The sequence below is a fragment of the Solitalea longa genome, assembly GCF_002920915.1.
GTDB lineage: Bacteria > Bacteroidota > Bacteroidia > Sphingobacteriales > Sphingobacteriaceae > Solitalea > Solitalea longa.
Window position 1 is genome coordinate 1 of record NZ_PQVF01000020.1, and the last position, 57,671, is coordinate 57,671.

Annotated in this window: 39 protein-coding genes and 1 tRNA gene (1 of these 40 running past the window's edge); 31 read left to right on the top strand and 9 right to left on the bottom strand. The window is 37.4% G+C overall.

Features of this window, described 5'->3' with window-relative positions; genetic code table 11:
- The first annotated feature begins 391 nt into the window (after window positions 1–391).
- From C3K47_RS18790 to C3K47_RS18800, 3 genes are all read left to right on the top strand, one after another.
- Window positions 392–4,129, top strand: a complete 3,738-nt coding sequence (locus tag C3K47_RS18790; RefSeq protein ID WP_449441368.1) for a PKD domain-containing protein — start codon at window positions 392–394, stop codon at window positions 4,127–4,129.
- 150 nt (window positions 4,130–4,279) lie between these two features.
- Window positions 4,280–8,419: a T9SS type B sorting domain-containing protein gene (locus tag C3K47_RS18795; RefSeq protein WP_103790711.1), complete on the top strand. Its 4,140-nt coding sequence runs from the start codon at window positions 4,280–4,282 to the stop codon at window positions 8,417–8,419.
- Window positions 8,420–9,016: 597 nt separating this feature from the next.
- The gene (locus tag C3K47_RS18800) at window positions 9,017–13,150 is read left to right on the top strand and encodes a T9SS type B sorting domain-containing protein (protein ID WP_103790712.1); all 4,134 of its coding nucleotides are present in this window, start codon (window positions 9,017–9,019) and stop codon (window positions 13,148–13,150) included.
- Window positions 13,151–13,367: 217 nt separating this feature from the next.
- Here C3K47_RS18800 and C3K47_RS18810 read toward each other — a convergent pair whose 3' ends face one another.
- Window positions 13,368–13,988 (bottom strand): HAD family hydrolase, encoded by a 621-nt coding sequence (locus C3K47_RS18810; RefSeq protein ID WP_103790714.1) that lies wholly within the window; start codon window positions 13,986–13,988, stop codon window positions 13,368–13,370.
- 73 nt (window positions 13,989–14,061) lie between these two features.
- Here C3K47_RS18810 and C3K47_RS18815 point away from each other — a divergent pair.
- Together C3K47_RS18815 and C3K47_RS18820 are read left to right on the top strand one after the other, a co-directional pair.
- Window positions 14,062–14,135: transfer RNA gene (locus C3K47_RS18815), tRNA-Ile, on the top strand.
- A gap of 177 nt (window positions 14,136–14,312) precedes the next feature.
- Window positions 14,313–15,521: a site-specific integrase gene (locus C3K47_RS18820; RefSeq protein ID WP_103790715.1), complete on the top strand. Its 1,209-nt coding sequence runs from the start codon at window positions 14,313–14,315 to the stop codon at window positions 15,519–15,521.
- Window positions 15,522–15,619: 98 nt separating this feature from the next.
- Here the strand turns inward: C3K47_RS18820 and C3K47_RS18825 are convergent, their stop codons facing one another.
- Both C3K47_RS18825 and C3K47_RS18830 read right to left on the bottom strand, forming a co-directional pair.
- Window positions 15,620–16,444 (bottom strand): hypothetical protein, encoded by an 825-nt coding sequence (locus tag C3K47_RS18825; RefSeq protein ID WP_103790716.1) that lies wholly within the window; start codon window positions 16,442–16,444, stop codon window positions 15,620–15,622.
- 101 nt (window positions 16,445–16,545) lie between these two features.
- On the bottom strand, window positions 16,546–16,992 hold the full coding sequence (locus C3K47_RS18830; RefSeq protein WP_103790747.1) for an Hsp20/alpha crystallin family protein: 447 nt from the start codon (window positions 16,990–16,992) through the stop codon (window positions 16,546–16,548).
- Window positions 16,993–17,331: 339 nt separating this feature from the next.
- Here C3K47_RS18830 and C3K47_RS18840 point away from each other — a divergent pair, with 339 nt between their 5' ends.
- The 15 genes from C3K47_RS18840 to C3K47_RS18915 all read left to right on the top strand — a co-directional run bounded on the left by C3K47_RS18840 (window position 17,332) and on the right by C3K47_RS18915 (window position 38,472).
- The gene (locus C3K47_RS18840) at window positions 17,332–18,183 is read left to right on the top strand and encodes a hypothetical protein (protein ID WP_103790718.1); all 852 of its coding nucleotides are present in this window, start codon (window positions 17,332–17,334) and stop codon (window positions 18,181–18,183) included.
- A 162-nt stretch (window positions 18,184–18,345) separates the two neighbouring features.
- Window positions 18,346–18,624 carry a helix-turn-helix domain-containing protein gene (locus tag C3K47_RS18845; protein ID WP_103790719.1) on the top strand — a complete coding sequence of 93 codons (279 nt, stop codon included), beginning with the start codon at window positions 18,346–18,348 and terminating at the stop codon, window positions 18,622–18,624.
- A gap of 2 nt (window positions 18,625–18,626) precedes the next feature.
- A complete protein-coding gene (locus C3K47_RS18850; RefSeq protein WP_103790720.1) occupies window positions 18,627–18,989 on the top strand; it encodes a hypothetical protein in 363 nt (120 codons plus the stop codon).
- A 248-nt stretch (window positions 18,990–19,237) separates the two neighbouring features.
- Window positions 19,238–20,383 (top strand): hypothetical protein, encoded by a 1,146-nt coding sequence (locus tag C3K47_RS18855; RefSeq protein WP_103790721.1) that lies wholly within the window; start codon window positions 19,238–19,240, stop codon window positions 20,381–20,383.
- A 281-nt stretch (window positions 20,384–20,664) separates the two neighbouring features.
- Window positions 20,665–21,237 carry an RNA polymerase sigma factor gene (locus C3K47_RS18860; protein ID WP_103790722.1) on the top strand — a complete coding sequence of 191 codons (573 nt, stop codon included), beginning with the start codon at window positions 20,665–20,667 and terminating at the stop codon, window positions 21,235–21,237.
- Between the two features lie 87 nt (window positions 21,238–21,324).
- Entirely contained in the window at window positions 21,325–22,458 is a 1,134-nt protein-coding gene (locus C3K47_RS18865; RefSeq protein WP_103790723.1) for a FecR family protein, read from the top strand.
- A 307-nt stretch (window positions 22,459–22,765) separates the two neighbouring features.
- Window positions 22,766–25,999 (top strand): SusC/RagA family TonB-linked outer membrane protein, encoded by a 3,234-nt coding sequence (locus C3K47_RS18870; protein WP_207765329.1) that lies wholly within the window; start codon window positions 22,766–22,768, stop codon window positions 25,997–25,999.
- A gap of 17 nt (window positions 26,000–26,016) precedes the next feature.
- Window positions 26,017–27,432, top strand: coding sequence for a RagB/SusD family nutrient uptake outer membrane protein (locus C3K47_RS18875; RefSeq protein WP_207765330.1), 1,416 nt, complete (start codon window positions 26,017–26,019; stop codon window positions 27,430–27,432).
- Window positions 27,433–27,440: 8 nt separating this feature from the next.
- A complete protein-coding gene (locus C3K47_RS18880; protein ID WP_103790724.1) occupies window positions 27,441–30,083 on the top strand; it encodes an alpha/beta hydrolase family protein in 2,643 nt (880 codons plus the stop codon).
- A gap of 455 nt (window positions 30,084–30,538) precedes the next feature.
- Window positions 30,539–30,829 (top strand): hypothetical protein, encoded by a 291-nt coding sequence (locus C3K47_RS18890; RefSeq protein ID WP_103790726.1) that lies wholly within the window; start codon window positions 30,539–30,541, stop codon window positions 30,827–30,829.
- A 200-nt stretch (window positions 30,830–31,029) separates the two neighbouring features.
- Window positions 31,030–34,701: a DUF7149 domain-containing protein gene (locus tag C3K47_RS18895; protein WP_103790727.1), complete on the top strand. Its 3,672-nt coding sequence runs from the start codon at window positions 31,030–31,032 to the stop codon at window positions 34,699–34,701.
- Window positions 34,701–35,219, top strand: a complete 519-nt coding sequence (locus C3K47_RS18900; RefSeq protein WP_103790728.1) for a hypothetical protein — start codon at window positions 34,701–34,703, stop codon at window positions 35,217–35,219. Before C3K47_RS18895 ends, C3K47_RS18900 begins: the two co-directional genes overlap by 1 nt.
- Window positions 35,220–35,335: 116 nt before the next feature.
- The gene (locus C3K47_RS18905; protein WP_103790729.1) at window positions 35,336–36,319 is read left to right on the top strand and encodes a phospholipase D family protein; all 984 of its coding nucleotides are present in this window, start codon (window positions 35,336–35,338) and stop codon (window positions 36,317–36,319) included.
- Between the two features lie 74 nt (window positions 36,320–36,393).
- Window positions 36,394–37,140 (top strand): hypothetical protein, encoded by a 747-nt coding sequence (locus tag C3K47_RS18910; protein ID WP_103790730.1) that lies wholly within the window; start codon window positions 36,394–36,396, stop codon window positions 37,138–37,140.
- Window positions 37,141–37,387: 247 nt separating this feature from the next.
- Window positions 37,388–38,472, top strand: a protein-coding gene (locus C3K47_RS18915) for an IS3 family transposase (protein ID WP_243392582.1) whose coding sequence is annotated in 2 segments (ribosomal slippage) — window positions 37,388–37,640 and window positions 37,640–38,472 — 1,086 coding nt in all. Because the reading frame shifts where the segments join, the coding sequence is not laid out codon by codon here.
- Here C3K47_RS18915 and C3K47_RS18920 read toward each other — a convergent pair.
- Window positions 38,418–38,951 carry a thermonuclease family protein gene (locus C3K47_RS18920; RefSeq protein WP_103790731.1) on the bottom strand — a complete coding sequence of 178 codons (534 nt, stop codon included), beginning with the start codon at window positions 38,949–38,951 and terminating at the stop codon, window positions 38,418–38,420. The two genes, C3K47_RS18915 and C3K47_RS18920, sit on opposite strands and share 55 nt — an antisense overlap.
- A gap of 141 nt (window positions 38,952–39,092) precedes the next feature.
- Here C3K47_RS18920 and C3K47_RS18925 point away from each other — a divergent pair, with 141 nt between their 5' ends.
- The 5 genes from C3K47_RS18925 (at window position 39,093) to C3K47_RS18945 (ending at window position 47,310) form a co-directional block, all read left to right on the top strand.
- On the top strand, window positions 39,093–39,923 hold the full coding sequence (locus C3K47_RS18925; RefSeq protein WP_133159420.1) for a hypothetical protein: 831 nt from the start codon (window positions 39,093–39,095) through the stop codon (window positions 39,921–39,923).
- A gap of 277 nt (window positions 39,924–40,200) precedes the next feature.
- On the top strand, window positions 40,201–42,939 hold the full coding sequence (locus C3K47_RS18930) for a tetratricopeptide repeat protein (protein WP_103790733.1): 2,739 nt from the start codon (window positions 40,201–40,203) through the stop codon (window positions 42,937–42,939).
- Between the two features lie 297 nt (window positions 42,940–43,236).
- Window positions 43,237–44,403, top strand: a complete 1,167-nt coding sequence (locus C3K47_RS18935) for a ComEC/Rec2 family competence protein (protein WP_103790734.1) — start codon at window positions 43,237–43,239, stop codon at window positions 44,401–44,403.
- A complete protein-coding gene (locus tag C3K47_RS18940) occupies window positions 44,390–46,669 on the top strand; it encodes a ThiF family adenylyltransferase (RefSeq protein WP_165784741.1) in 2,280 nt (759 codons plus the stop codon). Before C3K47_RS18935 ends, C3K47_RS18940 begins: the two co-directional genes overlap by 14 nt.
- Window positions 46,670–46,683: 14 nt before the next feature.
- Window positions 46,684–47,310, top strand: coding sequence for a hypothetical protein (locus C3K47_RS18945; RefSeq protein WP_103790736.1), 627 nt, complete (start codon window positions 46,684–46,686; stop codon window positions 47,308–47,310).
- Between the two features lie 129 nt (window positions 47,311–47,439).
- On the opposite strand, the gene C3K47_RS19630 is transcribed toward C3K47_RS18945, so the two are convergent.
- Window positions 47,440–47,595 carry a hypothetical protein gene (locus C3K47_RS19630; protein ID WP_165784742.1) on the bottom strand — a complete coding sequence of 52 codons (156 nt, stop codon included), beginning with the start codon at window positions 47,593–47,595 and terminating at the stop codon, window positions 47,440–47,442.
- Between the two features lie 400 nt (window positions 47,596–47,995).
- Between C3K47_RS19630 and C3K47_RS18950 the strand changes: the two genes are divergently transcribed.
- Both C3K47_RS18950 and C3K47_RS18955 read left to right on the top strand, forming a co-directional pair.
- A complete protein-coding gene (locus C3K47_RS18950; RefSeq protein ID WP_103790737.1) occupies window positions 47,996–48,811 on the top strand; it encodes a hypothetical protein in 816 nt (271 codons plus the stop codon).
- A 421-nt stretch (window positions 48,812–49,232) separates the two neighbouring features.
- Window positions 49,233–49,643, top strand: a complete 411-nt coding sequence (locus tag C3K47_RS18955; protein WP_103790738.1) for a DUF6943 family protein — start codon at window positions 49,233–49,235, stop codon at window positions 49,641–49,643.
- A 130-nt stretch (window positions 49,644–49,773) separates the two neighbouring features.
- Here the strand turns inward: C3K47_RS18955 and C3K47_RS18960 are convergent, their stop codons facing one another.
- Genes C3K47_RS18960 through C3K47_RS18975 form a run of 4 tightly spaced genes read right to left on the bottom strand, consistent with a single transcriptional unit; the run spans window position 49,774 to window position 51,493 of the window.
- Window positions 49,774–49,968, bottom strand: a complete 195-nt coding sequence (locus C3K47_RS18960; RefSeq protein WP_243392583.1) for a hypothetical protein — start codon at window positions 49,966–49,968, stop codon at window positions 49,774–49,776.
- 16 nt (window positions 49,969–49,984) lie between these two features.
- The gene (locus tag C3K47_RS18965; protein WP_103790071.1) at window positions 49,985–50,233 is read right to left on the bottom strand and encodes a hypothetical protein; all 249 of its coding nucleotides are present in this window, start codon (window positions 50,231–50,233) and stop codon (window positions 49,985–49,987) included.
- Between the two features lie 2 nt (window positions 50,234–50,235).
- Complete coding sequence (locus tag C3K47_RS18970; RefSeq protein ID WP_103790740.1) at window positions 50,236–50,688, bottom strand: DUF5675 family protein; 453 nt, start codon at window positions 50,686–50,688, stop codon at window positions 50,236–50,238.
- Between the two features lies 1 nt (window position 50,689).
- The gene (locus C3K47_RS18975; protein ID WP_103790741.1) at window positions 50,690–51,493 is read right to left on the bottom strand and encodes a hypothetical protein; all 804 of its coding nucleotides are present in this window, start codon (window positions 51,491–51,493) and stop codon (window positions 50,690–50,692) included.
- Window positions 51,494–52,080: 587 nt separating this feature from the next.
- On the opposite strand from C3K47_RS18975, the gene C3K47_RS18980 reads away from it, so the two are divergent.
- From C3K47_RS18980 to C3K47_RS18995, 4 genes are all read left to right on the top strand, one after another.
- Window positions 52,081–53,367, top strand: coding sequence for a PDDEXK family nuclease (locus C3K47_RS18980; RefSeq protein WP_103790742.1), 1,287 nt, complete (start codon window positions 52,081–52,083; stop codon window positions 53,365–53,367).
- Between the two features lie 337 nt (window positions 53,368–53,704).
- A complete protein-coding gene (locus C3K47_RS18985; RefSeq protein WP_103790743.1) occupies window positions 53,705–54,094 on the top strand; it encodes a (deoxy)nucleoside triphosphate pyrophosphohydrolase in 390 nt (129 codons plus the stop codon).
- The gene (locus tag C3K47_RS18990) at window positions 54,087–57,230 is read left to right on the top strand and encodes a DUF3427 domain-containing protein (RefSeq protein WP_103790744.1); all 3,144 of its coding nucleotides are present in this window, start codon (window positions 54,087–54,089) and stop codon (window positions 57,228–57,230) included. Before C3K47_RS18985 ends, C3K47_RS18990 begins: the two co-directional genes overlap by 8 nt.
- A gap of 148 nt (window positions 57,231–57,378) precedes the next feature.
- A protein-coding gene (locus C3K47_RS18995; protein ID WP_103790745.1) for an HNH endonuclease domain-containing protein crosses the window boundary here: on the top strand, window positions 57,379–57,671 show its start. 763 nt of this gene lie beyond the right edge of the window; only the first 293 of its 1,056 coding nucleotides appear in the window; it begins with the start codon at window positions 57,379–57,381; the stop codon falls past the right edge of the window.

The following is a 57,671-nucleotide window of genomic DNA, read 5'->3' on the forward strand; positions in this document are numbered from 1 at the left end:
AGCGGTACCAGCGTACACTACAGCCGGACCGAAAACGATCACCTTAACAGTAACATCATCAGGTAACGGATGTAAAGACACCTATACCGATGTATATCAATACAATGGCGCAACGCCAGTGGCCGGCTTTACGGTATCGTCCACAACGGTTTGTCAGGATGGAACAGTGACCTTAGATGCCACAGGCTCAAGCACCGGAGTAAGCCCGATCACCGACTACATCTGGGAATTCAGTGAAGGCGGCAGTGTGATCAACACGATCTCAGNAGTTCATCCGGTAGCAGTAGCCACTCTAATTGCGTCCGCGCCTGAAGTATGTGTGGATGGAGGATTAATAACCCTTTCTCCTGCAGTAACGAACGGTGTGGCTGTAGGTGCTCCAACTTATTCAGTGAGTCCTGCGGTTCCAGCTGGTACGATAGTAGGAAACACATTTAATCCATTAATTGCAGGTCCTGGTACGTATACTATTACCTATACAGCTGCAGCAGTTGATGGAGGTTGTGCAGGATCTTCAACACCAGTTATACTAATTGTAAATCCTTTACCTACACCAGTAGTAACCCCTGCAGGTCCGGCAGTAATTTGTCCGAAGGAAACGCTTACCCTAAGTGCAACAGGTGCAGCTAACTATGAATGGTATGAAGCTTCAGCTCCTACAACCATTATCGCATCGGGTGCAACATTAAATGTGACTCAGCCAGGTAACTATTATGCAGTGGGTATCAACGGCTTTGGATGTGATGACGTATCAAATACAGTAGCTGTAACAGAATATCCTGCGGTGGTAGCTTCATTTGGAGCAAACTCAGATTGTGTGAGTGCAAGCGGTGTTGAATTTGACGCTTCAACTTCAACCGGAACCATTACCAATTACGATTGGACGTTTGGCGATGGAACAGCCGGTACAGGAGTAAACGCTACTCACCAATACACTGCGGTGGGCTCTTATTGGGTAACCTTAAAAGTTACCAGTGCAGATGGTTGTACCGATACAACTGGTCACTCAATTACCTTCAATGGTAATAAACCGGTAGCAAGCTTTACGCTGGCTCCATTGGGTAGCTCTTGTTACGATGTTGATTACACCTTAACAAGCACTTCTACAATGGCTGGTGGATTAGGAAGTATTTCTAAAATTGAATGGATCATCAACGACGAATTGGGTAACCGTGTGTTCCCTGTAGGACTGGATGCTAATTCAACGGCAACCTTCCGTTTCGATCCATCGAATATTGATAAAACATACACCATTACATTGGGTGTAACAGCAGCAAACAATTGTTACAGTGAGGCAACAGCTCAAACGGTAACCATCAAAGCTCGTCCTGATGTAACCCTGGTAATTCCTGATTCGGTAGTTTGTATGGATAAACCAGCATTTGCTTTATCCGGCGGATCTCCAGCAGGAGGAACCTATACAGGAACCGGTGTATCGGCAGGTTCGTTTAACCCGGCTGTAGCTGGTGTTGGTATGCATCTGATTACCTACACCTATGCCGCGCCTAACGGATGTACTGCATCTGCCGTGTTTAATGTTTCGGTGCAGGCATTACCAAATCCGGTGATTACCGTAACAGGAGACAGCCCTGCTTGTGAAGGAGCCGACATTACGTTGACATCTTCTACTGCAGACAGCTATCAGTGGTTAATTAATGGTGCTGTAATTCCAGGTGAAAACAACCAGGTATTTAAACCTACTCAAGTTGGTTCTAATACCTACTCAGTAATGGTAACTAATGAGTATACCTGTGCTGGTACGGCTTCAAGCCCGGTAAATGTGGTAATCTATTCTAAACCAAAACTTGATTTTGATTTACCGGCAGAATGTTTAGTTGATACAACAGTGTTTGTTAATAAAACACCGCCGAATGCAGATGGAAGTCCGGTAACCTACTTCTGGAAATTTGAAGATGATCCGGATAAAACTTCTGACTTATTCTGGTTCAGTACTCCTACTGATCCTAATGGTAAACACTTCTACATGTCTACCGGACCTAAGAAAGTTACCTTGTATGCAACTACTGATAACGGTTGTGTAGATAGCTTAACGAAAGTGTTTAATGTAAGAGGAGACGTTCCTAAAGTTGATTTCTATCTGAAAGGACGTGCTTCGGTATGTGCCGGTGATAGCATCACATTAAGAGATACCTCTATCATGCGCTTAGGAGTAAGTTATGATTACAAATGGAGATTCTTTGACGGACCAACTGAGATCAACCTTAATCAGGAAGCCAGAAATGAGATCCGAGTATTTGTTCCACAGATCTATGCTGGAAAAACACTTACGGCAGAGTTGACAGTGACACCAACGTTTGGTTGTCCTGCATCGCATACCAGTTCGTTTGTGATCTATCAAAAACCAACGGTGAACTTTAAACTTCCGGTTGATACCATGTGTACGAAGGAGGCGCCGCTTACATTGAATACAGGAACTCCTGCAGGCGGTATTTATACAATAGCAGGCGGTATAGGTATCTATAACAATAGATTCTATCCAGATTCAGCAGGCGCCGGTAATCATGTGATCACGTACACGTACACTGATCCGGTAACTCAGTGTTTCACCGCTATCAACGATACGATCAGCGTGTTTGCTAATCCTGCAGCAGTAGTGAAGATGACCACTCCTGATAATATTTGTGAGGGTACTAAAGTGAAATTGGTAGCCGAAGGAATTGGTACTTCTTACGAATGGTTGAAAGACAATGTGGTTATCCCTGGAGCTACGGCTTCAACATACGATGCTGACTTAGGCGGATATTACCAGGTTAGAATTACCAATGCAGCAGGTTGTGATGATACCTCTGACTCAGTGAAGATCACCATCTGGCCTCGTCCGGTAGCAAGATTTGATGCGCCTTCAAGCTGTATGACGGATGCTATTCAGTTTAATAACACCAGTTATATTACTGATGGTACTAACCTTGCTTACTTGTGGAACTTTGGAGATGGTGTGGGTTCAGTTTCAACCCAAATGAATCCTAGCTATTCATTCAAAACTCCGGGTATGAAGCACATCACCTTAACGGTCTTCTCAGATCATTGTGATTCAACATTCGTGATGGATGTGATGATCAACGGAGAGCCTAAGGCCGACTTTAGAATCATTTCGCCTCAGCCTTATTGTTCGAAAGATGCATTGATCTTTGAAGATAAGTCGACAGTGAAAATTGGTAAAGTACAAAGCTGGACCTGGAAGATCTTTGATGATGCAACAGGTAACTTGGTTGCTAACAATAATCCAATGAACGGTCCGGTAATGGTGTTTAACCCACCGGCTTCAACTGTGGATGCAACTTACAGTGTACGATTAATTGTAAGCACAGGTAGTACTTGTGTGGATTCAGTTACATACGACTTCACTGTTAAACCTAGCCCGGATGCAGCATTGGCTCCATTGCCAGATGTATGTATGGATGCTCCATCAGTGAAATTAACAGGTGGAACGCCGGTAGACGGAGTTGGTGGTGCAGGTTCATTCAGCGGTATAGGAGTGAAAAACGGTAACTTCTATCCACAGAAAGCAGGACCTGGTTCACATACGGTTACGTATACCTTCCAGGCAGCTAACTTCTGTACGGATACAGCACAACGTCAGATCAATGTAAATCAGTCGCCAGTGATTGATTGTATGGACTTCGATGTGTTTATTGGTAAGAGCGTGAAATTAGACATGAAGTTATTGTCGAAAGAAAGTGCTAACTACACTTACAAATGGTTGCCGGCTGCAGGATTGGATGATCCAACCAGCTTAACACCAACAGTGCTTTCGGCTACGGCAGATATGACTTACACGCTTTATGTAACCAATGCCGAAGGTTGTGTAAGCACATGTAACGTTCACGTAAATGTGTTGCCTGACCTGAAAATTCCGGATGTGATCACACCTAACGGTGACAACGTAAACGATAAATGGGAGATCCCTGGAATTGAGAAGTATCCTGATGTAGAGGTTTACGTTTATAACCGCTACGGAGATAAGATCTACTACTCGAGAGGATATGCCGATCAGTGGGATGGTTCGAGAGATGGAAGACCTGTTCCGGCAGCAACTTACTACTACGTAATTAAGCCGAACAAAGATCAGCTTAAACCACGTGCGGGAGCGATCACCATCATTTACTAGATCGATTTAAAAACAATAAATACAAGGAAGGGCGACTGAATAGGTCGCCCTTTCGTTTTTTAAGGCAAAAACTTAACAGGCGAAAGTAAAGTGTGCTATTTACACTATTGAAATTTTAATTACAGTACTATTTGTTTTAACTTGCTAGCTATGAATTATCTTTTCAGGCAAGTAGCTTTCTTTGTGCTTTTTTTAATAAGCTTTCAGTTAAAGGCTCAACAACCAAATTTACAGTGGGGTATGGGAATTAGCGGGAATTTATATGAAAATGGGCATAATGTTGTAGTTGATAAGCTTGGCAATAGCTATATCAGTGGTACATTTAATGATGTGGTGAGCTTCGGAACAAGCCCAAGTATAACTTCTATTACAGCCAAAGGAGATAAAGATATTTTTGTTGCCAAGTATGATCCGAATGGAAATTTCATATGGGTGAAGAGCTTTGGGTCAGTAAATGCGGATGAACCACGGTCAATGGCTATAGATAGTAATGACAATATTTTTATTGCCGGGAAAATTGGCGGCGATGTGAATTTTGATCCGAGCGGCAATGCCGTATTTACTTCAAAAGGTTCAACTGATCTGTTTTTAGCCTCTTATGATTCGGATGGAAATTACCGCTGGGCCTATGCTACAGGTAATGGGAGTGAAGACGCGGCAAACTCAATCGCTATTGATAAAAACAATGATGTTTATTTAACCGGAACATTTTTTTATCAGGTGGCTTTCGATCCGCATGATCCAACTGCTTTAACAGGAATTCCCAGTTCTTTAGATTTTTTTATTGGCAAGTATACAAATGATGGGAACTTGTATTGGGTGAAGAATATAGGTGAGAATAATATATCTCATGAGAGTTACTGGATAGCTGTTGATGATCAATCAAATGTTTATGTAACCGGGCTTTTCCATCTGACTGTTGATTTTGATCCTTCTGCATCAAATGCAGCCTTTTTAACATCTAAAGGAAATGATGCATTTGTTGCTAAATATGACAAAGACGGAAATTATCAATGGGCCTTTAATTTAAATAACAGTAACATAGATGACATAGTGAGGCCATTTTGTGTTCTTGCCAATACGGATGGAACTATTTATTTGACGGGCTATTATTCCGGTGCCGCAGATTTTGATCCTTCGGCCGTTGCTACAAATGAAATGACGGCAATAGGAAAATATGACGGTTTTTTTGCTAAGTACAGTAAAGACGGCGCATTTATTTGGTCGAAAAGTATAGGAGGATTGGATGGCACAGCCTATTTAGCAGCTTCAGCTACCGATAAGGATAATAATTTATACATCAGTGGTGGGTTTACCAGGACCGTAGATTTTGACCCTAATAGCGGCGTACAAAACCGGGTGTGTACATCATTAGGACATGATGCTTTTATAGCCAAGTATGATACCGAAGGTAATTATTCATGGGTGATAGATATGGATGGGACATGGGGTTTTGGTCAGGGAAAGAATCTTTATGTTGATGAGAAAGGAAATAGTTTTCTTATAGGTTCTTTTATGGATAAGCTTGATATCGATCCGGGAAGCTGCGAAGTTCTGCTTACTGCTAAAGTATGGGATGCTTTTTTTGCGAAATATGGACCTGATCAGGCTAATTTGACAGATATTTTAGCCTACTCACTGCCTCAACAAATATCACCGGCTGTTATAAATAAGGTCAATCATACCATCTCAATAGAACTCCAACCCGGAACGGATGTTAGCAAATTAAGCCCAACAATAGAGGTTTCTCCTTGTTCGGTAATTACACCTGCATCGGGAGTTGTTAAAAATTTTGCTACTCCAGTGGTTTATACGGTTACAGATAAATACAACCATACACAGCAATGGACGGTGAATGTTACAGTATCGGGCAGAGTTACCTGTTCAGGCAGAGTAACCCCTATTCAGGTGATCACCTTAGGAACTACAGCCAACCCGGTTGATCTTCCGGGTTCAACAACTTACAGCCGAAACGAGTCGAATCCTTCTGATGGTAGCTATGGCTATTTTTCAACTGTGCCTAATGTCTTTGGAAATGCATGGCAATCGGGTGAACTGGATCATACTACCGGAGATGCTAACGGTCGCATGCTAATTTTTAATGCCAGCAATGAGCCGGGAGAGTTTTACCGCGCCCCAATCAGCGGTTTATGTACCAATGCGATCTATCGATTTTCGGCTTTTATAGCCAATGTGTTGCATAAAACAAGGGGCTGTTCTCCGGATAATCCTGTAAACGTCACCTTCGAGATCAGGGATAAGAATAATAACATTATCGATCAGGTTTCAACGGGGAATATTTATGCCGAAAATCAAATGAAATGGATGGAATTCGGTATTGATTTTACAGGACAAACGGAAGTGTTTTTGGTTATGCGTAATAACGGGCCGGGAGGCTGTGGTAATGACCTTGCCATTGACGATATCAGTTTTAGTATCTGCGGATCAATTGATATCAGTTCAGATGTGTCTGGTGCTACATCAACGGAAACATTTGTATGTAATGGCGCGAATGTCAACCTAAAATCCACCTTAATTTCCGGCTTTGTAAATCCTGATTATCAGTGGCAATCGAGCGCAGACAATAAAATATGGAATAACATTCCGGGAGCAACAACAGGTTCATTGGCATTGACCAATGTTCAAACTACTGATCCCCAATACTACCGTTTAATTGTTGCGGCAACCGGTACCATTAACGACCCTTCTTCTAATTGTAAAGTAATTGCATCACCATTTACAGTGAATGTGATCGGAGATCCGGTTCTTGTATCTGATAATAATAAAACTAATTTGTGCCTGGGAGAAAAGACTGTTTTACGGAATACCACCGGTAAGGCCCGTTCGTATCAGTGGTTGTTAAACGGAAATAAGCTAACCAACTCAGTTGCCGATACACTGTTGGTTACAGATAGAGGGAGTTATAGTTTGAAGATCACAAATGACGGCGGCTGTGAACGCCTTTCCAACGCTATTCAAATTGAAACCCGACCTATTCCGGATGCCAAATTTTCTTTTATTTCCGATTGTTCTGCTCCCTTTCGTTTTTTTGATGACAGTAAGATCAGTGATAATTCAACTTTAACCTACCTGTGGAATTTTGACGATGCAGCAAGTGGTGCTAATAATACATCAACAGTTAAAGATCCGGTACATAGCTTTAAATCTACAGGAATTAAAAAGGTTAGTCTTACCGTTACTTCCCCTTACAGTTGCTCTAAAACGTTTGTTTATGATGTATCCGTAATTGGATCAAACCTGAAAGCGGCCATTCAAAACTTAAGTGTTGCTCCTTATTGTACCAATGGAGAAATGGTTTTTAAGGATGCTTCAACCATAGGTTTAGGTGTTATAACCTATCGTAAATGGGAAATTGTTGATGCAGCCAACCAGGTGGTGAAAACAGTTTTGGACGATGCTCAAATCAATTTTTCTGTACCGGGTTCAACTGTTTCGCAATCGTTTAAGGTTCGGTTAACGGTAGGCTTTTCGAGTGTTTGTACCGATATAAAAGAACTTAGTTTTACCATAGATCCCAGTCCGCTGGTTTCTTTAAATCTACCGGTTACTACTATTTGTGCCAATGAGCCTTCTTTTGTGTTAACAGGTGGTATGCCATTAAATGGAATTGGAGGTAAAGGAACCTATACTGTAGATGGTGTAAAACAAACCTCTTTTTCTCCGCAGAATGCCGGACCGGGTGAACACATTATTCGGTATACGTTTAAAAACAGTCCTACGGGTTGTGAGAGTTATTCGGAACAAAAAATTACAGTCAGTCCGATACCGATTATAGATTGCAAGGATTATACAGTTGTGGAAGGGATTAATGAGGAGCTAAAGATCATTGCCGACCAGCCGGGTTCTGCTTACTCATACCAATGGGCGCCTGCGGATGGTTTGAGCGATCCAACTATCTCCAATCCTGTCCTGTCGCCCACAATTGATAAAACCTATCGGGTGACGATTACCAATATTGAAAATTGTTCGGTTCAGTGTGTTGTAAACGTGACCGTTTTACCAAAGATCGAATTTACCAATGTGTTTACTCCTAATGGTGATGGTAAAAATGATACATGGAGCCTTACCGGTGCCGAGCGTTACCCTAATATGGAGTTAATTGTTTTTGATCGCTTTGGATCACAGGTGTTTTATTCTAAAGGTTATGCATCCCCATGGGATGGAAAATACAAAAACAAAAGCCTGTCGCAGGGAACTTATTACTATATAATTAAGCCAAACGTACATCAGCTTAAACCGCGTACAGGATCGATTACTATCATTTACTAGCTAGTTTTAAAATAATAAATACCCAGAAGGGCGACTCAACAGGTCGCCCTTCTGCGTTAAGCTTTCTATTTAATTTATTAGATGAAGAGAACTGTTCGGGGATGATAAACCATCTCATTCGGTTCTTGTGGTCGGCCTCATAGCCAGCCGAGGCCTAGAAACTTTATTCACATAGTTGTGAATTCTTAAGGCGTTCATGATTGCTTCGCAATTCTTCTTGATAAGAAATCGTAGATTCTTGAAGACCTTAAAGAAAAATTAAATACCTGAAAAAAGTTTCCAAAGAATCAAGGCTTCGCAGCTTTAGCTAAAAGATTCTAAAAAGATTATCTGCAATTCAAGACGTTTCGCTTCGCTTCACTTCTCCGAATTGCTTTGCTTCATCACTTATTCTCGTTACTACTCATCTTTTTAAAATCTTTTTTTACGCTAAAGCTGCTAATGCCGCTCCTGACAACCTGCAGTATAAGAAACAATACTTTGATTGAGCGTACAAAACTTCAATAATGTCAATGCTGCCTTATACCAATCGTTAAATCATATCAGTTCTATAGATTAAATTTTAAAAACTTCTTATTTCTGAATAAATTGCTAGGTATGAAGCAATTCTACATAAAGGCTACTTACTTTATTTTCTTTTTTCTTTTCTGCGGATTACTGGCAAAGGCACAACAGCCAAATTTGCTATGGGGGACGGGAATTGGAGGTAATTTAAACGATTACGGAACCAGCATAGCCGTTGATCAGCAGGGAAATACTTTTGTTGCCGGTTCTTTTAATGATGTAGTTGTATTGGGTGCTACCAGCATTACTTCCAAAGGGCTGTCGGATATATTTTTGGCTAAATATGATATTAATGGAAACCTGATTTGGGTAAAAAGCTTCGGTTCGGTAAATAGTGATGAGCCAAAATCGCTGGCAATAGATGGAAATGGGAATGTGTTTTTAGCAGGTTTTATAAGTGGACAAACGGATTTCAATCCACCCACCAATACTGCCATTGTTGGCTCCAAAGGCGGCCCCGATCTGTTCATTGCCTCTTATGATAATAATGGTAATTACCGATGGGTATATTCGGCTGGAAACACGGGTAACGATGTGGCTAATTCCATCGCCATTGATAAAAATAATGATGTTTATTTAACCGGAACATTTACCGATAAGGTGGCATTTGACCCCACGCAGCCCACGCAGCTTACCGGGGTCAGTAACTCAGCTGATGTGTACATTGTTAAGTATTCCAACACAGGTGCTTTCAATTGGGTGATCAATATGGGAGAGAATGGCTCTCCGAATATTGGCTATAAGATAACGGTAGATAATGATTTGAACGCTTATATAACGGGTGAATTGCAGGGAAGTGTTGATTTCGACCCCGATCCAACAGCTGTAGCAACGCTTACTTCAAAAGGAGGCGCTGATGTTTTTGCCGCTAAGTATGATAAAGACGGAAAATATAAATGGGCCTTTAGCTTTGGAAGCAATAATACCGAAAGGGGAGTGGGGATTCATGCCGGAACTGATGGGTACATTTACTTAACCGGACTTTTTACCGGAACCTCTGATTTTAATCCATCGCCAACCCTTACTAATTTTTTTACACCCATTGGCGAATACGATGGCTTTATTGCCAAATATGATGCCGATGGAAATTATGTCTATGCACAGCAAATAGGAGGAACCGCTGCTAAAACATTACTTACCGGTTCAGCTATCGATAAGGATAATAATATTTATATTACCGGGGGATTTACTTCAACGGTAGATTTCGATGCCGGCCCGGGAACACAAAATGGAACCAACACCAATATTGGCTTTGATGTTTACCTGGCCAAATACGATGCTTCGGGTAATTATAAATGGCACCTAACCATGAACGGCACCGGTGCTTATGACCAGGGAACAGGAGTAGGCGTTGATCAAAATGGGAATAGTTATTTAGTGGGATCTTATGATAGTCAAATTGATTTGGACCCCGGAAACTGCGATGTAAAAATTACCAGTAAACAATCAGATGCATTTGTAGTACGATATACGGATGACATTACCAACCTGACCGATATTTTAGCCTTCTCATTATCGCAACAGAAAACTCCGGCAGTGATCAATAAAGCTAATCATACCATAACTGTAGAGGTATTGCCCGGCACGAATGTTACCAACCTAACACCAACAATAGTGGTATCACCCTGCTCAACGGTTTCACCGGCTTCAGGTGTAGCCAAAGATTTTACCAATCCGGTCGTGTACACGGTTAAAGATAAATTTAGCAATACCCAGCAATGGACAGTTACGGTTAAAGTGCCAACCAAAGTTACCTGCGCAGGACGAGTAACCCCCATTCAGGTGATCACGTTGGGAACGGATGCCAGCCCGGTGGATCTTCCTGGTACCACCACTTACAGTCGAAACGAGTCGGATCCTAATGATGGGAGCTACGGTTATTTTTCTACTGTGCCTAATGTTTTTGGAAATGCCTGGCATTCGGGCGAACAAGATCATACTGCCGAAGATGCTAACGGGCGCATGTTGATCTTTAATGCCAGCAATGCGCCGGGAGAATTTTACCGCGCTCCAATCAGCGGTTTATGTACTAATGCGATCTATCGTTTCTCCGCTTTTATAGCCAATGTATTACATAAAACAAGAGCCTGTTCTCCAGATAGGCCGGTGAATGTCACCTTCGAAATAAGGGATAAGAATAATAACATCATCGACCAGGTTTCAACAGGTGATATTTATGCCGCCAATCAAATGAGCTGGATGGAATTTGGTATTGATTTTACCGGCCAAACTGATGTGGTATTGGTAATGCGTAATAACGGGCCGGGAGGTTGCGGAAATGATTTGGCTATCGATGATATTAGCTTTAGTATCTGCGGATCAATAGATATTAGTTCAGATGTGCCCGGTGCTACATCAACAGAAACATTTGTATGTAACGGTGCGAATGTCAATCTTAAATCTACCTTAATTTCCGGCTTTGTAAATCCTGATTACCAGTGGCAATCGAGCACAGATAATAAAACATGGAATAACATTACGGGGGCAACAACAGGTTCACTGGCACTAACCAATGTTCAAACCACAGATCCTAAATACTATCGTTTAATTGTAGCGGCAACAGGTACCATTAACGATCCTTCCTCTAATTGTAAAGTAGTTGCATCTCCATTTACAGTGAATGTAATTGGCGATCCAGTGATTGCCGCCGACAATAATAAAACCGATTTGTGTCAGGGAGAAAAAACTATTTTGAGAAATACAGCCGGTAAGGCCCGTTCGTATCAGTGGCTGTTAAATGGTAATAACTTAGCCGATTCTTTTGCTGATACCCTGGTGGTATGGGGTAAAGGAAGTTATAGTTTGAAGATCACAAATGACGAAGGCTGTGAACGCATTTCCAACGTTATACAAATTGAAACGCGACCAACACCAGATGCCAAATTCTCTTTTATTGCCGATTGCTTTGGTTTGTTTTCTTTCTTTGATACAAGTAACATCAGCGATGGTTCAACCTTAAGCTACTTGTGGAACTTTGATGATGCAGCAAGCGGTGCTAATAACACTTCCACCGCTAAAGATCCTACGCATACTTATACTACAGCGGGAGTTAAAAAGGTTAGCCTTACGGTTACTTCACCTTATGGTTGTTCAAAAACGTTTGTGTATGATGTATCGGTATTGGGTTCGAATGTGAAAGCGGCCATTCAAAATCTAAGTGTTGCTCCTTATTGTACTAACGCCGAAATGATTTTCAAGGATGCTTCAACAACCGATTTTGGAACGATTACCTACCGCAAATGGGAAATTATTGATGCCGCTAACCAGGTAGTAAAAACGGTAATGAATGATGCGCAAATGAACTTTACCGCTGCAGCCTCAACGGTTTCACAAACATTTAAGGTTCGGTTAATAGCTGGCTTTTCTATGGTGTGTACTGATATAGAAGAACTTAGTTTTACGATAGATCCCAGTCCGCAGGTATCGTTGAATCTGCCCCTTACTACCATTTGTATAAACGAACCTTCGTTTGTATTAACAGGCGGAATGCCTTTGGATGGCAACGGCGGTACAGGAGTTTATACAGTTGACGGTGTACAGCAAACTTCCTTTTCTCCACAAACAGCCGGGGCAGGGGAGCATATGGTTCGTTATACCTTTAAAAACAGTCCTTCGGGTTGCGAAAGTTATTCGGAACAAAAAATCACGGTTGGTGTTTTGCCGGTAATAGATTGTAAGGATTATACGGTTGTAGCCGGAATCGATATTGAACTGAAGGTAACTGCCGACCAGCCTTCTAATACAACTTACAAATACCAGTGGACTCCCGCAGATGGCCTGAGTGATCCAACGATTGCCAATCCAATTTTGTCACCAACGGTTGATAAAACCTACCAGGTAGTAGTTACCAATGCCGAAAATTGTTCAGCTACTTGTACCGTTAATGTAACCGTGCTGCCTAAAATTGAAGTAACCAATGTGTTTACCCCTAATGGCGACGGCATGAATGATACCTGGGTTATCCCCGGTATTGAAAGCTACCCGAACATGGAAGTATTTATTTATGATCGCTTCGGATCACAGGTATTTTATACCAAAGGCTACGCAGCCCCATGGGACGGAAAGTATAAAAACAAAAACCTCCCGCAAGGAACTTACTACTATGTGCTTAAGCCCCATCAAGATCAGTTAGCACCAACAGCAGGTTCAGTTACGATAATTTATTAATGAGAGAAGGATAGAAGGATAGAAGGAGGGAATGATAGAAGGATAGAATGAAAGAATGATATGGTTATTGACACCTTTTCTATTCAATCATTCTCTCATCCACTCATTTATTCTCTCATTCTCTCATTCAGTCATTCACTCATTTATTCTCTCATTCTCTCATTCAGTCATTCAATCATTTATTCTCTCATTCTCTCATTCAGTCATTCACTCATTTCTAAAGGTACTCTGCCAACACTTCCTTCAACGGCTCCCCTGGAGCAACAAGGCGCGTATTCAGTCCTAACTTCGCAGCGGTGGCAATATGCTGGGGACTGTCGTCAATGAATAAGGTTTCTTCGGGGTTCAGGTTATGGATCTTTAAAACCTCCTCAAAAATATCGGCATTAGGTTTACGCAAGCCCATCAGGTGCGAGTAATAATCCTTCTCAAAATAAGCCGACATATCCGCAATGTTCCATTTGTGCTTTAGGTACTCAATGATCCAGTTATAGTGAATTTCATTGTTGTTGCTCAATAAAAAGGTGCGGTATTTGGCTTTGGCTTTAAGCAGAAGCTCCAAATTACCTTCGTCAATGCCAATTAACAAGGCATTCCAGGCATCGATGATCTCCTGGTTGGTGGCCGTAGGAACGAACTTTTTTACTTCACTAACAAATAGTTCAGCGGTGATCTTGCCTTTTTCAAAATCATCAAAGAAGTTAGCCTGAGCCCTATGCCCAAAAAGGTCATCAATATGCTCCAGACCTATATTTTTAAATGCTTGGCTAGCACGTTGAAAATCAATAGAAAAGATCACGTTGCCGTAATCGAAGATTATATTTTTAATATTTTTCACTTAAATAAGAGTTAATAAGTTGTGATTTCGGGTGCAATTTTACATATTTGCGGACGATTTGAGAAACAAATCAGGACCCTTAGCTCAGTTGGTTAGAGTAGGAGACTCATAATCTTTTGGTCCGGGGTTCGAGCCCCCGAGGGTCCACTTTCAATGCAGCGGTTTTCACGAAAACACGCTGCATTGTCGTTTTAAGGCGGTTTTTGAATTTTCCATCAAGCAAAGAAATGCACTCCAAAGCATAGGAAAACCGCAAATGTTTTACCAAATGTTTTACCATTACATTGCGGAAAAATCAAGCTTGTTAATAGCAACAACCGTAATATGGCATCTCTTAAAATTTACCTCAACACCAAAAAGTTTAACCAACTCGAAGAAGCACCGCTTTATATTCGATTTATCCATTGTCGCAAGGCTACTTATTTATCAACCGGAATTTATTTAAAAGAAAGTGAATGGGATGAAAAGAATAGGAGGGTAAAGAAAAATCACCCTAATTCAACACGTCTCAACAATGTAATATCCAATAAAATTGCAGAGGTAGAATCAAAGATGCTCGACCTGGAACTGCAACAGACTATCAACAATCCGCGAAAGATAAAAAGCAGTTTGAAGGGTGAAACGGATTTAAAATTCTTCCAATATGCGGCCGAATACATTAAGAATGGAAAGGGCAAATACAAGATAGCCACCATTAAAAAACTGGAAACTACCCTTGAAAAAATAAAAGAATTTGTTGATAATAAAAACATCTCATTTGAAGAGATTAATACAGGTTGGTTAAAACGATTTGAAGCACATCTTAAGAAAGAATACGGGAATTCTGTTAATACTATACATGGAAATTTAAAATACATCCGTAAGCTGTTCAATGAAGCAATCAGAGATGATATGCTTCCCCCTGAGAAAAATCCTTTTATTAAGTTTCAAATCAGGCGTGCAGCAACAACTAAAGAGTTTCTTTCGGAAAAGGAATTGGCAAGTCTTGAGAATCTTGTATTGCCTTTGAATAGTTATTTAAACCATTATAGAAACATGTATTTGTTTTCGGTTTATACCGGAGGACTTAGGATCTCAGATATATTAAAATTAAAATGGAGCAATTTTGATGGAGAGCATGTTGTGGTGCAAACACAAAAAACAGGATCGGTTGTTTCAATAAAACTCCCTGGTAAATCAAAAGAAATATTGGGCCAGTATAAACTTAATTCGAGTAATCCCGATAGTTTTATTTTCCCATTTCTTAAAAATGAAACAGACTACACTAACCCGGAGACTTTGTTTAAAGCAATATCTTCTAATACATCCAAGACTAATTCATACTTAAAAGTTTTGGCAGAGAAAGCAGACATCGAAAAGAAGCTCCATTTTCACACGGCTCGCCACACATTTGCCACCTTGGCTCTCAAGAAAGGTATGCGGATCGAATACGTTTCCAAACTAATGGGACATTCTGATATTACAACTACCCAGATTTACGCCAAAATCATGAATGAAGAACTCGATAAAGCAATGGAAATATTCAACTGGTAACTTTAATCAAATGATATTACAAAAAACTGGTTTAGCCATGCTTTTTTGTAATATCATTTCACTTTTTTAAAATCCAACCAAAGAAGGGCATTGGATTATTAAAGGCTCTTATTCTTTTTTATTTTGTTAAAAACTGGTTGATAATGCTCAGAGTAAAGCCTTTGATGATGCCGCTTGCCTAATTCGCTAATTGTGCCTTTCAGTATTTCACTCATCGATTGGTATTCCTGCTCCTCTTCCGGCAGCCTGGTGCGTTGAATATCAAAAAGACTTACAATATTTCTTACTGCCGGCTCAATCCTTTTATCCTCAATAGTAGAAATCCATTCTTTTCTCTGCAATTCAATAAATAGTTCTGTCAATTGACGCATGCTTCCTTTCCACCTTAACTTGTAAGTAGGTAGTACAGGATTTAAGCCATAAGAAGATGGAACACCCAATTCAAGGGTTATTATATCATAAACAAGCGATATGGCTTTATAACTGTACCCTATCTGACTGTCAATGAATGAAAGAATGTCAATTTCCTCCAATTCTTTTAGAAGAGCATCCTCTGTGATATTTACCTTCATTTCCTTCAATTGGGGGATGATTGATCTCCAATTTTTGCCTTCAATTAGCATAGACTGTAGAATCACAACTGTATCACGAGTCTGCAACAATTCTTCATCTAACTCGGTGAGATGCCTTTTCAGATTTTTTAAATAGTTAACACGCTCTGTTTTATCGGTGATACCGCTTAGATTCACATACAAATTTGTATTGAACAGCATATAATTTTTTTGCAAAAACACCGTATAAAGTTTAGCGCTATGAAAGCCATTATAGGTTAATATATTTTTGCTGATATCAATATTAACCTGTTGCATCTCATGAAAGAATTTTTCTATTCCATCTATTTCATTTTTTAGTTCGGCCTGCATAGTTTAGCGATTTGATGTGATTCCCACTGATTTTTGAACATCAAAAAGAAAGTCAGGGCGAATTGCGCCCCGACCTTCTCGGTAAATTTTGCTATGTTTTTTTAAGAAATCTCAATTACCTTCACCGGTTTTGTTTTGGCTTCTTCCTTTTTGGGCACAGTGATGTGAAGAATTCCTTCACGGTACTCAGCCTTGATTTCTTCTCTATTCACCAGCCTTTCAGAAAGTGTAAATGAACGTTGAAACGATTGATAGCTGAATTCCCGACGAGTATATTCATTCTGCATTTCCTCCGATTCATCATGCTTTTCGGAAGAAATCACAAGCATGTCGTTATCCAGCTCGATCTTGAAATCCTCTTTCTTCATTCCTGGAGCTGCCAATTCTATATTAAACTCCTCATTGGTTTCCCGGATATTTACTCGGGGAAGTGTGGTATTGGCTTCTGAGAAATTCGAAAGACCCCAATCGTTCCAGTTTTGAGTGAAAAGGTCTCCCAACAAGGTTGGGATTCCCCATTTTGTTCCATTGTCTCTTAACGTTAACATGGTTTTATCCTCCTTTAAGTTTTTGGTCAAACAATTCAAGCGTCTAAACTCATTTTTTTATTGAGCTTCAATTTTACCTTAACAACCTGAGTGCCAGTGAATTTTAAAACAAATGTGGTTTTTGATTTTATGCCATTTTTCTGAAAAATTTTCATTGAAACTGTCAAATTTTCATTCTCAAAATGCCCCCAAGCAAAATTTAATTGAACTTGCCTCGACAAAGCAATGGAGATTTTCAATCAACCTCCAAACAACTACAAATTTGTCATTAAGTTGTGTTGTATTATTAATTTATTTTAATAATATTTTAACATTGTAGTTCACACTACGTTATCTACTATGTTAAATGATCTAAATTTATCTATTCGGTTCAAAGAACGACCTTTTGTAAACACTGCTATTGCAAAAGCTCACCCTTACGATTTTGTCAGCGACGATTTTCCTGACAGTAAATCCATTGAAAACTCCCATTACTGCGCTGCTCTATTAGCAAAAATCAAAAGTTGGAAACTTCAAGAATGCCAGGAATTTATAAGGCATCAGATCAAAGGATTAACTGATCCTATCACCTGGTTAAATTCACTTCGTATGTTACTGGCTAATCAAGTGGATAAAGACACCGACAAGTTTGTAACCTTAAATTGGCTCATGAAACATGCCTTGGTTGTCGATGAGTTGAGAGATTATGAATTACGACAGTGTAAGAAAGATCGAAAGTTTGATTTCGACCAGGTATCAAAAGAACTTGAAAAATTGGATTCCAGCACTAAAAAATTAAAATATTTAATTGAGCGAAAAACCGAGTTTTTACAATACCACCCTATTGAGCCGATACCAACTAAACCAACATTTGCAGCCCAGGTGGATCTGGAAATTGAAAAAATTCATAAGTTGGAGGAAATAGCTTTACGTTCACCGGTGCCGCAAAATATCGCGCCCATTAAGCTACGATGGAATGGACAGATAAATATACTGGCCGATATTTTCCATCAATTTGCAACCATCAGGGTTGATGGAAAACCATTAATTGATAATTCAGCCTCGTCGTTGGCAGAGTTTCTCGCTCACAACTTTGTAGATAAAGACGGAAATCCAATTTCTTTTGAAACATTAAAAACCATACTTCGGCCTAGTCGTTTTGAAAAGCGTCCAAAGGACGGCCGTATCGATATTTCTGATTTATTAGAATAAAGGTCCCCAAAACCCACGGGGACCTCCTAAATACTTACGCTCTCTATTGCTCCTAAAGCCGCGTTTTTTAAGAAAAATGGTCCCCGGGGACCATTTTGGGACCTGGGGACTTCAAACTTTAATCTTCTTTCGCTTCCATAATTTTTTAAAACATCAAAAAACATGGAAGCAGTAATTCTAACAAAAGATGCCTACAACGACCTGGTAGGAAAACTCGAAACAATCCAAGATCTCATTACCCGCAAAGAACGTCCGGAAGACAAGTTTCTCGACAATCAAGATTTTATGTTCTTGATGAAGGTCTCTAAGCGGACAGCGCAAAGCTGGCGCGATGAAGGAAAAATTGCCTTCTCTCAAATCGGAGCTAAAATCTATTACCGTATGACCGATGTCCAGGAGTTATTGAATTCAAATTACAACAAACCATTTGGGAGGAAATAAATATGGAAACCGGTAAACCATTAAACTTTCAAGGTTTGTTAAATGAAAGCCTTACCATCATAAAAGCCGATGCCGATAAATTGGAATGGCAAACCCAATTTTATAACAAAGCCCGTAATGAGAAAACTTACAATGCCGAACAATTACAAAAAATGTATGAGCGTCTGCAATCCGATTTAAAAAGGCAACAACTCTTTTCAGAACTACTAAATCGACTGTTCGACCGCAATTATGCACAATGTATTATTGGAATGGAGCAATGCTTTATCGGGCAACTTAAAATCAACGGAAACCTACCTATGGATTATGTTTTCTACTATCGTAAAGAAAACGATCAATTCAAGGTCTATTTCATGCCTTTATAAAGAAATAAAACAAAAAACTGAAGACTAATTGTTTTGTCATGGACCTTTGGGCTGTCCGTTCGAAATCCTCGACTCGGCGGGCAGCATTTGGTCTTTTTTACAATGCAATTATCATAAGCTATTCGTGTAATCCGTCTAATTCGTGCAATTCGTGTTCACCAATTCTCTTATTAGTGCAATTCGTCTTATTCGTGCAATTCGTCTTATTCGTGCAATTCGTGTTCCTAATCATTGTAATCCCTACTAATATGCAAACTCTACCACCACCTATAAATTCATCTACCACCTTTACCAACGAAACCAACCTCCAAAAACTTCTCGAAAGCCAATCCAAAATCCGTGAAAACAAATCCAAGCCCATAACTTTTGCTTCTCCTATTCTTAGCCAAAACGAAAACGCGGTATTCTTTCCTCGAACCATCAATGTAATCCAGGGAAAAGCCGGTGTACATAAAAGTCGTTTAGCAGAAACAATTTGTGCTACCTTCTTAAAAAGACCTGAAAGTAATCGTGACTTACTCGGCTTTAAAACAGCTACACCACTTCAGGGGAGGTCTGGAGGAGTTGCTGTTTGTTACGTTGATACAGAACGAAATCTATCAGATCAATTACCCTACGCACTGCAACAAATCCAATTAAAAGCCGGTTACCAAATAGAAGATCACCCCATTAATTTCGATTACATATCGCTCTTAGAATTCAGCCGGGAGGAACGTTTCGAAATGTTAGACATGTACCTGGAATATATTCGTCAGAAATATCATACCCACGTTTTTATTGTGTTAGATGTGATCACAGATTGCGTATTCAATTTCAATGACTCAAAAGACAGCATGAAACTGATTGATATGATGAACCGGTCCATCAACCGCTACAATGTTTCCTTTTTATGTTTGATTCATGAAAACCCCGGTAACACCGACAAAGCTAGGGGACATCTGGGCACTGAGATCACCAACAAAGCATCCACTGTTTTACAAGTAGGCTTTGAACGTGACGGAGAAAACCGTTTTACCGACCTTATTAAAATTGCCTATCTCAAATGCCGAAGCTCTCGTAAGCATGAACCATTTTATGTGCAATATTCCGATGAAGAAAAAGGATTGATACTTGCTAGCCCCGAAACCGTTTTTACAGTACTAGGTGAACGCCAGCAAAAAGCCGAACTGGATGAACTCTGTGATTATTTAGGTAGAATATTAATTGAGCCCATGAGTAAGCAAACCCTCTTTGATTTGCTAACGGAGGAATTCGACTGTAAGCCGCGGACTCTAGAAAATCGAATTAAGCAAATCATGCAAATCCCCATTACGCTCATTGGGCAAAATGGCGCATTCTGCACACTTTGCAAACGTCAGGAAAGTAAGGAAATTTCATACTTGTTAAAATATTGAATATCAATTATTTGCAATCTTTTAGAACGTTTGCAAGTTTGCAAAGGCTATATATGTGCGTTGCAAATTGCAAACGTCAGGAATCTCAAGCAGCAGAGGTGTGATTTTCTTCCTTTTTAGTTATTATGCATTGTTTTATTTTACTGAAATAAAAACATTTTATGAGCTTTCTCAACCCATCTTAATTTTTCTAAAATCAGTATTGATGCAAACAAATCTTAAAAATTATTTATCATTACGTTTATTAAAATTTTGAGGCTATAAATGAGGTCATTGGAGAGATGAAGAGCTATACGAACCATACCGACCAACAGTTAACCGAAATGCTTCGGACGGGAGATCGTGTGGCTTATACTGAAATTTATAACCGTTACAAACGATCGCTTTATCTTTTTGCTTTTAAAAGGTTAAATGAAAAAGAAGAAGTTTGGGATATTGTTCATGAAGTATTTCTTTCTCTGTGGTCAAATTTCGAAAGTTTGAACATTGAGTTTACCTTATCAACTTACTTGCACTCAGCAGTGAGAAATAAAGTGGCTAATTTAATTGCACATAAACAAGTTTCTGCTCGTTACCTTGATAGCTTGAGTAGTTTTCTTTCTACTGAGCCTGATCACACTGACCATCTTGTAAGGTATCGTGAATTGGAAGTTCAGATTGAAAAAGAAATTCAGGCCCTACCTGAAAAAATGCGTCAGGTATTTGAATTAAGCCGTAAGTCGGATTATAGCCGCATGAAAATCGCTGAAGAATTGGGCCTATCTGAAGAAACCGTAAAGAGCCATATGCATCAGGCTCTTAAAAGGTTAAAGGTAAAACTCGGCCCACTGTTTAATCTTCTTTTTATATTTTAACTCACCAATTAAAATTATTTTGAAATTGTTCTAACCCTTGGACAATACTTAACTGACTAACTACTAAAATAACCAAAGAATATTTTAGTGGATCAACAATACGCCAAAGAACTTCTCGAAAAATATAAATCAGGCCAGTGTACTGCAGAGGAAAAAGAGCAGGTTGAAAACTGGATTACCTTCGGGGAATTTCCTGATGCCGAAATCTCTTTAGAAGAGTTGGAGGACCAGCTAGACGCGATGTCAAATGCATTGCCTTTATATAAGGAAAGGCGTCTTTGGCCAAAAATCGCGGTAGCTGCTGCGGCCGCAATAGTAATTTTTAGTGTAGGATTAATATACTATTCTGGCCAATCCAACAAATCAAAACAAACTACCATTGCCTTCAATGATATAGCACCAGGAAAGCAAGGGGCAACTTTAACCCTTGCAAATGGTTCTCAAATTCGCTTATCCACAGCCAGCAATGGAGAAATAGCACAACAGTCGAATGTTAAAATTACCAAGAGCGCTAAGGGAGAAATTATTTACCAATTAGGTTCTTCAAAAAATGACCAATCAGCTACTAATTCTCTAAATACATTAACTACTGCTAATGGAGAGGTTTATACTTTAATTCTACCTGATAATTCTAAAGTATGGATGAATGCCGCCTCAAGTATTAGTTATACTCCTATGCTAATGGATAAGGGTGTAAGAAGGGTGAGATTGGAAGGAGAAGCCTACTTCGAAGTTGTTAAAGACAAGGCTCATCCTTTTATTGTTGAAAGTGCCGGACAAAAGGTAGAGGTGCTGGGTACACATTTTAATGTTAATGCGTACAGCGATGAGAGTAGTGTGATAACCACCTTGCTTGAAGGCAGTGTGCGTGTAACTTCAGAAAAAAATGGTATTAGCGCAAAAAATGTAATGCTTAAACCAAATCAGCAATCGGTTACTGCTGCGAATATTATCCATGTATCTGAAGTAAATACAAGAGAAGCTGTTGCCTGGAAAAATGGATTATTTTATTTCAATAATACCGCGATCCAAAATGTAATGCGGCAAGTTGAACGGTGGTATGATGTGAAGGTAGTGTATGAGCAACCTGCATTGAAGGATGAAATTTTAAGTGGCTCGGTATCAAGATATGGTAATCTGTCCAAATTATTGGCTGCTATTGAGCAAACGGGTGCAGTGAAATTTAAAATAGAAGGGAAAGTTATTAAGGTAACTCAATAAAACAGCATTATATGTGTAATCAACCCATTTTCTTTCATAAAAATATTTAATAAAAACAAAATGACTTGACCTTTACAACAGCAAAATTAAAGAATTAAGGGTTTGCTCTATAAAGCAAACCGGGAAGTGTTACCAGCACCTCCCGGAACAGTTTGAGCTAACCTTTCCCTCTCCTAAGTAGGTTCGGGGATAAAAAAATCGTATCAACAATTCATGAATCAACTCTAACCGGAATAAAAGTATGAAAATAAATGCTTTTTACGCAGGCGCTTGCCGTTTATGGCTACCTCCTAAAATATTTTTAATTATGAAAATAATCATAATTATAATGACCACTTGTTTAATTCAAGTATCTGCAGCTGGATTTGCTCAAAAAGTTACTTACAGTAAAAAAGGTGCAAGCTTAGCTGAAATTTTTAACCAAATCACTTTACAGACGGGTTATAATGTCCTCTATGCTCCAGGAAAGTTGGGTGGATCTCAAAGCATCGACGTCAATTTTAAAGATACTGATCTTAAGGAAGTGCTGGAAGAAATAAGTACACAGCAGCCTTTTGAATATAATATTGACGATAAGAATATTATAATTAAGCCAATAAAAACTTCCTTTCGGAACAGGGTGATGAGCGCATTGTTTGCTATTACTATCAAAGGAAAAGTTGTTGATGAGGGAGGACAGCCGTTGGTTGGGGCAACAATTTTGGTTAAGGGTACCACACAATCAACTTTTTCTGACGAAAATGGAGATTTTACCCTAGCAAATGTGGATGAAGGTGCCATTTTACAAATCTCTTTTATTGGTTATATAACTCGCGAACGTAAGGCCGCTCCGCAGTTAGGGACCATCAAAATGGAATTAGTGATTGGAAAGTTGACAGAAGTAACCGTCAACGCTGGATATTATTCCGTTAAAGAAAGCGAACGTACTGGAAATATTTCTAAAATAAACGCTAAGGATATTGAGAAACAACCTGTTTCAAATGTACTTGCCTCAATGCAAGGGCGTATGGCAGGAGTCGATATCATCCAGGATTCAGGAACGCCCGGAAGCGGCTTCCAGATAAAGATACGGGGTCTCAACAGCCTACGGGAAGACGGCAATGAACCGCTCTACATTATCGATGGTGTGCCTTATTCTTCGGAAGTCATTGGATACTACAATACGACAAGTGGAATACCAACACCTACGAGTCCGTTAAACAGCATCAATCCCAATGATGTTGAAAGCATAGAAGTCCTCAAAGATGCAGATGCAACCGCTATCTACGGTTCGCGCGGAGCCAATGGGGTAGTACTGATTACCACCAAAAAAGGCAAGGCAGGAAAAACGAGCGTAACGGCTTCCGCATCTTCAGGAATTGGAAAAGTCACCAAAATGATCGACCTGATGGATACCCAGCAGTATTTGGAAATGAGAAAACAGGGTTTTGCCAATGACGGTGTTACCAACTATCCCGATTGGGCATATGACATTAATGGAACTTGGGATCAAAACCGTTATACCGATTGGCAAAAGGAACTTTTGGGTGGAACTGCTGTAATTGCCAATATGCAGGCGTCGGTATCAGGCGGTTCCGATTTAACCCAATATCTGATCAATGGCACCTACCACACTGAAACAACGGTACTCCCCGGTGATTTTAAGTATGATAAAGCAGCTGTCCACTTTAGCATGAACCACAGGAGTGAGGATAATAAATTCAAATTCACTTTTTCAACAGGCTATACTGCCCAAGACAATTTACAGCCAGAAACCGATATCAGCCGCACGGCTCGAAATCTGGCTCCCAATGCCCCTGCCCTGTATGATGCCAACGGCAACCTGAATTTTGAAAATAGCACTTTTCAAAATCCATTGGCAGCGCTCCGGGGCATTAGCACGGCAAAAACTAATGATCTTATTGCCAATACAGTGCTGAGTTATCAGATAGCTCCAGATTGGGAACTCAAAACTAATTTAGGGCTAACAGATATAAAGAATGGAGAGCAGCGCCTCTTGCCATCGACAATGTATGATCCTGCCTATCATCTTGGAAGCAGCAACTCGGCGATGTTTTCCAGTAATACCCAGAGAAAATCCTGGATTGTGGAACCGCAGCTTCGTTGGAGCCATAATTTCGGAATCAGTACAATTGATGTTTTGGTGGGAGGTACTGCGCAACAGCAAACTACCTCACGGCTGTACCAGTTTGGGTATGGTTTTGCTAGCAACAGCCAGATTACGGACATAGCCTCAGCCACTCAAAAATCCATTTTTGTAAGTGATGAAACCCAATATAAATACCAAGCTTTTTTTGGAAGGCTCAATTATAATTGGGATCAAAAATATATTGTGAACCTAACGGGAAGAAGGGATGGTTCAAGCCGATTTGGACCAGGCAAACAGTTTGCCACATTTGGGGCTATAGGCGCCGCCTGGCTGTTCTCGAAAGAAAGTTTCCTAAAAGATAATGCAGTGCTGAGTTTTGGAAAGCTTCGGGCTAGCTACGGTAGTTCAGGCAGTGATCAAATAGGGGATTATCAGTATTTGGATACCTATATTTCCTCTGGTCTAAACTACAATGGTGCCATAGGTTTAGATCCCACTCGACTGTACAATCCGGATTTTAGTTGGGAAACTAACCAAAAACTGGAGACTGCAATAGAAATGGGGTTCTTCCGGGATCGAATATTTTTTACAGCAGCTTGGTATCGGAATCGGTCTTCTAATCAATTGGTAGGGATTCCTTTGCCAGGGACAACAGGATTCAGTTCCATTAACGCTAATTTAAACGCCACCGTTCAAAATATGGGGCTGGAATTTACACTGCGTACTCTAAATTTTGACCGTAACAGTTTTAAATGGACAACCAACTTTAATATATCGGCTCCCAAAAACAAACTACTGTCTTTTCCGGGACTCGAAGGCTCGACTTATTCCAATCGATATGTTATTGGGGAATCGACAAGCATTGTAAAGACATATCAGTTAAAAGGGGTCAATCCACAAACGGGGCTGTATGAGGTGGAAGATTTCAATAAAGACGGTATGATTACCTCACTGGGCGACAAAAAGGTCATTATGGATCTTACACCGCAGTACTTTGGAGGTTTGGAAAACCAGTTTCAATATAAAAACTGGCAATTAAATTTTCTTTTCCAGTTTGTAAAACAAAAGAATTACATATATACTCCAAACGTTCCCGGTGGTAGTTTCTTCAATCAGAGTTCGGACATGATTAAAGCATGGCAGCATGAAGGAGACCAGGTTCCTTTTCAGATGAATACATCGGGCGAAAATGGGGCTGCTGTAAATGCCTATTACAATTATTTGGACAGCAACGCACCAATTGTGGATGCGTCCTACATTCGGTTAAAAAATATTGCGGTAAGCTATGACCTGCCGTTGCATGCCATCAAAGGGGTTCACTGTAAGCTGTCATTGTTGGGACAGAATGTGTTAACATTTACCCCATACAAAGGGGGTGATCCAGAATTTAAATATACCGCATACCTGCCTCCTCTAAAAACAATTACCGCAGGCTTACAGCTTACGTTTTAACCTTTACTAATCTAGCCATGATAAATACAATTATTTTAAAAAAGTTACTTCATAAAAGTGTTAAAGAGATGAATAATAAAAGCTGTTTCCTGCTAATATTATCTCTGACACTAGGTGCCTGTGATAGCTTTGTGAAAGTGGATCTTCCCGCTTCGCAATTGTCGGCCAAAACAGTTTTCGAAGATGCAGGAACGGCCAAGGCGGCTATGGCCGGTTTGTATGCCAAAATGAGAGATGGCGGGATATTGACCGGTCATTCATCGGGGGTGTCTTGTTCTCTTGGGCTCTACGCCGATGAATTTGATTATTACTACCTATACTCGGTGGATAATTTTTATACCAATTCATTATTTCCTGGAGATAATGGGGTAAATAATACCTGGAATAGGAGTTATAACCAAATTTATAGCGCCAATGCGATTCTTGCAGGATTGGACAATTCCACTACCATAGCGGAAGCCGATAAAAAACAATTGCAAGGTGAGGCCCTCTTTATAAGAGCCTTGCTTCATTTTTATCTAGTGAATCTCTTTGGCGACATTCCCTATATCAACACAACAGATCATCTACTGAACAGCAAAGTTTCACGAATGCCTGCCAATAAAATCTATAGCCTGATTGTAATGGACCTGAATAAAGCTGTTGAATTACTATCGGAGGATTATGTTTCATCTGAGCGCATTATTCCCAACCGAAGCACTGCCACAGCGTTTTTAGCACGGGTTTATTTGTATATGGGATTATATCCCGAAGCCTCGAATGCCTCCTCTGCAGTGATCAATAATCCACTGTATGTTTGGGAAACGGATTTGGATAAAATCTTTCTTAAAGAAAGCAGCACTACAATCTGGCAATTTATGCCAAACACCTCCGACAGCAATACTGCCGAAGGGAGCATATACATATTTACTTCAGGTCCGCCACCCATCGTGGGGCTTAGGACTGACTTTGTGAATTCTTTTGAAGTGGGAGATCAAAGAAAGACCCATTGGACTAAGGCGGTAACAGATGGGATCACGACATGGTACCATGCCTTTAAATACAAACAACAATCCTCCACCCCTAGCTCTGTTGAGTATTCCATAGTGTTTCGTTTGGCAGAACAATACCTGATTCGCGCCGAAGCAAGAGCGTATCAAGGCGATCTAAGTGGAGCCAAAGAAGATTTAAACCTCATTCGAACAACAGCAGGACTTTCCAAATCTACTGCGATTACTTTTGATGAGATTATAAATGATATTCTAAAACAACGTCGTTTTGAACTATTCACTGAATTTGGACAGCGTTTTTTTGATTTGAAACGAACCGGAAAACTAGACGAGGTGCTATCCGTATCCAAACCAGGATGGAATACCACCGATAGTTTGTGGCCATTACCTGCCCTTGAATTGAACTCCAATCCCAACCTGAATCCGCAAAACCCTGGATATTAATCAAAGCCATGAAAGTATTCAAAAGAAAAAAAATAGACTTCGTAATCTCGAGTTTGGTGTTGGATCTATTTCTTTTAGTGTTGTTAGCCTGTCCCATATTGGGGCAGGCACAACAAAAGAAGCCATTAACTGAAGACGATTACGGCAGATGGGGAACACTGGAGGTAAAAGCCATATCCGATGGGGGGGCATGGGCCAGTTATGCCATGCGGTATGAAAACCACAACGATACTTTATTTGTACAAAACATCGCTAAAAATAAAAGCTATGCCATCCCAAAAGGGACTGAGGGTCGTTTTGGAGGAGAGCAACTATTTGCATTCTTGATACCTGAGGAGTCCCAATTGAAAGTAATGCAGTTACAGACGGGCAATATAAAAGTATATGACAATGTCAAACGGTATGAATTGGCGAGTAACGGTCAGTACATTATCACTTTCAATAAAGGGTATAGTGAGAAAAGCTTGTTGAAGATATGTAATCAAAAAGGAATAGCCATTGACAGTATCCTTGGAGTCACAGAATATGCCTTAAATGTAAACAAAGATGCTTTAATTTTTGCCAGCAGGCTGCGGGAACATAGTGACGTTGGAATAATCTATTTTAAACAGTATTCCCGCGAAACGATATCGAAAGAAAATGCCGGCAAGTTTGCCAATTTTGTCTGGCAGCACAATGATAAGTCAGTTGCTTTTTTGAATGAAATTGACTCTGTCTCAAAAACAACTACGATTAATTATCTTAGAATTAGTGATAAGAAACTGTTTTCATTTGATTATTCCACTAAAGTAGGCTCAACCAAAAATATGTGCATCGGTTTCAAGAATTGGAACCAACCCCACGTCTCCTTTGATGGCACAAAAGTTTTTTTTATGGTAGCTAAAAATAAGGATGCAGATTTACGAAACGATCCAAAAGCAGTCGAAGTTTGGAAGGGAACTGATAAATGGCTTTATGTAGACAGACAACGTCAGCAAGAGGAAGGGGACATTACTAAACTGGCCGTTTGGTATCCGGATACGGGCTTGTATTTACAAATAAACGACGATGATTTACCTCAAATGATGCTGAGCGGGCAACAGGAATATGCTGTTTCATACAATAAATTCTCCTACGGGCTGAAATCCAAATATTATGAGGAAGCGGATTTTTATTTAACCAATCTAAAAGACGGTTCCAAAGAACTGATGCTGAAGAAGCAATCAGTTGATCCCAACCAGATGGGCTTTGATCCTTTTAGCAACAAAATAATGTATTATAGGGAAAGTAATTGGTGGATATATGATCCTGTGGCAAAAACACATACCAACCTGACCAAAAAAGTTTCAACGCGTTGGGACAATTACAATACTGCTGATGCTCCGCATCAATTTTGGGTTTATGGCAATCCGGGCTGGAGCTCCGACGGAAAGAACGTTTTATTGTATGATGCCAATGATATCTGGCAGGTGGCTACTGATGGTTCTTCTTGCGAGCGACTAACCAGAGGACGGGAGAAAAACATTGTTTACAGGATAACTCTCATTGAATATGACTGGCGATCGCAGAGTAACTACGACGGAAGGAAAGCCACCATTTTCGATCTGTCTAAAGATCTGTTGCTCGAAGCAAGAAATACCGAAAACTGGTCAACAGGGTATTTTATTTACAATGCCCAATCGGGAGAGAAACCTTTGGTATATGAAGCCAGTAAAATAGATGAAATCCGCAAGAGTAAAAGCAGCAGTTATATTTTTCAGAATCAAACCTTCAATCAGTCGCCACGATTGGAATTCAGAAAGAAAAACGAGGCTGTTTCCAAAATTTTGTTTCAATCCAACAAGCAACAAAATGAGTATTCCTTTGGGAAATCAGAATTGCTGTATTACAGCAACAGTAAAGGTCAAACATTAAAAGCGGCGCTGTTTTATCCCGCTGATTATAATCCCACAAAGAAATACCCAATGGTGGTGCATATCTATGATGTGATGTCTGATGAACTTCATCAGTATGTCAATCCCAGTTTCTTGAATAGGGAGGGCTTTAATGTGACGAATTATACGCTAAATGGTTATTTTGTGTTAATGCCCGATATTATATACCAGATGGGTAATCCAGGTAGTTCGGCCCTTGATTGTGTATCAGCCGGAGTCAAAACGGTTGTAGACAAAGGTTTGGTAGATAAACATAAAATAGGTTTATATGGACATTCTTTCGGTGGCTATGAAACCAATTTTATTATTTCCCAAACCCCGATTTTTTCGGCGGCCGTTTCGGGAGCCGGGATTAGCGATATTATTTCAATGTACTTTAATATCAGCAGGAATGGTTATTTTCAAGCCGATATGTGGCGATTTGAAAACCAGCAGTTCCGTATTGGAAAATCGCTGTACGAGGACAAAGAGGCATACTTAAGGAATTCTCCTATTATGCACGCTGAAAACATTAGAACACCCCTCTTACTGTGGGCAGGCAAAAATGATAGGATCATTCCCTGGAATCAAAGCATAACCTATTATTTGGCACTTCGAAAATTGGGAGTTGCAACTGAAATGCTGGTCTATCCAGATGAAGACCATTCACTAGAAAACTCAGATAATCAGAAGGATCTGAGCAAACGAATGATGGCATGGTTTGATCAATTGTTGAAAGGGGAGGCTAGACAGCAATAGATCTAAAAGGAATTTTTATTGAATAAAAAGAGATGTAGGCAATGCTGTTTCTAAAAAAGAACAGCATTGCCTTTCATTAAAAATGAAATTCAATTAATCAGGTTTGAAGCAACTATGCTCGGGTGCAACTCTGTGCTACTCCATGGTTAATTATTTCACGGTTAACAAAAGAAAATTCGATATCAATCCCTCCCTTGAAAACCGAATCAAGCAAATAATGCAAGTACCAGTTACTATTGTAAATGAAAATGGCGAATTCCTAATTCTGTGCAAAAGGCAGGAAAAAAAGGAAGTTTTATACTTCCTAAAAAAAAGCGATTAAAGCCAATTATGAGCCATTTAGAACGTTTGCAAACACGCAAGCCCTATATATGGGAAATGCTTTTGCAAACGTTAAAAAAGGGATTTTTCTCCTCCAAAACCCATTCATCAATTTTCACTATTTTGCCTTTTGAATGGTAACGCTACAAATGGATATAAAACTAACTTTTAGACAAGGTGGTATGTGGGAGTTTGAGAAAACAGGTATCTATCCCGAATACCTAATCTTTTCATCTAAAAGCCTAAATCGCTCCTGGAGATATAAAAAGCAAATGCATATTCAAAAGGGAAGCTTAAAAGTTAAGGATGAAATAATCTGTAATTATATTTTCGATAGTAATGGATGTAAAATTCAAGAGGTTAAGAATGGCATACCTTGTCGGCAATGGGTTGCAATTGATGTGTTTTTTGAATTATGTGACTAATTCTTAAGATTACACCATTGTTAGGAAAATTGTCAAAATATTGACTTTCATTAACTTATAGATTAAAAATACGTTTGCAAACACGCAAGTCCTATATATGAGAAATGCTTTTGCAAACGTTAAAATTGTTGAAAACAGACATCTGTTATTTACTTCATTTTTCTCTATTTTGCTAACCTATTAACTTAGTGGCAACGAGAATGACTTTGAAAACGAATAACAACCTACTGAATCCCAGAAAAACTTTAAATAAAGCCTTTTTAAAAGTTAAGCCTAATCGTTCCGAAATTGAAAAATTCAAGTTCAATCTAATTCATTTATTGGATCAGATCAACGATAAAGAATCAGAGGAGTTTCATAAAAACCTTATTGCCGATTTTCTAAAAAACACCTACTATTCTCCTAACCATTTTGTGAATACTAAAGGACGAAATGACCTGGTAATACATAATGGCAAGGATGCCAAATCTACTGTTGGAGTACTCATTGAAGCGAAAAGTACAACCAATAAGGCTGAAATGCTTAGCATAGAAAACATTAATGCCAAAGCCTTTCAGGAACTGGTATTGTATTATTTGCGGGAAAGAATAACTCATAAGAATCTTGAAATAAAACACCTGGTAGTTACCAATATTTATGAGTGGTTTATTTTTGATGCGGCTTCATTTGAAAAACACTTAACCCAAAATAAGCAGTTAGTTAAACAGTTTATCGACTTTGAAGAACGACGTTTGTCTGGTACCAAAACTGATTTCTTTTATAAAGAAATTGCCGGACCTATTATTGAAACGGTTGTTTCTGAATTCCAGTTTACTCATTTCGATTTAAAGGAGTATGATAAACCGCTCCGGAATAATGACAAACAAGATGACACTAAACTCATTGCCCTGTTTAAACTCTTATCACCAGAGCATTTACTTAAATTGCCTTTCACCAATGATAGTAACAGTTTAGATAAACGTTTTTATTCCGAACTACTTCATATAATTGGCTTAACGGAGACCAAAGACGGCAGTAAAAAACTCATTGAACGTAAGAAAATTGGGGAGCGAAACAATGGCTCATTACTGGAAAACACTATCAAACAACTTGACAGCCTCGATAAAATTTCTCGTTTAGAAAAACCTTCTCAATATGGTGAGAATCATCAGGAACGATTATTTAACGTAGGTTTGGAGTTAGTGATAACCTGGGTAAATCGTATTCTCTTTCTTAAACTATTAGAGGCCCAATTAATAAGTTACCACAAAGGAGATAAGTCCTTTTCTTTTTTAAATCGTGATAAAATCCGTGATTTCGATGATTTAAACAGTTTGTTTTTTCAGGTATTAGCCCGTAAGGTTGAAGATCGGGACGAAGATGTTATAAAACGTTTTGGTAAGATTCCTTATTTGAACAGTTCGTTATTTGAGCCCACAGAGTTAGAACACCTTACCCTATTTGTTAGTAATCTGGTTGATCATGGCAAACTTCCCACCCTATCAAACACTGTCTTAAAAGATTTAACCGGAACAAGGAAAACAGAAGAGATCAGCACCCTTGAATATTTGTTTGATTTTTTAGAAGCCTATGATTTTGCAGGAGAAGGTTCGGAAGAAATACAGGAGGATAACAAAACACTGATCAACGCTTCCGTACTAGGTTTAATTTTTGAGAAGATAAATGGTTATAAAGATGGTTCATTCTTTACCCCAGGCTTCATTACCATGTACATGTGTCGCGAAACAATACGTCGCGCTGTATTGCAGAAATTCAATGAAACTAAAGGCTGGAATTGCGTTTCGATAGATGATTTATATGATAAAATTGAAGATCGATCAGAAGCTAATACCATTATTAACAGCCTCAAAATATGCGATCCGGCCGTAGGGTCAGGACACTTCCTGGTTTCGGCTTTAAACGAAATCATTGCCATTAAAAACGATCTCAAAGTATTACAAGATCGTCAGTGCAAGCGGTTGAAAGAATATCATGTTGAAGTTGTAAATGACGAATTAGTAGTTACCGATGAAGACGGCAATTTATTCGAATATAACCCACTCAATAAAGAAAGTCAACGCATACAAGAAACCCTTTTCCACGAAAAGCAAACCATTATTGAAAACTGCTTATTTGGGGTAGATATCAACCCTAATTCGGTAAAAATTTGTCGTTTACGTTTATGGATAGAGCTGTTAAAAAATGCCTACTATAAAGTACCTACTAATGGGGATTTAGGGGGTGAACTGGAAACACTACCTAATATCGACATCAACATCAAATGCGGTAACTCGCTAATTAGCCGTTTTGCTTTAGATGCTGATTTAAAACAAGCATTGAAAAAGAGTAAGTGGAACGTGGATATGTACCGTACAGCTGTACATACTTACCGCAATGCCGAAAGCAAGGAACAAAAGCGCGAGATGGAACGCCTGATTGAAACCATTAAAGGCGATTTCAGAAGCGAGATTAACAAGAATGATCCTAAGTTGCTGAAACTTTATAAGCTTAAAGGCGACCTGTTTAATCTTACACAGCAAACCGGCTTATTTGAGTTAGGCAAAAAAGAAAAAGGCGATTGGAACAAAAAGGTAAGTGCTTTAGCCGCTGAAGCTGACAAACTCGAAACCGAAGTTGAAGAAATTAAAAGCAATAAGATTTACGAAAATGCATTTGAATGGCGCTTTGAGTTCCCTGAAGTGTTAAATAATGAGGGTGATTTTGTGGGTTTTGATGTGGTAATAGGGAATCCTCCTTATGTTTTTGCAAGAGAGAATTTTGATGATTTAATGAAGAAGTATTTCTATGAAAACTATAGTGCGACAGATTATCAAGTAAATCTTTATGTATTATTTCTTGAGAGAAGTTTAAATATTTTAAATGTTAAGGCTAACTATAGTCTAATTATTCCTAATTCTCTTTTAATGGTTTCATCTACTGCTAAGATCAGAGAGTTTCTAGTCAAGAAATCTCAACTTACTGAAATTGTGAACTTTATAGGGGAATCTTTTGAGGGTGTAAGCGTGGAAACGATTACAATATCTGGCACAAAAAATAAATTAGCATCAGACGATATTAAAATCTCAATTGGAGAAAACAACCAAATTGTTAATACTCATTCAAAAAGACAAACTGGTTTTGAATTAAATCACGATTTCACTTTTAATGTATTTTCTAATAATGAAAGTGATAATTTAACCCGTAAGTTAACTACCGATTCCATTGTCTTAGATAATATTGTTTATATAAAAGCGGGTTTGAAGGCTTACCAAAAAGGGAAAGGTAAACCTAGACAAACAGAAGAAGATGTTAAAAATCGACCATTTGATTATACTTACAAGTATGATGTAAATACATATAAGTATTTGGATGGAAAAAATATTAATCGGTATTGTATTAATTGGACTGGAAATTATTTAAGATTTGGCGAACATTTAGCGGAGCCTAGAATCTTCAAGGGCAAGAAAATAATCCTAAGGGAAATTACGGGCAAGTATCCTAAATCGTTGATTGCAACATATACGGAGGATGATTATTTATTTAACATGAGTAATATCGCCATTTTGCCTAAACTTTCTGAAATTGATATAAAATATATCCTAGCATTAATTTCAAGTAACGTACTATCCTATTTCTTTATTAAAAATACAGCAAAGTCTGTAAGGAAAATGTTTCCCAAAATCATCCTTAATGATTTAAGAAAGTTTCCAATTAAGAACATAAGCTTAGAGAGACAAAAACCATTTATTGAATTAGTGACTCAAATTCTTTCAATTAAAAACGATGACTCCACTTCCGTTACAACTTCCTTAGAAAAAGAAATCGATCAATTGGTGTATGAGCTATATGAGTTAACCGAGGAGGAAATTAAAATTGTGGAGGGAGTTGGATAATGGAAGAACTAGACCTTTTAAAAGAATACAAGTTGGAGCTATTGAAAGTCTATGAAAAGAGCCAGGAAACATTTGAGAAACAACTTTCATATATAAGCGCAGGAGCCTTAGGAGCCTCAATGTTATTTATTGAGAAAATCGTTAAGGATATTTCATTATCTCATTTAAAATGGATGTTATGTGCAAGCTGGTTTTTTTTAGGCTTAACGTTAGTGGTAAATTTAATTTCTCATTTATTATCTGCACGTAACACATATAAAACAATTCAAGATATTGATAATGAAGAATATGATGCAACTAAAGCTAGTAGACGTAATCAATTCATTACTAATGTTAATTACGGAACAGTAGGCACTTTTTTACTTGGAATAATTTTTTTAATACTATTTGTAACAATCAATATTTATAAAATGAAAAATAATTCATCAAATTCTGAAACAAATCCAACTCGTCCGATTACTGGAGTTATTCCTCCTCCACCTCCATCAAATCCTTCACCATCACCAAAAGAAAAATAGTTATATATGAGCAAGCAGATTGTTAAAACAACATCAGAAGGTACCAAAGGTTTAAACCCATCACCACCTCCCCAAAAACCTAAAACAACTAAATAATTAAATTAATTAGCAGCAATATGTCAAAATTCGTTACCGGTAAAGATTTAGAAGAGGCTATATATGAAATCATATGGAATGCGGATGAGCATCTCCTAATTGTTTCTCCATACATTAAACTTGGAGAGTACTTTAAAAAACTCTTTAATCACCATGAAAACAACCCAAAACTTCAAATCACGCTGGTGTTCGGTAAGAATGAAGGCGAAGTGAGCAAAAGTTTAAACAAGGATGATTTTGAATTCTTTAAGAAGTTTCCTAACATTTCAATTGTTTATGTACCTAACCTTCATGCCAAATATTATGCAAATGATGACAAAGGCATAATCACCTCAATCAATTTATACGATGCTTCTTTTCAAAACAATATTGAATTTGGAGTATTTAATGAATCGAAATTGATAAGTATTGCAACTTCTGCTGATCAAAGTGCTTGGAATTATTCTTGGGATTTTATTGAAAATAGTGATGTTGTTTTTGTTCGAAGGCCATACTATGACAAAAAAACGGTACTTGGTTTTGGTTATTCTAAGAATTATGTAAAGTCAATAGTTCACGTTGATGAAACCGAATATTTTTACGGCCGTTCATTTAATCGTTCTTATAAAAAAAGAAAATTAAACGAATTTGATGATGAATATTACATAGGTGCCGGAAACGAACCAATGCCAACTCGTGAGGAAGTAGTAAAGGAGACCTCTGCAAAAAAGAGATACGAGTCAAGGGATAAAAGAGAAAGTTATCCATCAAATACACAAACAACCTATCAAAGTCAAAACTACAACAAACCTGCCTATCAGCAATCTTCTGGAGGTAGTTGTATTCGTTGTGGAACAAATATCCAATACAATCCTTCAGCTCCTTACTGTAAATTATGCTACAATACATGGGCCCAATTCGGCAATCCTGAATACCAGGAAAGTCATTGCCATGGATGCGGGAAACAAGAAAGAACATCCATGTTATACCCGGAATGCAATAAATGTTACAGATCTAACAAATAAGCTCCACCTATTCTATTTTAATCCTATTAAATGAAATTTTAGCAAATCAGCTTTGTATCATAAATTTTTCCAAAATGAAAATTCTCAAATTATTTCTTACATTACTATTTTGCCTAATTAGTTTTCTTTCATATGGACAATACTTAAACTTTGACCAATTAATTTCTTTGCAAAGTAAAAGTTTAGATAATATTAATGACTATTTGAACAGTAAAGGATGGCAGTTTAGTCATTCATCAGAAAAAGATAATGATGGATATTCTACCGCTTATTGGGCATATGGTAAATCTGACTTTGATGAAGGAAAGGCCTTAGCATGGTTCGAATTGCATTACAAGGAAAGCTACGAGAATCGAATTTCTTATCAAGTATTCAACAAGAATCAATATTCAATTATAAAGTCTAGGGTGTTGGCATTAGGAATGAAACAACTAAAATCTTGGATTAATGATAATTCTATAAATGCAGTTTACGCGGGAAAAAACTATGTAGCTTATATATCTCAAAGTTCAGAAGAATATAAGTCGCTTACTACATATGTTTTTAGAATCTTTAATAAGGTTGATTTTTTTGATGATTATATTTCTAGCTCAAACTCGAATGATGAAGAATCTAGTAGTTTCCTTTATTCAACGAAAATAATGAATGCAGTAGGTGGTGTTATTTTATGGAATTCACCTGAATCGGCAACTTCAACAAAAGTTTATGATATACCCAAATCATCAATAATTCATATAATTGAAAGAGGATCAGTTTATTACAAAGTTTTGGTGGATGGGTATTATGGCTATGTTTATTCTAAATACCTAGAAGATGAATAAGAAATCCTTGGATTCTATAAATCAATAGAGGTATTTTAAATATTATCTTCTGGAATGATAAAAAAATATAATTATCAAAGCAATGGGCCGCTATAAGACGGCCCATTTACATTTATTTAATGTATTTCTCTAATTTCCTCCAATCCCAATGTACCCTTCCCCGAACTTGGGCCAATTAAAAGTAGAATTCTCCCCGCAGCGATAGCGAGGGGATTTACCGAAAAGGAATTAACTTTGAATTGGCAAAATGAAAAAGACCAGATTTACCGAAACACAGATTGTAAAAGCAATCAAAGAGCATGAAAACGGCAGAACAACTCAAGATATCTGTCGGGAATTGGGCATCAGTACCGCTGCATTTTATAAATGGAAGCAACGTTACGGAGGCTTAGAGGCCAGCGAACTGAAACGCCTGAAGGAGTTGGAGGATGAGAACAGTCGCCTTAAGCGCATGTTTGCCGAACTCAGTTTAACCCACGAGGCATTAAAAGATGCGATCGCAAAAAAGCTTTAACGCCTGACCAGAAAAAAGCAATGACGGCCCACATGATTGCTGCCCATGGCATCAGCGAGCGTCAGGCGTGTAAAACCATGCGCATTCCACGAACCACGTTTCAATATCGGCCCAGGCCCAAGAATGACGATGCAATCATTGATCAGTTAGGGCAGCTGGTAGAAAAGCATGCTGCCATTGGTTTCTGGCAAAGTTACAGTCGCATTAGGCGTAAAGGGTTTAAATGGAATCATAAACGGGTTTACAGGGTGTACACCACACTGAAATTAAACATTCGCAGGCGGGCCAAAAAGCGCTTGCCTGCAAGAATCAAGCAAGCTCTATTTCAACCAGAAACCATTAATCAGGTCTGGTCGGTGGATTTCATGAGCGATAGTTTGTGGGACGGTCGTAAGTTCAGACTGTTGAATGTCATCGATGATTACAACCGTCAGGTGCTGGCCATCGAGACCGACACTTCGTTGCCGGCAGCCAGATTAATCAGGGTGTTGGATCAATTAAAAGAAGCCAGAGGATTGCCAGCAATGATTCGAATGGACAACGGACCGGAGTTCATCTCTAAGAAACTGGACGATTGGAGTAAGGATAATAAAGTAACGCTCGTCTTCATTCAGCCGGGCAAACCCACCCAGAACGCATTCATTGAACGATGCAACGGGAGCATTCGACGGGAACTACTAAATGCCTATGTCTTTAAAACCTTGAAAGAGGTTCGAGATAAGGCAGAAGAATGGATGGCTGATTACAATTACAATCGGCCTCATCAGTCTTTAAACTTTAAAACTCCAATGGATTTATTGGAGGAATTAATGAATTGAAATTCTACTTTTGAGTGGCCCAAAAAATGGGGAAGCTTACACCAAGGCGCAACGGCATTTGGATCAATCCATAGTCCGGCCTTTTTATTCCTGGTTGTTTTCTCCAATTCATCCCAGGCAGGATTTTGATCGTATTTCGTATAATGCCAGGCTAAGCCGGCAGCCAAAATTTTCTCATTTAATATTTCTGAGTCATTAAAATAAACAATTCCAACACTCCGGCCATATCTGTCTATATCTGTAATTTTCACTTTAATGGTTTTACCAAATACCAAATTACTGGTAAATTGCTTTGCAGCCATACCAAACGGTTGTTTTTTCTCAGGACAATCAATTCCATGCAACCGTATTTTTATTTGCTGATTATCTTCAGTTAGTATGGTAATGGTATATCCATCAGCAATTGAAATAACCTTGCCTTCCACAGTTGAAATAAGGTGGCTATTTATAAAAAGAAGAAAAGTTAAAATAAGGGTCATAAATTATCACCTATAATGTCAAATTCAATAGTTATATATCCACACTAAAAGTCATGGTAAAATGTAATTTTTTAATTGATTAAAATCATTTAGAGTAAATGTCCTTTAATATAGCTTGCTGCACAAAATATAATTAGTATAATGAAGAATATCAACATATATCAAAGAGTCGTACTCATTCTAACACTAATAGGTGTTTTAATCATGTTATTCTTTTTCACTCCTTTAAACTACCATCATACCATAATTTATCGTTCATTCTTTTTTCAGGGAGACTCAATTATTCCAATGGAAATGGTAAAGATAAATAGCCTACAGCTGTTTATTCAAACCCTCATTTTTCTATTAATAATGGGCTTATTATTTTTTGTTTTTAATAAAGTTCCAGGATTAAATATTAAAGAGTCTGAGAAAAAAAAGCTTTTGAAACGTGAAATAAAATACTTTCTAATTCTATTGGTATTCCTTCTGTGTTATTTCCTTTTCCAATTATGTTCTAATTTTTATTATAACAATCAATTTGAGTCCATTCAAGCATATGCACGTTCATTGGGCAGAGAAAACAAAAGAATAAATGACTCAATAAATGAATTAAGAACTATAGAATTTAATAAAAGGATAAATGAAGAACCAAGTAAAGAATTAATAGCATTTATGAAAAAAAGATCAAGGGCTAGGAAAGAAAAGTTATCAAGAGAGTCTGAAAATGAGTACAAGGCACCACAATCTTTTTCATTTTCATTTGAGGGTGATGAACCGGTTAAATATAAACCGAATAAAGCAGAATTAACCATTAGTAAAAATGAGGCAATTATTAAATCGAAAATCCAAGATGCGAATATCATTCATGCAAAAAAGAAATTCATTTCTGATTTTAAATACGTTTTACTGATGTATTTGTCAATCCTAGTTTTTCCGGTTCGTTATCTATATTATTGCTTTAAATCCTTTTACCAATATTTATACAATTAACTACCCGTTAATTTTGTCAAATATTTGTAGATAGATTCCTATAATTTATTGATTTTATTATATTAGAAATGAGTCGCTTCCCAATCGTAACTCATAGGTAGATGTGAACCTGCTCATTAAGTTGAGCAGGTTGTTTTATTTTAAATTCCGGAGTCAATACTTCCCTACCCAGTGACATCGATCAAAGGCCAAATACAATTGACGAAAAAAAAATCGTTAGATATTTTGACGATTAAATAATCGTTATTAAATTTGACGAAGTTTTTATCGTTATAATATGAGTAACCAAGATGTATTATTAAGAAACAACACGGGAAACAAATCAAAAGCTGCAATGGTAGACGGGTTTGTAGTTCGTATAAATGAATTTGATGATATCAAAAAAACGTTGCTGAATACGTCTAAAGATGGAGAATCTTTGAATACTATCATTATAGGACAGCGAGGAGCTGGAAAAACAACCTTGATGCATCGATTGAATTACGCAATATTAGATGAAAAACCATTATCTGATAATTACATACCCATAATGTTCTCAGAGGAGCAATATAACCTTTCTGACCTAACAAACTTATGGGAAGCTATTGCTATTGGTATTGAGGATAATTTTTACAAAGAAAAGCTATCCAATTCGATAGATAACATTATCGAAACAGAAGAAAACTATGAGCAGTTATCATTTGATCTGTTACAGAATTTTTTACAATCAATAAATAAAACCGCCATTCTATTTATTGAGAATATTAACTTTTTCCTAAAGAAGCTTAATGAAAATGAGAAAAAAAAGCTTAAGTCAATTCTAACCTCTAAATCTCCCTTTATATTAATTGGCTCTTCAACTTCATATAATGATGGTAGTATTGATTTTGCCGATCCATTTTACAAGTTTTTCAATATAATTCAATTGGATGGCTTAACACAAAAGGATTGCGAAAAACTTCTCATTAATATAGGGCAACAATACGGCGAAGAAGATCAGATTAGGGAAATTATTGCCAGTTACCCTGGTAGAGTTGAAGCACTTAGAAGACTCACCGGAGGTGTACCAAGAACCATATCATATCTGTTCCAAATTTTCTTAGATAATGAAAATGGCAAGGCTATCAAAGACCTCTATCTTTTGATAGATACGTTAACATTATTGTATAAATCAGAATTGGATCAGTTATCAACTCAACAACAGAAAGTAATAGATGCAATAGCTAGAAAATGGGATGCCATTTCTGTTAAAGAGATTGCAAAGCGTACCAGGTTGGAAAGTAAAAATATATCATCAATCTTATCTTATCTAGAAAAAAATCAGTTGATTGATAAAGTTCCAACTTCAACAAAAAACCATTTGTACCTAATAAAGGAACGCTTTATGAATATTTGGTATTTAATGAGGTTCGGCAGAAAGCATGACAAGGAAAATGTGAAATGGCTAGTTCGTTTTTTTGATGCATGGTGCGATGAAAGTGAATTAACTAAAAGACTTAAAAATCATATCATAAATCTTAAAAACGGCAAATATGATGCGAATGCTGCAATCGATATGGGCAACACCTTTCTGTCTTGTGAAAATATTCCAGACAATTTGAAAGAAGAGTTGATTAGTGCTACTAATTCCGTCCTCCCAGATAGATTGCTGAAAAGATCTAAAACAACTGAAAAAGATGTTCTAGAAGATATCAAAAAAATGGTAAAGGAGGCACGTTTTGAAGAAGCTGTTCTTCGTCTTAAGGATGTTGAAAATAAAGATATTGCCTATTTCCTACTAGCAACGTCTATATTCCTAATGCAAGGGGATCATCAAAAGGCGTTGGAGGCTGCAAAGTCAGCATGGGCATTAGATGATCAAAATTCTATGATCTCGATCACTTTAGGTATAATTTATGAACTTCATCTAAATGACCCTGATACAGCTATGGGTTATTATGAAAAGTCTCTAACTCTTCCTCATCCCCATCCTTATGCAGCGAATCGACTTGGTAGCATTTATAAAGAGAAAAAAGACATTGAATCAGCCATAAAATATCATGAACTAGCTGTATCAAAAAACATTAAAAAGTCTCTCCTTTCTTTAGGCAATATCTACCTAGAAAAGGAAGATTTTGAAAAAGCAGAGAAGTACTTTAAGGATGCTGTTAATGCTAAATTAAACGGATCGAATACAGCGTTGGCTAAATTATTTACTAAAAAGAAGGATAAAAAGGCTACTGAAAACGCTCTGTTGGATGCAGTTAAAGAGAAGGAGGAGAACAGTAATATAAATCTGGGTAGATTTTATCTAGTTCAAAAAAAACCCATTTATAAAAAGGCAGAGGAGCAATTTTTATTGGCAATTGAAAAAGGAGAAATTGATGGTTATAATCAACTGGCAAGGTTGTTTATGAAACAAAAACAAACTGATAAAGCCATTGCTACATTTGAACAAGGGCTCTCCAATAATGATTCAGAGTCAGCTCATCAACTTGGCCATATCTATAATAAGCGTGCCGAGTTTAAGAAGTCAGATGAAATGTTTGCTAAGGCTTTAGAGTTAGGTGATAATTCTGTAGTTGGATGTTGGGTGGAGTGTATTTATAATTCAAAAAGAAATGATAAAATGCTATTTGCCCTAGAGTTGCTTGAAAAACATAAGCCAATTAGTAATAACATTCGCTTCAACTTGCATTATGCTAAAATACTTTTGTGGAATAATAAATTGATAGATTCTGTTAGTGTTATCAAAAAACAAATCAATTATATAAGTGAAATATACAGTGATGAAGAAGAAAATAAATTCTCTCATAAAGTACTATCAGAATTAGTTGATTTTTTTCTCTTACTCATTGCTAAAAAGGAATACGACCTTACTTTAGACCTATTCAGTGATACAAATGATTTGGATCTTAAGACAATGCTTAAGCCAATATATTATTTGCTCATGAACGAGCTTAAAGAACATTATCCAATGGAATATCTTAAAGCCGGTAAAGAGTTAACCGAAACTATTAACGATTTAAAAAAGGAGGTGGAGTATTTAAGAAATTAATTAAGCGAAAATCAATCATCTTCAGTTACACTGTAAGCATACTTTAAGAAGTGCGAAATCTGAAGTTATGCTGAGTGTTTCTGTGAAGTCCACAGTTGGAAACGGAATAAATGATATTATCATTACAACAGCACAAAAATAAATAAACAAACCATTTGTGCAAGTATAATTGTCATTTTCTTTCTTCAACTGTGGTCAATTAAGGTCCAGCGATTAATATTTCCGCTGGAAGAGGAATCCCTCATGCATTGTGGTAGGGGGTATTAAATCAAATAATAATAAAAACAAGAAAAGAAAATGGCAAAAAATGCTAGTATTAAGTATTACCCTGTGGGAAACGGAGATTCATCTTTAATATCACTGGAAGACAACACAACTATTTTGGTTGATTGTAACATAAGGAATTGTGATGACAATGAGACTTATGATGTAAAAAAGGATTTACTGCGAAGCGTGCAGTATACAAACGGAATTCCTTACGTTGATGTATTTATCTTAACTCATGGGGATCAAGATCACTGTAGAGGATTTAAAAATCATTTCTATCAGGGAGCGCCCGAAAAATATTCTGAATCTGACAAAAAAGAAGGGTTTATCCGGGTTGACACCATGTGGTTCTCCCCTATGATTGCAGAAGAACACTCAAACGAAGACGAAGATGCTTATCAGCAAGAGGCAGAACGTCGCCTTACTCTTCACCGCAAAAATGACCCAAAGAAAAACAATCCTGGGAATAGGATAAAAATTATTGGCTATGATGGAAAAGCCAACTATAAAGACCTGGATCATTTGAGAGCTAAGCCCGGAGATATTGTTACTCGTTTTAACGATAGAGATCAAGAGCTGTTTTCTATCTTTATTCATGCGCCATTTAAAGAACACCTTGAAGCACTTGGGGATGATAAAAAGAATTCCACCAGTATCGTGTTTCAAGCCAGATTCAAAAATGCATCTTATCAACAGGACTTCTCTGCTTTGGCAATGTTTGGAGGTGATTCTGACCACACCTCTTGGTGTATTATTTTAGAAAAAACCAAGAAGTACAAGAATGAGCATGCTTTGAAATGGGATCTGTTTCTCTCCCCTCACCATTGCTCTTGGTCGTTTTTTAATGACAGACCTCAAGAGGAAAATCCGACCCCTAAGAAGACTTCATTAGAGGTGTTGGACTATAAAAGGAACAATGCTAAGGTTATTGCATCTAGTAAGAAGATTTTAAATGATGATGATAACCCACCGCATTATGAGGCTAAACGTGAATACGTTAAAAAAGTAACTGAAGGAAATTTTCTTAATACAACTACTTATAATGTAATAAGTAAAATTCCACAGCCAATTGTGTTTGAGGTTACATCACAAGGTATTGTAAAACCTAAGCAGACTGAAGGCGCAGCTAAAGTTGCTGGAAGTGCAGGCTTAGGTATTGTAAACACACCTTCAAAATATGGAAATGGAAAAGTTTAGTGATAGCTTAACCATTTTCGCGAATGATGTAGAGAATCCTGTGCTTCAGGATTCTCTAAAATCATTGGAAAGGCTAATAGGTGATAAAGTAAGGATTTTAGATTGGGGCAATGGTTGTATCGCCATTCCAATTGAAATTAATGTTGACTTACCAAGCTTGGGCAATTTTGAAAATTTGGATATTAGAGAAGCCGAGCCTATTATTATTGTGTTTGATCTCATCAATTATCCTGTTTTAGCCCCAAGAGTTTATACTGATCGGATAAATTTCCCTAAGAACAACCTTGCACATTTGTATGTAGCAGTAAACAATCGCCCCCCTGCTTTTTGCTATGTGCGTGGAAATGCCGATGAATGGTATGCAAACAAAAGAATTGAGGACATAGTAATACGTATAAGCAATTGGTTAAGGGATGCAGCAACAGGTGACCTAACTGAAAATGGTGAACAATACGAGCCTTTAAGGTTAGAAGGATATTCTGGGAGTATAATTTATGACTATGATACTATTTTGAGTGTCATTACAAGTAAGGCGGCATTTGAGTTTGGAGATAAATTTTCAATTGTTTTGTTTGAACGACTTAATCTTACTGGTCGACATACCTATAAATTTGTCAAGCTCATCACACATAAAAATACACTTACTACAATCAAGGAAGTTGACGAGGAACGCAAAAAAGGAACAGAAGATGTAACAAGGAAGAAATATCATTTTGGCTATATCTTATGGAATGAAGAAGGCGACTTAAAAAGCGAATATGAAGTAAATATTCCAAGGTCATGGGAAGAGTTTAAATTGTTCTGTGAATTTTATTGCATTAATTATGAAGAATTTGAAAAGTTTATTGCAACGTGTAATGAACTAAACGAATATGTTTATTTTCCTGTTATAATTGGAATTCGTAGACCAAGCCAATTGATCGGCTATTCTTCTAATATTGAGTTTATAAACCTTCAATTTAAACTTGATTCAGGTGATGTTAAAGACGGAAAGGTGGTTAATAACATATCTGTCGATTTACTGTCTCATAATCAACCCCTGACGCCCAAATTAGCAAGTCATATTTCAGGCAGGAGGATAGACCTTGACAATAGCAATGTCGTTTTCGGATGTGGTGCAATAGGTTCTAAGATAATCATGCATCTTGCCAGGTCCGGACAAACGAATTTAACACTTATTGATCCGGATTATATTTCTCCCCATAATTTAGTTCGACACGTTTTATATGGAGATGAAGTGGGTAAAAATAAGGCAGAGGCGCTAGCAGAAAAGATAAGGATGATTTATCCCTTTGAGCAAACAAACGTTTTAAACGGCCCCTCCTTTAAAAAAGGACTAATTGATAAGAAAGAAACTTTCGAAAAATGTGATTGGGTATTAGACTTTACTGCATCTGAGGCGTTCTTTAACAAATTGGCTGCGCTAAAAAGCTTGGATGGCTGCAAGGTTGTCAGTGCATCAATTTCTGATTTCGGGAACTTGGGAATAATGTATAAAGAAGGTGAGGACAGAAATCCGAGAATTGATGATTTACAAGTGTACCTATACAGTCTGTCGGCAAGCGATGAAAATATTAAAAATTGGCTTCAAAATGAACGATTAGCGGCAAGCTCTAATAATTTAACAATTCAGGTTGGGGTTGGGTGTAATTCTGAAACGACAATTTTGTCGGATGATAAAATATCATCTCATGCATCATATTTCTCCGGGGCTTTAAAGAAAGAAATGGCTAAGTTCTCCATTAAAGGTAGAATATATCTGAACCGAATTTTGGACGAAGAAGACTATAGAATTGAAACTAAGGTGATAAGTGTTAACCCGTTCGATACCTTTAAAGCAGTTAACGATTCAAAATGGTCAATTCGTTTTAAATCGGGCATCATTGAACAACTAACAAAAGAGTTTTCTGTAGCTGGAAAAAGTGAAACAGGAGGTGTATTTGTAGGCGTTTTTAATTATAAAACAAATACAATTCATATTACAGACTCGATTAAAGCACCCATTGATAGCAAGAGTAGTTCTACCCTGTTTATTAGAGGACAAAGCGGTTTGTCGAAGAAAATTTCTGAAATAGAAAGTAGTACGGGGGGCCAAATTGGTTATATCGGCGAATGGCACACTCACCCAGATGGTCCTAATTTTCTGAGTCAACAAGATATGACAAGTGTGAAGAAGCATAAAGAGGAGTGTAGTAAGCTGCAACCTCCATTGCCTGTGTTTTTATCTATAATAACCCCAGACGGAATATTTCCACATGTGTTTTAAAAGCGTATTCAAATATGGAAAAAGAAATAAGTTTAAAAGCAAAAAATACACCTCAGTTATGGATTCTACTATCTGCAAATATTTTGATCGTTTGCGGCATATTTTTACCCATACACTTTAAAGAACTAACATATAAATTTGATATCATTCTTATTTTAAGAGGCCTAGGAGCTTCTATTGCTCCTCTGATATTGTTTCTTCTGAACGGATTATTGTCCAGCAATCAAAAAGCTGTTTTGGTTTTTTGGAAACTGAAGCACCCTTTACCCGGCTCGGAAGCTTTTTCAAAACTCAGTAAAGAAGATACAAGAGTTGATAGGAAAAGACTGAAAGACATTCATGGACCTTTACCTAAAAATCCTTCAGAGCAAAATAAGCTATGGTATAAAATTTATAAGAAAAACTCTTTGGACATTGTGATTTCAGAGAGCCATCGAGCTTTCTTATTAGCAAGAGATTTAGCCTCATTGTGTTTTCTTTTTGTTGTTTTTATTGGATTACCTATTCTCGTTATTGAAAATTGGCCCATTAATATATATTACTTTTCTTTTTTGGTAGTTCAATATATTATTGTGGTTATAGGAGCACAAAATAGAGGCCGTAGGTTTGTTACAAACGTTTTAGCAATAGAGACAAAATAATCATGATAGTTACTAAAAAGCATCTAGCATGGCTTGGTGCTTTTTAGTCCTTTATATATCTGCAGGTTATCATTCCCACGACAGGTAAATAGGCATTCCTCAATCGTCGCCAGCAATGGGTACGCCAGCCTATAAAGTAACAATTGGCATTAACACTTTATACCCTTCGGGTGCCTGACGGCAGGCTGTCATACCCATTGCTTTCGGCTCCTCATTCGTCATAGCAGCTACTTCCGTGCTGGCAGCCGCTTCATTCCTTACGCCTCGTACCTCGGCTCCATACATTCAGCCGCTACCATCCCGGTCGCTGCTCGTGTTTAGGCTCGCCTGCTAGTCGGTCAGGCTGCGGGTTGTCATACTTTTTGGATTCCCTACACGACCTGATTTGCCTGCGCAGCCAAAAAGTCCGCCAACCCTTGTGTAGTGCAGGCCGCCTAGCTTTTGTCCTCGCACAAACCTCGACTTCCAAAAGCCGCGTCCTTTCTACATAGGTCGCAAACCGCCCTCGTACCTCGGGCTACTGTTTGCTCCCACCATTCCCTCCACTCGCAAGCGGCTCGCGGCACAAGGCCAACGCACGCTCAAGGCTGTTTTACCTGCTTATAGCCGCTCACCTCCAAATCACATAAAATTTAACTTTTAGTTATTATACTTGCACTACTTAATCTATCACTTATCAAGAACCATGAAAAATCTTTTCTGGATATTTATCGTATGTGCCGTAATATTTGTAAGCTGCAAAAAAGACCAAGTACCTGAGCTTTCCCATCATAATAAACTGTATAAAGAATTTTATCACCGTGCTGCCGATCAAGTCAGAATATTTTATTACAACAGTGATAACACCTTGAAAAAATATGAATACCAATTCGATCAAGGAATATCTGAAAGGCATGAATATTTTTATAAAAATAAGCAGCTAACACAAATTGAAAATTATAGTTGGAATGGTTTAGTTAAGGATTTAATTCTCACCCAAATCTTTAAATTAAACTATATCGGAAATGGACAAATTGAAATCGAACAAATAATGGGTGACCTCGCTCATGGATCAGTACATGGAAGTAGTACAACTATGTATGGCAGGAAGCTGGTTTTGTATTTCGATGTAAACGGAAATCTTGTTTCCTGTAATGTATTTTCAGATTCTATGGAAATAATAACCAAATATAAATTTGAACACGATAGTAAGGGGAATATAATATCAGAAGAGAAAAAAGATTTTTTTAATGATCAAATTGAAACATTCTATAAAGAATACAAATATGACAACAACATAAATCCTAAATATAAGCTTGAAGATATATTTGATTTTAGTAACTACTACTCACCGAATAACTGCATCGAAGAAATCGAGAAAAACGAAGCAGGTGAAATATTAAGTACAATCAATCGGGTATTAGAAATTAATAATGATTACTTGCCCATTAATTTCACCGCCTATTCTAATTATAAATACAGTGGTAGTTCACAGATAAGGCGTGAATATGTATATTATTAAGCCTAATCTTTTTTATTTTTAGAAAATACCAATCAATAATTAAGGGTTGGTAATTTTAGAGCTAAATCTTCGAACAAACTCAAATATGAACATCATTAAATCCTTGGTAGCTTTTTATTTAGCTGTCGAAAATGGGCTTATACAAGGTCCGCATAATACAAAAAGTAGATAGCATCGTTGTTCTGCTTCAAAAAATAAAAGATACACCAAAGTTAAGGGGCTTGCACAGCCCCTTTCTTATACCCTCCAAAAGGGACGGCATAAACCCACAAAGCCTTTGCCCAATATCCATTTATTCCGTTTCCTTTTGGAGGCTAACCCGCGCCCCTAAAAAAGCGGCTTTCTCTTTTCTTTTTTTCTCGTTTTTTTCTTCTCTCTTTTAGAATTATGGAGCGAAGCGCAAAACTTTAAAACTCTAGTTATGCGCCTCAAAACCTATTCACAGAAAAACTCCAAATCAGCCTTTGAATTCTATCTTCTTTCAAAAGGCAACAACGCAGGAAAACCATTAGAAAATCCTTGCCCCAATTGCTTTACCTGTATTTGTAAAGATGACCAAGAAAAAGAACAGCTCTTTACCCTATGCTTTGGCCTTTGGCAAGGAGGATATTTTCTGCCATTTATAACCGGGTCTGTAATTCCTTTTATTCGGTTAGATGATCTATCAACAGTCATTAAAACCGCTCAAATCAAAATCAATGAAAAACCGTTGGAGTTTGAGCAAAGTGTTTCGGTTATTAAAACACTTAACCAACACAGTAAAATCATAGAAAGCCAAGTAAAGCTCAATAAAGAAGCTAAAAAGGCAATGCTATACAAACTGCTGCGCTAAGGTTACTTAATGCCTTTAACTACATTTAAGTCATTCCTAAAGAATACATATTTCATGTTTGGATTGGGCTAATGACAAAAAAGTCTCGGGTTTCTGCCCGAGACTTTGACTGAATAAATAGAATATGAGGTCAATCCCTGACAGCCGTTTGGCTTACTGCCGAGGCCACCACGCCAATTGTAGCCAGGTATCCGGCAATGGTGCCGACCACTGCAGGCAATGCGACTGGAGCGGCCAATAGTGCTCCGCCAACGGCACCAATCATTAAACCAATTGTGCGGATCTTGCGGAAGAATTTAGGAGTGGGAGACTTTACCCGGTCCACCAGGGTGATTTTTTTATCAGTGTTCATAGTTTTTAAATTGTTGATGTTCTAAAATTTCGATTCGTTTTTCCAGGTAGCTTACTTTTTGATTTAGCAGATCGTAACCGTTTTTAAATTCTGATTTGATCAGCGAGGTAGTGGTTTTCACTTCTGATAAATCACGTTCTACTTTTCTGAAATCAGTGTGCAGCTGCCGGATGAAATAAGCTACTACCGAAAGGAGCAGACTAATTAAGGACCCAAAGAAAATTCCAAGTTCTGACATAGTTAGAGGTGTTGATTGGTAACTGTTAAATGAACAGATTCAGCAGCGATGATCTTTGTTAGTACGGGATAGATGCGTTCGTAAGCCAGGCGAGATTGGTAAACTTCAAATTCGCCATTCACCAAATTATACCAAGATCCGAAAAGGGGGCAACCTGCAGTGTCATGTATGGTATTGCCAATGTGCAGGTAGACCGATTTAAAATTGGGAATCCCTGAAATTTCGATCATTCCTTTATGCATCTCTGGGTAACGTTTTCGGTAATCCAAGTTCATGCCTCCCCAGGTATTTAAAAGGAGTTTGTAAGAACCTTCCGGTATGCACGTTTTACCAGGTACTTTGTTTTTACGTATCGCATCTTCTAAAAGATAAGTCGCAAAAATTCCGTTAACATATAAATGGCTCAGGGTAGATGATTTTCCCTGAGCCATTCGTTTAAGTTCAATGTGTGCCATCCTAAAAAGTAGCAATCAGTTTTAATGCATTGCTTCCGTTCAACAAGTAATAATTGGCACCTACTTGTTGGTAGAATTCTACTCCAATGGCAGCCATTACAGTTGCATCAGTTGAAACAGTTGCCAAGTTTGATAAAGCAGCGCTTAAGTTCAAAGCTGGTACCGTTTGTTTCAGATCCTGGAAACCAGAGATTGCTACAGCCGAAGCTTCGTTTTCAGCTGCAGCTAATGGCTCATAAGTTTTCGTTGCTTCATTATAAGCATAATCAGAAACCACTCCCAATGCCAGGACTACTTTAAAATGGGTAGCCCCAAGTGGTGCTCTTACCTTGCTGAAGGGATCAAATGCCTCCACCTGTAAATCGGCACTCAAACGATTAACTGCAGGTGTAACAGCAAAAGGAACATTGAACACGGTATCAAAATTGATCTTTCGATTAAATTGAATACCCAATAAATACTGAGGTTGCTGCGAAATAAGAATTGCTCGGTAACCACGAGCTTCCGATTGATCCTCCAGGTTGATTTTTTTCATAACTGCAGTAACCCGGCCGGTTAGCTGTGAATCAGACATGGAATTGAGTAAAGCAGAGAATGCTGTTCGCAACGACTTACCGGCCTTGGCAGAACCGCCAAACTCATTCATGTTTTCACGGGTACGACTGAACTCGCTTGCCGTTTTTACCTGCTGACTGGTTGGACCGCCAACCATTCCGGCAAAGTAGCCTTTTTGACCTTTGATTTTGAAGTGGCGGATATCGCCCAGGGTGCCCACATACTTTAAGGAGCCTTTTTGTCTTGCCATAGTTTTTAGCTTTTTAAATGATAAATATTTTAGCTAAATCTATTGGTAATCAGAGATTTATTAAATATTATTGCAGTGCAGAAGAGTGCAAGTGCATCGAATAGGAGTGAAGAGATTGTTCTTTAAAAAATGATGGAGAAAGTTAAACACAGGTTTTCAAAAATGTTTTACCTATGTTTTACCAATATTTTAAAATCGCTTTAAATAGCTTAAAATCAGCTATTTATACATAGTAAAATGGACCCCGAGGGTCCACCGGAAATTAAGAAAGCGCTGTTTATGATAAATAAACAGCGCTTTCTTTGTTGCCTGTACGAAATGCTTCGATATGCGCTATATCTTTTTGAATACTCCTTATTTGTTAAGTATTTACTTAATATCTATATAGTTGACCTATTCAGAGTGTTAAGTTGTTTAAATATGATTTTCATCAATTTATTTAAAGTTCAATTCTTACACCTTTGACTTGTTGCGTTTATTTACTATATGAGGAATAAACGATCATTAGCGAGTCGTTATGGGCAAGCGGGCGACTAATCAGCTGGAAATCAAGTCTTAATAAGTAATTCCGATAATGTATTGAAGTGATGAGCAAAAATCTTCAAAGTAGCACATCTGAATTTATAGAAAAATCAATAAAAATACATGGGAATAAATTTGATTATTCCAGAGTGGAATATATTGGTAGCCACTCAAAAGTTTGTATAATATGCCCAGAACATGGAGAGTTTTATCAGCCACCTACAAATCACTTATCTGGAAATGGATGCCTAAAATGTGCGTGGAAATATAAGCGTGGAAAGTATAGAGTAACTACTATAGAAACATTCCTTACCCAAGCTAAGGAAATACATGGGGATAAATATGATTATTCTAAAGTAGAATGGAAAAATAATAGCACTAAAATTACGATTATATGCCCTATTCACGGGGAGTTTACACAAAAACCCGATAATCACATTAGGCTAAAATGTGGGTGTCGAAAATGTGGAAGAGAAATAGCTAAATCTAAAGTAAATAAGTATAGTACTGTTTATTTTCTGAAAAATGCTAAAAAGGTTCATGGAAGTAAGTATGACTATTCGAAGAGTCAGTGTTTTAATGCTACTGACAAGGTTGAGATTAATTGTCCTGTTCATGGATTATTTAAACAAACCGCAAACCAACATTTACAAGGTCATGGCTGCCCTAAATGTAATTTTGACCAAATGGCGAAAGACAGAGCAATGGGTAAAGAACTTTTTATTAATAAAGCAAAAGAGTTTTTTGATGAGAAGTATGATTACTCAAAAGTTGAATATATCAATGGACAGAAGAATGTTTGTATTATCTGTCGAATACATGGTGAGTTTGAGGTTAGTCCTAATAATCATTTATCTAAAAAAAGTGGCTGCCCTATTTGTAATGAATCTAAAATGGAGAGTGAATTTGCATCTGTTTTGGATAAACAAAATGTAAAATATGAAAGACAAAAGAGGTTTAAATGGTTAGGAAGACAATCATTGGATCTTTATCTTCCAGATCACAATATAGCAATTGAATGCCAAGGGATTCAACATTTTAAATCAGTTGATTTTGCAGGAAAAGGTGAAAAATGGGCAAATCAATCATTTAAAGAGAATAAAAAAAGAGATGAGATAAAACTCAAAAAATGTTTAACTAATAATATAAAAATGATTTATGTAATAGATAATGAAGAATATCTTGATAATAAATATCATTTTGATATTGTAGAACCCTTTTCAGGTAATGTGAGTTATGAAGTTATACATATAAATCATTTTGAGAATCACATAAACCATTTGGTTGCTATATCTCATTTTTTTGGGGCTATAAATAATGAAGAACAAGAGAATTTGATAATGTTTATCTAATGTTTGAAAACATAATTCCAAAACAGTGAGATAAGAAACATTATATTAAATTAAAGTCCAATTTGGAGTTAGAAATAAAAAAATAAAGGGAGGTTTGCCTCCCTTCTTTATTTAGTTAATTTTATTTAACCTTTTGAATTTAAATTTTTTAAAATGCCTCATTCACTGGCTTCTGAGTTTTAGTTGATTTAAGGTTCGAGATCTGCTGTTTTGATGGTGCAACGATTTACAAAAAAACCGAACTACATTACTGTAAACTGTATCTCTAATTTTTATTTTAGTCAATTATTGAATAGTTCATTTAGTCTTTAAATAATTATAGATATCCAAGTTTTCGATGATTAATGTCACCTGTGCTATAATTGAAAAAGATGATCATGTCCTGGTAACTCAACGAAGTGAATTAATGTCTCTGCCTTTAAAATGGGAATTTCCTGGCGGGAAGATTAATGAAACAGAAACAGAGGAGGACTGTATTCTTAGAGAGATTTACGAAGAGCTAAATATTAATGTTAAAGTTGTAAGCAAACTGACACCTAATATTTACCAATACCCCAATAAGAAAATAAAATTGATACCATTTGTTTGTCATTTTTTAGAAGGGCAAATTATTCTACTGGAACACAAGGAGTATAAATGGTTGAAACCACATCAATTAAAACAGTTGGATTGGGCAGAAGCTGATTTGCCAATTCTTGAGGAATATTTGATCTTAAAAAATGCTTGAATTAGGAATTTACGAACAGTTAATAAATAAGATTCTTTGGAAAAAAATTGAATCATTAAGTCGTGATGAATTCTATATCAGTGAAACTAAAATAGACAAAGAAGAAGCCGCTCGTTATTTGAGTGTTTATTTGTCAGAAAGTATTCGTTTTGCTTTAAACTCTTATACTGGTGATGATAAGGTTGAGAAGCAGGTTGAATTATGTAATAAGGTTATTCAGTTACTACGAACAGAACTAAATAACATTGATTTTGAAAATGATTTACTTCATACTGAAGGTAAAGTTTTACAAGCTGTATTCTCCAAAGTTGATGCTTCCTTTTCTGATTTTGAATTGTTTTTAAAGCAGATTACGCCTTATTCTCGCCTTTCTCAAAGTGAATTGTTTACAGGAAGTAATGTTGGTCTTTCTCTTGAAAGTGAGATAAAAAAGGAAATACTTTCGGCCGACGAAATACGCTGGCTAGTATCTTTTATTAAATTTTCAGGAATTCGGATTTTTGAGAAGGAGCTGAGGTCGTTCACCGAAAGTGGAAAGAAGCTACGAATAATTACAACTTCTTATATGGGTGCAACTGATGTGAAAGCGATTGAGTTTTTATCGTCCTTGCCTAATACTGAGATAAAAGTATCATATAATTCCGAGCATGAACGTCTCCACGCAAAAGCTTATTTGTTTCTCCGAAATACAGGCTTTAATACGGGGTATATAGGTTCTTCTAATATCTCAAGATCAGCTCTAACAAACGGACTTGAATGGAATTTAAAAGTCACTTCTAAAGAGATCAGCCACATCATCGATAAATTCAAAAGAACATTCGATACTTATTGGTTAGACAATGATTTTGAATATTATCGTAATGGTGAAGATGTAAAAAAGCTTGATAATGCATTAAAAGCTCAAAAATCCCAAGACCGTAAAACTATACTTTCCTTTTTTGACTTAAAGCCTTTCCCTTATCAAGAAGAAATATTAGAAAAACTTAAGGCTGAAAGATTAACCCATAATCATTTTAGAAATTTAGTTGTTGCAGCAACAGGAACAGGCAAAACCATCATTTCTGCTTTTGATTACAAGAGGTTTAAAGACGAAAATTCAAGTGCTAAATTACTATTTGTAACTCATCGGAAAGAGATTTTAGAGCAAGCTCAGCAAGCATTTCAACATATTTTAAAGGACAATAACTTTGGTGAACTATGGGTTGCAGGGCTTGCTCCTACAAATTATGATTTTGTTTTTGCTTCTGTTCAAACTTTAAACAATCAATTAAAGAGTTTAAGTCTTTCAGAAGACTATTATGATTTTATTATCATTGATGAAGTACATCATATTGCTGCAAATAGTTATAGACCGTTATTGGAGAAGTTTAAACCAAAGGTTCTATTAGGTTTAACAGCCACTCCTGAGCGCATGGATGGAGAGGATATATTAAGGGATTTTTGTAATACAATTGCCGCTGAAATAAGACTGCCCGAAGCGCTAAATCGAAAACTACTATGTCCATTTCAATATTTTGGATTGCCAGACAGTGTTGATTTGTCAAAGGTTAGTTGGAGAAACGGGAAATATGATGTATCTGAATTAACCCATTTATATACGGAGTCTGACAGAAGAGTAGCAGAGGTCATAAAGAATCTTGATAAATACCTTACAGACATTCATAATCCAAAGGCTTTAGGTTTTTGCATAAGTCAAGAACATGCAAAATATATGGCTGAAAAGTTTGTTTTAGCGGGCTTTAAAGCGGATTATTTGACCAGTGATAATTCGGATGATAGAGATATAATTAGAGAGAAATTTAAATCGAGTACAATCAATTACTTATTTGTTGTCGACATATTCAATGAAGGTGTTGATATACCCGAGATCGACACGGTATTGTTTCTTCGACCAACAGAAAGTCTGACCATCTTTTTACAGCAATTGGGTAGGGGGTTAAGGTTATCCAAAGACAAAGAGTGTTTAACTGTTTTGGATTTTGTTGGAAACGCTCGAGCGGAATATGATTTTGAACATAAGTTTAGAGCATTGATCGGAAAAACACATACATCTATCCAAAAAGAAATCGAAAGTGATTTTCCGCATCTGCCTTTAGGATGCTCAATAGTATTGGAGAAAAAAGCGAAGGAATATATTTTAGCCAATATTAAACAAGCAATTGGGTTCAATCGAACTCAGTTAATTGCTAAGATTAGAAATTTCAAACATCAATCAACTCTACCTTTAACCCTAAATAACTTTCTTAACTTTTATCATCTTGATCTACCATTAATCTACCGGAAAGATAGCTGGAAACGCTTATGTGCTGATGCTGGAATAATCAATGATTTTAATGAACCAAATGAGAAAGAGTTATTCAGAACAATAAGTAAGAAGCTTTTACAATGCAATTCAACTTCATATCTCAACTTTGTTTTACGCGTAATTGAATCAAGCATTGATTTCGATTTATTAAGTGAAGAGGAGAAAAAGATGGCATTGATGCTTCATTATGATATATGGCAAGAGTCGGGTCCAAAAATGGGGTTCAAAGATTTAAAAGAAAGTTTATCGACACTAATGTTAAGCTCGATTTTAATTGAAGAACTTAAAGAATTCATTCAGCTTCAACTATCAAAGGTTGATTTTATTGAAAAAGAAATAGAGTTGGATTTTGTTCAGCCACTTAAAGTTCATAGTAGATATAACAGAGATCAAATTCTTTCTGCTTTTGGTTTACATACTTTTCAGAAACAAGCCTCAAACAGAGAAGGAGTTGCCTTTATCAGTGATATAAATACAGAGATCTTATTTGTTACCCTAAAGAAATCGGAGAAAGATTATTCTCCAACTACTTTGTATGATGACTACGCTATTACAGATACACTCTTTCATTGGCAATCACAAAACTCTACAAGCCCTAATTCTCCAAAAGGACAATCTTACATATATCACAAAGAGTTAAAAAAGAATGTATTACTTTTTGTGAGAGAGCAGAATGACGATGAATATGGTTTTACAATGTCATATGTATTCTTAGGTAAGGTTGATTTTCTGAATTATCAGGGGGCTAAACCAATGAGCATAGAGTGGAAGTTAGAAGAGCCGATGCCTGCATATTTATGGAAGGATTCAGCTAAGATGGCTGTAGGATAGCATTTAAGTATAAAAAAGAGAGATTTTGACATCGGAGAAGAATGAGTCATTTAATGGATATGTACAAAGTGTTGGATGAATTATTCTTTTTTAACAATGACTCTGTTCATTTTGAAAACTATCTTAGAAACCAAAAGAAATAAGCTTTATGGTCTTACCACACTCTAATGAGTTACCCATTAACTATCTTTCAGCTTGCTTTAATAATACATCTGCAACTTATAAGTATTATTGGTTCCTTTCAATTCTGCAAGAAGTCGAAAATGGAAACTTGATGATCTCAAAACGGAGCCTTTTTTCAAGGATGATTTCAAATGCTTGGTTCACAGTAAACTATTTTCATATTTCCTTTGGGAAACAAGATTTAATTCAGGAGGCAATCCGTTTGATTAATAAAGTTGAGGAAATCACAATTGATGAAAATAAAGACGTGATTGTTAA

Excerpts from the sequence above, each read along its gene's own strand:
- C3K47_RS18980 (WP_103790742.1), top strand. The coding sequence starts at position 52,081 with ATGAGCAAAAATCTTCAAAGTAGCACATCTGAATTTATAGAAAAATCA.
- C3K47_RS18975 (WP_103790741.1), bottom strand. The coding sequence starts at position 51,493 with ATGGCAAGACAAAAAGGCTCCTTAAAGTATGTGGGCACCCTGGGCGAT.
- C3K47_RS19630 (WP_165784742.1), bottom strand. The coding sequence starts at position 47,595 with ATGTATGGAGCCGAGGTACGAGGCGTAAGGAATGAAGCGGCTGCCAGC.
- C3K47_RS18945 (WP_103790736.1), top strand. The coding sequence starts at position 46,684 with ATGGAAAAAGAAATAAGTTTAAAAGCAAAAAATACACCTCAGTTATGG.
- C3K47_RS18820 (WP_103790715.1), top strand. The coding sequence starts at position 14,313 with ATGGCATCTCTTAAAATTTACCTCAACACCAAAAAGTTTAACCAACTC.
- C3K47_RS18970 (WP_103790740.1), bottom strand. The coding sequence starts at position 50,688 with ATGGCACACATTGAACTTAAACGAATGGCTCAGGGAAAATCATCTACC.
- C3K47_RS18965 (WP_103790071.1), bottom strand. The coding sequence starts at position 50,233 with ATGTCAGAACTTGGAATTTTCTTTGGGTCCTTAATTAGTCTGCTCCTT.
- C3K47_RS18940 (WP_165784741.1), top strand. The coding sequence starts at position 44,390 with ATGGAAAAGTTTAGTGATAGCTTAACCATTTTCGCGAATGATGTAGAG.
- C3K47_RS18795 (WP_103790711.1), top strand. The coding sequence starts at position 4,280 with ATGAATTATCTTTTCAGGCAAGTAGCTTTCTTTGTGCTTTTTTTAATA.
- C3K47_RS18850 (WP_103790720.1), top strand. The coding sequence starts at position 18,627 with ATGGAAACCGGTAAACCATTAAACTTTCAAGGTTTGTTAAATGAAAGC.
- C3K47_RS18825 (WP_103790716.1), bottom strand. The coding sequence starts at position 16,444 with ATGCAGGCCGAACTAAAAAATGAAATAGATGGAATAGAAAAATTCTTT.
- C3K47_RS18935 (WP_103790734.1), top strand. The coding sequence starts at position 43,237 with ATGGCAAAAAATGCTAGTATTAAGTATTACCCTGTGGGAAACGGAGAT.
- C3K47_RS18890 (WP_103790726.1), top strand. The coding sequence starts at position 30,539 with ATGGTAACGCTACAAATGGATATAAAACTAACTTTTAGACAAGGTGGT.
- C3K47_RS18800 (WP_103790712.1), top strand. The coding sequence starts at position 9,017 with ATGAAGCAATTCTACATAAAGGCTACTTACTTTATTTTCTTTTTTCTT.
- C3K47_RS18955 (WP_103790738.1), top strand. The coding sequence starts at position 49,233 with ATGCGCCTCAAAACCTATTCACAGAAAAACTCCAAATCAGCCTTTGAA.
- C3K47_RS18860 (WP_103790722.1), top strand. The coding sequence starts at position 20,665 with ATGAAGAGCTATACGAACCATACCGACCAACAGTTAACCGAAATGCTT.
- C3K47_RS18920 (WP_103790731.1), bottom strand. The coding sequence starts at position 38,951 with ATGACCCTTATTTTAACTTTTCTTCTTTTTATAAATAGCCACCTTATT.
- C3K47_RS18875 (WP_207765330.1), top strand. The coding sequence starts at position 26,017 with ATGATAAATACAATTATTTTAAAAAAGTTACTTCATAAAAGTGTTAAA.
- C3K47_RS18870 (WP_207765329.1), top strand. The coding sequence starts at position 22,766 with ATGAAAATAATCATAATTATAATGACCACTTGTTTAATTCAAGTATCT.
- C3K47_RS18900 (WP_103790728.1), top strand. The coding sequence starts at position 34,701 with ATGGAAGAACTAGACCTTTTAAAAGAATACAAGTTGGAGCTATTGAAA.
- C3K47_RS18990 (WP_103790744.1), top strand. The coding sequence starts at position 54,087 with ATGCTTGAATTAGGAATTTACGAACAGTTAATAAATAAGATTCTTTGG.
- C3K47_RS18855 (WP_103790721.1), top strand. The coding sequence starts at position 19,238 with ATGCAAACTCTACCACCACCTATAAATTCATCTACCACCTTTACCAAC.
- C3K47_RS18950 (WP_103790737.1), top strand. The coding sequence starts at position 47,996 with ATGAAAAATCTTTTCTGGATATTTATCGTATGTGCCGTAATATTTGTA.
- C3K47_RS18905 (WP_103790729.1), top strand. The coding sequence starts at position 35,336 with ATGTCAAAATTCGTTACCGGTAAAGATTTAGAAGAGGCTATATATGAA.
- C3K47_RS18985 (WP_103790743.1), top strand. The coding sequence starts at position 53,705 with ATGATTAATGTCACCTGTGCTATAATTGAAAAAGATGATCATGTCCTG.
- C3K47_RS18925 (WP_133159420.1), top strand. The coding sequence starts at position 39,093 with ATGAAGAATATCAACATATATCAAAGAGTCGTACTCATTCTAACACTA.
- C3K47_RS18895 (WP_103790727.1), top strand. The coding sequence starts at position 31,030 with ATGACTTTGAAAACGAATAACAACCTACTGAATCCCAGAAAAACTTTA.
- C3K47_RS18880 (WP_103790724.1), top strand. The coding sequence starts at position 27,441 with ATGAAAGTATTCAAAAGAAAAAAAATAGACTTCGTAATCTCGAGTTTG.
- C3K47_RS18840 (WP_103790718.1), top strand. The coding sequence starts at position 17,332 with ATGTTAAATGATCTAAATTTATCTATTCGGTTCAAAGAACGACCTTTT.
- C3K47_RS18845 (WP_103790719.1), top strand. The coding sequence starts at position 18,346 with ATGGAAGCAGTAATTCTAACAAAAGATGCCTACAACGACCTGGTAGGA.
- C3K47_RS18930 (WP_103790733.1), top strand. The coding sequence starts at position 40,201 with ATGAGTAACCAAGATGTATTATTAAGAAACAACACGGGAAACAAATCA.
- C3K47_RS18910 (WP_103790730.1), top strand. The coding sequence starts at position 36,394 with ATGAAAATTCTCAAATTATTTCTTACATTACTATTTTGCCTAATTAGT.
- C3K47_RS18830 (WP_103790747.1), bottom strand. The coding sequence starts at position 16,992 with ATGTTAACGTTAAGAGACAATGGAACAAAATGGGGAATCCCAACCTTG.